The sequence below is a fragment of the Vibrio sp. Isolate23 genome, from assembly GCF_022398095.1.
GTDB classification, from domain to species: Bacteria; Pseudomonadota; Gammaproteobacteria; order Enterobacterales; family Vibrionaceae; genus Vibrio; species Vibrio coralliilyticus_A.
Map to the genome: position 1 here is coordinate 1037651 of NZ_JAKEUV010000001.1, position 57671 is coordinate 1095321.

Sequence of the window (57671 nt, forward strand, 5' to 3'; positions counted from 1 at the left end):
TCGATTTCAAATGCAACAGCGTGATTATGTTCAAAGTTTGGAATAAAGATAGAAAGTTGATCATACCGAGGAGGAATTTCTATGAATGATAAGAATTCTGATTTTACGTTTTGTGGTTACTTCAAAATAAAACTCCACACGATAATGTGTGGAGTTTAGATTTGAGCTAGATGTCTAAAGCGGCTTTATGCAGATTTAGGACACCTTATCCAACTTTGGGGAAGGGGTGTCTTCCTCCGTTTGATCGGAGAAGATCTCTGCTACTGCGCTTCTTTCCAGCTCCCCTTGTAAATTGCCTTCTTCATCGACCACAGGGAGTGAGTAATCACAAGAGATACTTTCCATCAGGACTTCTTCAATGGCAGCATCTGGAGAAATGGCTGGTACTTCTTCGTAGATCTCTTCATTGAACTCTTTACTTGATGTGTCCTTTGCCGCATCTAGTAAGCTCTCTTTGGTGACGATACCCTGATAGCCTTCTTCGGTCACATGATAGGCGTAGTCTTGCTTGATGCCTTTCATTTGTTTGATAGCTTCTTGAATGCTAGTCGCAGTAATGCGATATGCTGGAGGCTGCATTACCGTTTCTACGGTCAGAGCTCGTGCACGGTTGACATCTTTCACGAAGGCCTCAACGTATTCATCTGCTGGGTGGAGCAGGATTTCGTCAGGTGTTCCTTGTTGAACCAATAAGCCATCCTTCAGAATGGCAATGCGATCCCCGAGACGAAGAGCTTCATCAAGATCGTGAGTGATGAACACAATGGTTTTATGCAACTTCTCCTGTAACTCAATGAGTTGGTCTTGCATTTCACTGCGAATCAAAGGGTCGAGCGCTGAAAAGGCCTCATCCATCAATAAGATTTCGGCGTCAGTGCACAGTGCTCGTGCAAGACCCACCCGTTGTTGTTGGCCACCGGATAATTGCGCAGGGTATTGGTTTTCGTACCCTTTCAAACCAACCGTTTCTAACCATTGCTCGGCTTTGGTCCGCCTCTGGGTTTTCTCTACGCCTTGAACTTCAAGGCCGTAAGATACGTTTTCCACGACAGTTCTGTGTGGTAACAAACCGAAGCGTTGAAACACCATCGACATCTTATGGCGACGAAACTCTTCCAATTGCTTCTGATTGAGTTGCATAACGTCTGTGCCTTCAACCAGAATCTGTCCTTCAGTTGGGTCGATGAGGCGATTAAAGTGACGGATTAATGTCGACTTACCTGAACCTGAGAGACCCATAATGACGAAGATTTCACCTTTGTTGATTTTAAGGTTGATATCCTTGAGGCCGACGGTATGCCCAGTATCTGCAAGTACTTCCTCTTTGCTGTCGCCGGCTTTCACCCGTTCCATAACCGACTCAGGTTTGCGTCCGAAAACTTTATACAAGCCACTAATTTCAATAAGAGGTTTAGTCATGTTTCATGTCTCCTAGGTGAGCTTGAGTACGTTTTGCGTAGGCTTGCGATGCTCGGTCAAACAGAATCGCTAAGGCCACGATAGCAAAGCCATTGAGCAGGCCTAGGGTAAAGTATTGGTTGGTAATAGATTTAAGTACAGGTTGTCCTAGACCTTTTACCCCGATCATCGATGCGATAACGACCATCGATAGAGACATCATAATGGTTTGGTTGATCCCTGCCATAATGGTTGGCATGGCAAGTGGAAGTTGAACGCCCCATAGTCTCTGTTTGGCACTGGCTCCAAAGGCCGTTGCTGCTTCGAGTACTTCTTTATCGACCAACCGGATTCCAAGGTTAGTGAGACGAATAACGGGAGGAATAGCGTAAATTACGACGGCGATCAGCCCTGGAATTTTACCAATACCCAACAGCATGACCACGGGGATTAGATAGACGAATGCTGGCATGGTTTGCATGATATCCAGCAGGGGAGTCACCGCTGACTGAATACGATCGGAACGTGCCATTGCGATACCAATAGGGATTCCGAGGGCGATGGAAAGCAGTGTACAGACGGTGATAATACTCAGCGTACGCATGGTGTCTTCCCACATGCCGAAGTAACCGATGAGTATCAGCGACACGAAACAGCCGAGTGTTAGTTTCCAGGAGCGGCTGGCGAGGAACACAAGACCGGTACAAATAGCAAGAATAATGACCCAAGGTGTTGAAAGAAGCAGTTTCTCAAACCAGATGAGAAAAGAGAGGAGCGGGTCAAAGAGAGATTCAATGAATTCTCCGTATTCTCGAGAGAATTCTCGATAAGCACCATCGAGTGTTTTTCTAATCGCTCTTAAATCAGAACGTTCCATTTCAGGAAAGCTGTTCAGCCAGTTTTCTGTAGACATCATTTAATTCCTTTTAAAACCAAAGCCAGACAAGGCTGGCTTTGGAGTACTGCATATCAGTGATAACGTCTTGTTAAAGCGCACTTTTTACTTTGTTAGCGACGTCTTGAGAAACCCATTTAGTCCAGATTTGCGGGTAATCTTCCAAGAAGTAATACATGGTTTCTTCACCATCCGCTTGGTTGTCTTCCATCCACGCTAGTAACTGGTTCATGTCAGCATTGGTGAAGCCACGTTTGGTAAAGTATTGATAAGCGTCTGGTGCACGATTAGCGAAGGCTTCGGTTGTAATCGTGTGTACTGGTGATGGTGGGTACATTGTGGCTTTAGGTGCATCGCAGTCGGCGTTGGTGGTACAAGAGATAAACTCTTTTTCATCGACACCACTACCAAAATCAACTTTAACCATGTCATATTTACCGAGAACAGCTGTTGGTGCCCAGTAGTAACCAAACCATGGTTCTTTTCGCTCATAAGCTTTTGCTATGGCGCCCGATAGGCCCGCACTTGAGCCGGGGTCAACAATGACGAAGCCAGAGTTATCGAGTTTCAGTGCTTTAAATAGGTTGCCAGCGCTAATTTGACAGTTCCAACCGGCAGGACAGCTATAGAATGCTGATTTATCAGGATCTTCAGGATGCTCAAATAAGTTCGCGTGTTTTTTAACACCTTCAATGGTTTTCATTTCAGGGTACTGTTTCACCAAATAAGACGGAATCCAAAACCCTTCTTCACCGCCATCAACCAGTGAGCGCCCTGCATAGCGAAGCCGCTTCTCTTCAACACCTTTATCTAGAGCATCTTTAAGGCTGTTACTCCATAGCTCAGGTGCGACATCTGGTTGACCTTTTTCGATCATAGATGTGCCTGTTGGCATCGTATCGCCTGGAATAAGCTCGGCTTCACAATCGTAACCGTGTTCAAGAATAAAGCGGTCAATGTTGGCAATTAGGCTGGCAGAGTTCCAGTTCATATCAGCGATGGTGACCTTGCCACATTCATTGGCAGAAGCATGAGAGATAAAAGCGGCGTTGGTGGCAATGAGGGCTAACACTGCAGTTGCGTATTTCATTTCAAATTCCTTTCTGAAGTATACAAGCACAGATTAGTAAAAAATTAATTAGTGTTCAAATGATTAATTTGTGAGTATCAAGAAGTGAGATGTTGGTTTAGTGGCTAATTTTCAGGTTTTGTAGATAAAATGAGGGTTTTAGATAAAACTCTCTATTAGAGAACTAAATATAAGGGTGCGAATCACTTACTGAATCATCCGTTGACCATACATTACGGATATCCGGCCAGCCCCAATTGGTGAGCTCGACATCCTTAAGAACACCATGAAAGCGCAAGGTTTGGCGGTGATGGAAAAGTGGTGTTAACCAGTATTGATTGATCAATGCGGAAGCTATGGGCTCCAAAGCATCAAGATATTGATTTAGAGGCGTTTTTGAACGAAGTGTATTGAGCGATTGAGTGAGCCATTGTTTTGAGTCTTGGCCAATACAGCTTTGTAGAACCGGATTATGGTACAGGCTGCTAAAAGCGGAAGCGTGTCGATTGTCATCTAAATTGATATTCGTAATGATCATGGACTGGTTGAGTTGTTGATTTTGAGCCAGTTCATTGAGCTGTCGGTAGGAGTATGTTTGAACTTGAACATCGACTCCTAGTTCAGCGAGAATAGCTTTGACGGCAAAAGCACAGTTTCTTAGCACTGTATAGTCGTAAACAGCAATGTCGAGTTGCTTTGGCAATTCAACACTGGGTGCCTCGGGTCGAATAACTGGATGCCACATCGGTAACATATTGTGTGCTATTTCACAGCCAAATAATGTCTGATTTGATTTGAGCTGTTCAAACACACGCACAGAACTCAAGTGTGAAGATAGATAGCGCCGCTGAGCATCATTCAGTGTGGTGGAGGCTATTTGATTGAACAGTATGAACATACAGCCGTCTTCGATACGTGACTGCTGAGTATCATTGCGGACCTTAATGTCGACAGCATGAGAAAGGTAATAATGACACTCACGGCTTTCCTGTGCACCTGGCTGATTAGTCTGAATCTGTTTGTTCGTTAATTCACTTTCATCTAGCTTCCAGATAGTCACTTGATCCGTGAGTGCTCGACACCCGTAAAATCGCTCGAATGCTTCCAAACAAAGGCGGGTCTGTGAATGTTCACTTACTTGAAAAGGCCCGGAACCAATCACAGCATAGCTGTGGGCATTATTGACTTGGCTGGTGGGTTGAATCGAATATTTGACACCTGAGATCAGGCCCCCAAACCCTTGATCGGGCTGTGAAAGCTGGAAGATCACCTTGTTCGCCATTGGAGACGTCACGCTGACTAAATGGGCTAGTTCACTTTGATAATTGACCAGTGTTGAAAGTTTAGCAAACAGGCTAACAATACTGTCTGCATCTATGGCTGCCCCGTTATGGAAAGTGAGTGAAGGTCGAAGATAAAACGTCCATTGGTAATGTGTTTCATCATAGTGCCAATGATGAGCAAGCTGAGGTTCAAGGTTACCTTCGGCATCACTGCTGACCAAGCAACAGTAGATTTGGCGTAATAAGTATCGCTCGCTGGAACGCTGTAGTTGATGGGGAACGAGTCGTTCAAAAGAGCGTTTGTAGGTTAATTGGATATGGAGCAGGCCTTCTCGAAGTGAGGCCCCTGATGTGCTCTGTAACAGACGCCCAAATGCAGTTTCATCGTTATCGAGAATACCCAAGGCCTTTTCATACTTTCCTTCCAATATGCGCTTCGCCGCCAGCTGTGACTTCAGCTCATTCAGTGGATGATTGAGTAACAAACTGGAGCGTTGGTTTCGGCCCACCTTTGGAACCCACTCCAGCCACTCAAGCTGTTGCATCTGGTTGATTAAATTTCTTGCATGACGAGGGCTAGTGAACAGGAGTTCAGCCACTTGAGGTAGGGCTATTTTGATTTCTTCACCCACTCCTAATGGCTCGAGCCGGGAGTAGTAGCGCAACAAGGTTAAATCTGACACAAGGGCTCCAGATAGTAAAAATAAGCACAATACAAAATAATCATTTCCCTATTTTAATAATAAAAGTGAATTTTCGTTTCATTTAAGGCTGTTAATGATTTTATAGGGAAGTGATTAAATAAAAGTTCTCGGTTTTTCTGTTCCTATTATAGAGAAATAATAAGCAGGTCAACACAGGATTAAGAGAGAAAAGATGAATTACAGCAAACAGAAGCCACTAGTCTGTTATTACTATGAGAGATTGGAAAAAGCGGACTCTTGGCTGGAACGTTCCGCTATTTTGGCTTTAATACATCTTTGCCATTGGTAAGTGGCTAAAGATAGCAGCACAGCCAAGCAACATGCTCCAAAACCCCACTAACATGATTGGCCGTGCTGCTCTTTTTATACCTTAGGTAAGCGATTACCTCTTGTGATGGAGATATTTACTTTATCGCTAACCCCTTACCATTGAGGTAAGGCTTGATGTGTGGACGGCATTCTCCGGCCAGTTTCCCCGTCACTTGTTCAGACCATGTGCTCTGTTTCTGGTTGCTGCTTCGAGCGGCATAGTAAGTTTGCATCGTCGTATCGTAGTCTTCAATATCTTGAAGGTTGAGAGGCTGGTATTCATTCTCATGTACGATTACGTGCGCAGGTAGGCGGGGTTTGATTTCAGGATCCTGATCGGGGTGACCTAAGCATAATCCAAATAAAACAGCGCTATTGGCCGGCAAGTTAAGTACGTCATCCACTTCTTGAGCGCAGCTTCTTAGTCCACCGATGTAAACACCCCCTAAGCCCAGAGATTCTGCAGCAAGCAAGCAATTTTGAGCCATAATGCCGCAATCTACTGCACCAATCAGTGTGAGTTCAGTAAATTCAGGCTTTACTTTCGGGTTTATCTCAAAATGCCTCTGATAGTCAATACAGAATACAAGGAACTCAGCAGCGCTTGCGACGTATGATTGATCTCCTGCTAAATGCGCTAAAGCTTGACGCTTTTCGTTATCCGTCACACGGATAATAGACACGACTTGCAACATGCTGGAAGACGAAGCAGCAAGGCCAGATTGAATAATGATATTGAGCTGAGATGAGTCAATGGCCTGATCGGTAAATTTACGGATAGAACGGTGAGACAAAATGGTGTCTATCGTTGGTGTCATGGCTGAGTCCTTTATTCTTTATATAAGTTGCATGTGCAACATATCTAGTATCTTATTGAAAGTCGAGTAGAGATCATGGAGTTGTTACTTTTCTGTTTCGCAGCTATTGTTCACATCTGGATGAAGTTTTGAAAATGAATAGAAATAAGAAGGGGTTATGAAAGAGTTAGTGCTACATACAGTGACTGTATTTATGGGTTTTTTCGCTATCATGAACCCGATTGCTAATATTCCAATTTTCCTTGGGCTGACCAGTGATGAGGATCGCCAGACGGTAAAGTCGATAGCCTTACGCTCAGTCTTAATCGCTTTCGGGATAGTTTTTGTCTTTGTGATCTCCGGAAAGTTAATTTTCGATTTGTTTGGCATTACCTTGTACGCATTGCGTATCACTGGTGGTATCTTGGTTTTCCTTATTGGTTTCAATATGCTGCAAGGAAACTCAACTCATTACAAAACGAAGGAAAAAGCCTATTCGCCAGAGCAGCAGCAAGCGGCTTTGAGTGTGGCTGTGTCTCCTTTAGCGACCCCGATACTGGCTGGGCCAGGAACGATTGCAACGGCGATGAACTTCGCGACAGCTGGTGGCTTTGATCAGACCATTATTACCATTGTAGCCTTTGGTGTATTGTGTGCCATTACTTACGTGTTGTTCTTGTTTGGCAATAAGCTGGTAAAAGCGGTGGGTCCGAGTGCATTGAATGTAGTCACCAAAATGATGGGCTTGATCTTGGCAGTGATTGGTACTCAAACGTTAATAGAAGGTCTAGTCGAAGCCTACAAAACCGTTTTGGCTTAAATCGTTTGAGTTATAAAACTAAGGCCACCCAGTAAGGGTGGCTTCTTTCATTAAGCTCTTTTTCATTGAGCTCTTACTATATTCCCATTTAAGAGTTAACGCAGCAGCCATCGGGATATAACTCTTTTGTGTTTGGTAGGTTGGCTGCATGATAAGCTGAGCCTTGCTGCAGCTGAATCATTATAAGGCTTGAACGATAGCTAATAACTGTTGGTTGAACGCTTGGTTAGTTACTACGCCTTCCTCAATGTCGAAATTGTCGTAAAAGTTTGGTAGTGACAGTGCACCTTTTACATCAGCAGCGAAGTAGGGAGCCGAACCTTGAGCTGTGTTCAGTACACTGCTTGCACCGCCAGCACCTGGAGAGGTTGCTAAGAGAATGACAGGCTTATTTTGGAATACTTTCATATTGATACGTGAAGTCCAATCAAACAGGTTTTTATACGCTGCAGTGTAAGAACCGTTGTGCTCAGCAAAGGAAATAACCACGATATCTGCCTCTCCAATGGCTTTAAAAAATTGTTGTGCCTGTTGTGGGGAGCCGAGTTCTTTTTCTCTGTGCTCACTAAAAATGGGCATTTCATAGTCGTTGATGTCTATAAGTGAAATATCTGCGCCTTCTATCTGTTTCGCCGCGTAGAATGCCAATTTTTGGTTAATTGAATGTTTGCTGCTGCTTGCGCCAAAGGCTAATACTTTCATCTTCATGTCCTCACTTACTCTTGGTGTTGAGTTAACTATAGTTTGATTCCTTTAATTGATTAATAGGGCAAATGTGTAATTATTATTTCCATATGACTTGTAATTAAGGTGTAAAATGAAAACGAATCTGCTGGATGGAATGGTGATCTTTGTTTACGTTGTGGACACAGGAAGTTTCACTCAGGCTGCTCAGAACACTGGCCATTCTACTTCTTACATCAGTAAAGAAATCTCTAAGTTAGAAGAGCGTCTTGGGGTTAGGTTGATGCATCGCACCACCCGTACCCTGAGCCTAACTCCTGAAGGTGAGCTGTATTATGAAAGCTGTAAGCAGTTGGTCGAAAGCGCAGAAGATATAGAAAACGCATTAGGTGGCAAACAAAGTGAGCCCCAAGGGCATTTAAGAATCAGTTGCCCAGTTAGTTTGGGGGTGGTGGAATTGAGCCCGATGTTAGCCAAATTTATGGCTCAATACCCGAAAGTGACCTTTGAAGTAAACTTAAGCGATCGCAGAATTGATCTTGTCGCTGAAGGGATTGATGTTGCGGTGCGTGCTGTACACAGAGCCGAGGATTCAAGTTTAATCAGTCGACGGATAAAAACCACAGGCTCTGTGACGGTGGCAGCGCCAAGTTACCTTCGAGCCTATGGAACACCAAAGTCTCCTATAGAGTTGTCCCAACACAAAGCTATTACTTATAGCTACCAAAAGAATCCTAATTTATGGGAGTACATTGACGCTGATGGAGAAGCCATCAAAGTCGAAGTAAATAGCGTTTTTTCTGCCAATAGCCCTGATATGGAAATGAGCATGTGCCTCGAAGGTGTTGGTATCACTCGCTTACCAGAAGAACATGCTCGGGATGCAGTTGCGACAGGCCGATTGGTTGAGCTGTTCAGCTATCTTCCCAAAAATAAAATCGACCTTTGCCTTGTCTATCCGAGCCGTAAGCATATGTCGGTGAAGGTTAGGACCTTTATTGATTTTATGGCAGAGAATTTCACTTAAATCTAGACAAATAATGTAGGGAGGCCAAGCCTCCCTTGGTCATAGAGCTTTGTAAAGTTGAACTCTGTCGCCGCGGTTAGTTCCGCTTATATAGACTCCTGTGATCTGGCTGGCTTGTGTGGCCGTTGAAGGGCTCCAGTCCAGCGTAACACCATGAAATGCCTGAGCAGCACTGGCTGGTGTTCCGGTTTGAGTGAGCACATATCCTAAGCTGGTTGAGTTCCAGTGAGAGGTGGACGTTTTTTCCCATTCCTCAAGCAGCTCTTTGGTCACCAACTGCGAAGCAACCTTTAACTTTGGGCCTGAGATATTGGCGAATTGGAAGTAATCTACCCCACTCCGATTAACAGTGATGGCTTTGTCATTTTGGACAAACAGATTGGTTGTCTGACTCGCATCGAAACTGATTTGTTTGGTCACTTCTCGCTTAATATTGTCTAGCAGGTAGACGCTGGTGGCAGTAATGACTACAGTGAATTTACCGTTGGGAGACGAGTCCATCAGCTTGGCTTGGCCATCAAGGTTTATTGAGTCGAGTTGCTGAGTATTTGGGCTTTTATCTGTCCAAATAACTTTGTTCTCTGAGGCTAGCGCCATCACTATTTGCCCGCCTGCAGCGAAGCTAGCATTTAAAACATCGGTAACATTCAGCGCTAGCCTTCCCGTGAGAGTCTTAGTGTCAACAAGCTTAGGGGGAGACTGGCGGTTATCAGAAATAATCAGAATTTCATTATCATCTTTAGAGAAGATAATGGTTTTTTCGTCAGAGCGTAATGTGTAGGTGATGGGCTCCATATTGAGTGTAGTAGCGTCTAAGCGGCGCAACTGGTCTCCATCCGCATTCAGGCCATCGTCTAGTTTCGCTATGATAATTCCCTGCTGATAAAGAGCATGCATCCATTCAAAGTTGTCGTTGTAGCAAGAAGAAGCGGACAGTGGAATGGTGGGTGGTGTACTTGGTAGAGTTACGGGAAGATCGCTACCAGAAGCGCCTCCATAGGCATCAATTTTCAATTTTCTTGATGCAGTTTTGCTAGCGACGTTGGTATTAGGGTTGCCGGTCTTATCCTGAAGGCTAGTTAGGAAAATACCGTTACCACCAGTGGTGTTGCAGACAAAACTTTGGTTCCGAATTCCATTGGGCTCGTACAATTTATAGGATTGAACACTGTTAAGGGCTGGAATCACTTCTTTCAATGTGTTGGAGGTGTCTTGCTGATATCCAGGAAGTCTGTTGGCATTGCCGCCATAATGGTCATCATCGTCATGCTCATCTTCATCGTCGTCATACGAAGAGATACTACGAGAGCTAAATGATGAACTTGAAGCACCGACTGCAACCGATTGTTTTGTGGCCGTATCCAGCTCTCGGACATTATCGCGTGCATCAACGTAGATTATTCTGCTATTGGCAGGGTTAAGGGCGATCGATTTCATAGCGGCCAAGCCAGCATCACTTTGTGACCCATGAATTAACAGTGAACCATCAAAACTGACGTGGCGTGATGTTTGAGCTGCTAGATCTATTGCGGAAAGATCAAGCGTCTTGTGTTCAATCATTGCATCAAGAGCTTGGGCAATATTCACCATTGGCGAACTGCTTGAACCCTGAATCTGAGCCTGTTTAAGTGATGCCATCAAGAGGTTTGTGGCTTGTTGAGGACCATGACTGACGTCCACCGATGTGAAGTCGACATCGACGTATTGGCCCAGTACGGTTTGTAAGTAAGCTTTTGATTTTTCAATATTACCACCGGTCACTGGATTGTATAGCATCTCACTGTGGAGCAAGGTTGTGAACGGAGAAATGATACTCAATTCTGCTGGAGAGGTTAGTATGGCACCATTGGCATTGAGCATTCTTGAATAACCGCTTGTCAGCGCGACATGTTTTTCATAGTCACTACAACTGCCATCTAGGTCGGTATCTGCACATGAGGCGATATTTTGATAGCTGTAAGTGCTGGCAATAGCAGTGGATGATGAACTACCTGACTCTCCGCCACCACCGCATGCGGTTAGAGCTATAGCACTAGATACAGCAAGGGCTACGCTGCATATTGTTGTATTTTTAAGCATGTTTGACCAATAGTTTTGTTAATTAAAATAATACCTAGCATTTGCCCCTGTTATTTAATCACTATGTAAAATAAAAGATCAAATGATATTGATAATAAATATCATTTAAATTAATATCGCCGCCGAAATTTAGATTAGACCTACAAATTTAAGGAGTATCCAGCGGTGAAAATGCTGACCAAAAAGCTCAGTGTCGGGGCGATTTCTGTGGCGCTTTTCGGCTGTGGCGGAGGAAATGAATCTGACCCAAAACTGACTTCAAATGAGACGCCTGCAACAGGCAACTCTGGCTCAGTATTATCTGGTGTGGTACTCGATGGTTATCTTTACAAAGCGAATGTTTGTCTGGATAAAAACAACAATGCGGTCTGTGATAGTGGAGATGGTACAACGGTTCAGACGGACAAGTCGGGTCAGTACACATTGCCTTTTGAAGGCAACGTCGAAAATTACAAGTTGCTGGTAGAAGCCATTGCCAATGTGACGGTTGACATGGATAACCCCAATCAAGCTGTCACTAAAGGTTTCACTCTGGAAACGCTGTCATCACAACCTCACATTATTAGCCCGATGACATCAATGATTGCTAGCTTATCCTCCAGTTCTGGAGTGGCATTTGATGAGTCTGCTGAAAGCCTTGCTAGCGAGCTAAGTGTTTCTGCCGATGTGCTTAAGTCTGATTATATCTCAGGCGACTCTCAGGCAAGCCGAGATATACACATGCTGGCGCGTGGGATTACTCGTGTACTTCAGTCCGCACAGGAAAGCTCTATCAATGATGGTGTGAGTCAGGAAGCGGCAAGAAAAGGATCGATTCAAAGATTGGCGAATTTAGACGCCGCGCAACTAAAGCTTCGTACCGATCAGTTATCTCATGGCGCGAGCAATACGGAAGAAGCGTTAGCTCAGATCGGTTCTGATTACTATGAGCATCTTAAAATTAAGCCAGAAGACTTAGATGGCGACAAAATTCTAACCAGACCGAGAGCACCACGCGGCGGGGTCGTCAATGACGCTGCTGACACGTTTGATTGGCAATTTGTTCCGGGTTTCACAGAGGTTAACGCTTACGAATTCTCGTTAGATAGAGGCCAAAGCTGGCAACCAGCAACGTCAAAGCCCATTAATGTTGGTGCTGCGGCAAGAAGTGTTGGTGATGTTCAGGTACGTATCATGGCAAAGTCAGAAAGATCTTTGGCATCGGGTATGGCGCTTTTATCGACTCAAGCGTTCACTGCGACGCTTGTACCTGCAGCGCCGACATCTTTGACACTCAATGACGCTGACAATAGCTTTGACTGGCAACACTCGGTAGATTTTCAGCTTATCGCTCACTATGAGTACACACTGGATGGTGGCAAAAATTGGCACGATGTAGTGAGCAAACCACAAAACATCGCTGATATTGCGATTCCTGTTGGAGACTTAAAGCTCAGAGTTAAAGCTGACCCAAATTCAGGCCGCCCTGCTGGATTGGTGGTCAAATCAGAGACTGCGATGACGGTCACTCCTGATGCACCTGTCGCTCCGGTTTTAATCTCCGCGAATGATGATTCAGATATTCTTGCTTGGGAAAACGTGTCTGGTTTTGATAACGCGGCTGATTATGAAATCAACCTTGGTAGCGGCTGGCAAGATGCGTCAGCAAACCCTTACCAAATTGGCAATGTAAATATTCCAGCTAACACCATTCAATTGAGAGTGAAAGCAAACCCGATTAATGGCCGTCCGGCTGGTCAAAGTCTGGTGGTGAGCAGCGTGTTTAACAAAGTGTTGAACAAGCCTATTGCACCGACGCTTCCAGTCATCAACGATGCAGACAACCTTCTGAACTGGACGAGTGTTGATGGTTATCCGAACGCGGAGCAATACGAATACTCACTTGATAGTGGGATCAATTATCGCCCCGTGACATCTAAACCCCAGGCTATTCCGGATGAAGCTTTCAAAGTGGGACAGGTCTGTGTACGTATCAAAGCATCAGCCGATGACGCAGTCGGTGAAAATTTGTGTTCAGACAAAGTATTCACTGTCACTCCGAGCACGCCAAGCGCGCCGACGAATGGGCTGGTTAATGATGCGTTAAATACGTTCAATTGGGATTGGGTCGATGGTTTTAATTCGGATAGTGATTATGAATATCGCGTCGACGGTGCAGCTTGGACAACCGTTCAGAGCAAACCTCTTCAACTTGCAGACAAAGTTTATGCCGTTGGTAGTTTAGAGGTTCGTGTTAAGTATGATCCCGTCACAGGACGCCTTGCTAGTCCTGTTTTGTCAAACACCAAAGCTCTGACAAAGCAACCAGATGCGCCAGCGGCGCCAACAGGTGTGGTGGTAGATGACACCGCTGATACCTTGGATTGGACTTTTGTCACCGGATTTACCTCATTGTCCGACTATGAGTGGTCAATGAATCAAGGAACTGATTGGGCTCCAGTGCTAGAAAAACCTGTAGTAGTAGGCGATGTCGCCAAAAGTATCGGTCATGTTCAAGTACGCGTTCGTGCTAATAGTGAAAACGGCATGCCAGCGGGCGCACAAGCCAGCAATGACACTGTATTCACAGAGCTGCCAAAATTGCCAGCGCTGACAGGTGGAAACATCGTTGTAGGGAGTGACCAAGCCAACACCCAGTACCCCAACTTAATCTCTTGGAACTTCCTCTCGACCACGGTTGCTGATAAAGCCGTCACCTTTGATAAGCCTGAGTATTATGAATTTACGGTCGACCAAGGTGCTAGCTGGAAACCTGTTACATCGGTTCCTCAGTTTATCGGTACACAGGCTTATGAGAAGAGTAACGTCGGCCTGCGTGTTAAAAAGAACGTATTTCCAGGTTTGGAACACCCGGCGAGTGAGATTCTTTGGGCATCTAGCTTAGAAGGTAAGTTTGTTGCGATTCAGTATCTTCCGATGGTGAATTTTGAGCAGGTTGCGTCTTTTAATGTCGATGGTTGGAAGTTTTCAGAAGCGGCTTGTTTGGCTGAATACAGTGTACAGGGAACAGGAGAGCCAATTTTTTGGAGTAAAGAACAGGGCGCTAGTGTTGAGGCCAATGAGCAAGGATATGCCGATCTAATCGAGAAAGTACAAGATTCAACGGTGTGCGGAATTAGCCAGTGGCAACTACCGAGCGCCGATGAGGTTAAGCTATTGACGGCACGTCAACCAGAGAGCTTACCTCTGGGGGTGGATGAGTTTGTTATTGCGCAGAATGTTTACGCTACGGTAACGGCTAAGGCTGGGAAAGTGGTGGCTTACTCCAAAGGGGAGGAAACTTCTGTTAGCAAGTGGAGCAAGTCAAGGCTGCATATGAAATGGCTACTTGAGTCTGGCCAGAATTTACTAGCAAAAGTTGAACCTGAATTGTCTAGCTTAATTGATCTAGAAAATAGTCAAACCGCGGCAATCCAGCAAAGTGAAGGTTTACTTCCAACTTGGTTGAATCAGATTCAAGGCCAATCCCCGAATTATGGAGCATTGCAGTCTGAAGTAAGCACTCGTAAAGCACAGTTAGAAAGTGACCTTAATACTTGGCAAAACAAGATAGCTCAATTTGATACGTTCTTAGCAGGCATAAGATTTGATGCCAGTATGGCGAAGCTGCGCACTGACGCTGATAGTTTATCGTTTGTCGGAAAAGTAGGAGCTTTTGAAAGTACGCTTTCAACGTACAAACACAATTTGGTTGCGATTGAATACGCTTTGCGCTCTTATCAATTAGTTCACGACCTTGCTGGTTTGAAAGAAATGGGCTTGTCTGTGACTCAAAACCGAGCAGCTTTGGATGCGGCATCTACCGGTGAGGCGTTGTATTTAGCTTCTCTGGAATTATTAAGTACAAACTACGTCTACCAAGCTAAAAATTCTGCGTTTAGTCAGCTAGTGGAAGCTTTGCTCGAACTTGAGAAAAGTGTGGATGAAAAATACCTTGGCCTCATCTCAGCTGCATCCCTTTTAGTTGTAGAATCTAATGCGTCGTTGAATGAGCACGACAACTTGTCAGTGATGACTATTGCTAAAAACGGTTTAAATCAGGCTCATGCTTCAGGCTACTCAGTTGATCAAACCCGAGCCATGATTGATAGCCGTTACGCAAAGTTAGACCTTCTCGGTAGGTATATGCCAGCGGCAAGTACATATGCGCAAGGTTGGCGTTGTGTCCTCGATGTCAGTTCAGGTAGCAAAAACAGAGTTTGGACCCTATTGCAGGACGGAAAAATAGGGGGAGATGATCACGTCGCGTACAACTTAACAGGGACTGAAACGAAAAGTTTAAACGGTTCTGGCGGGTATCTAGAGCTACGAAGCAGTGGGTCACTGTGTGGTTTTAGTGATTGGAAAGTACCGAATCTACTTCAACTCAAGATAATGGCAACGGTAGCGGAAGAGAAAGGGGTAACCTTAGACTCAGCGGTCTTCCCACATCATCCTAAGTCCCCACTTCCTGATGGCGTTAAGTTTTATTACTGGTCTGATGCCGAATCGAGCACAGGAAAGCAGAATGCATACTCTTATGCATCAGATAAATATGAAGAAGAGGTCGAGGCTTTTTCGCACAATTATCACTCGAACAATAATGTCACTTTAGCTCGCTTGGTTCGAGAAGATACGATTCAGGCACGTTGGATTTTCCTCACCAATGATGGGACTACCACATTGAACAAAGAGCTGGCCACCTGTGTAAAAAATGATGCTACCGGAGAAGTTTGGCAATTGTTTGATACTAACGATGGGGATACTCGCTTGGTTAATTACGCTCTGTACAGCGACAGGTTAAGCCTTCAAAACTCTGAAAAAGCTTGTGGCTTAAGCAACTGGCGGTTGCCATCTGTTGACGAGCTATCAAGTTTGATGCCATTGGATGAGACTGTATTCACACATAGTGTAGTAAAGGACCCCTACGGAAGGAGTAAATCCAGTTACTTGAGTAATCAGACAACATCAAAATACTACGACTATCTAGATTTAAAATCAGGTGAGCACGGGCTGAAAGAAAGGGGTTCTTTCGAGAACTCAAACGATTACCTATACCGATTTATCTCAAAATAATAATAACTTTCAGCCCTTTTATTGGGGCTGAACCTTCTCTTTTTCAGGAGTCTATTCATGTTAAATAAAAATAAGCAACGTGGCGCAGCTGCGATTGAATACGCGATTTTGGCAGCGGCAATGTCTGTTGTTCTTCTTTCATTTGTTGGGGGCAGTGATGGCAAGTTGACCAAAGCCATTGTAGGTGCCTACGAGACAGTGATCGAATCACTGGAGCAAACTCAGGATTCTGGTAACTAAACCGACAAGGCTGAAGGAATAATCATGACGGCTAAGCGATTGATGATGTTGTCTATCTTACTGTCTAGCGTAGGCATAGGATTGTTGCTGCTTGGGCAAGATAACTCAGAACATCAGACTAAAGAGCAACCTGAGCAAGTTTTCCAGCGAGTGCTGGTTTCGGGGCAGGATATCGGTGTCGGCGATGTCTACACGCCCAATATGTTTCGTTGGCAATCTTTGAGTGAGGAGCAGCTTTCTGATTACGTCGACTACGTGACGGAAGATGAGATCACTTCCATTAACCTAGCTAGTGGTATTGCACATATTGCAATTAAGCAAGGGCAAGTTATCGCTGCTGCTGACTTGATACCACCACAGGGTGGGGCTTCACTGGCCTTGAAAGTCAGAGCTGGGTATAGAGCGGTATCGGTGCCTGTTGATCAGGTAACTGCCAATTCTGGCTTTGTTCAACCGGGTGATAAAGTCGATATTTTGCTGCTGGGTTCTAAGGTCAGCGAGTTGAAGAAGTACGATAATGTGGTTGAAGGCCTTTACGTCAGCACTATTGCAACCAATGTTCGTATTCTTGCTTTCAATAATCTCTCATCATCTGAAGGATTCCAGGAAAAGCGTCATGACTACGGGGCGAAAATACCGGATAACAGCTCTGTATCACTGGAAGTGACGCCAGAGCAGGCAACACAAATTGTGCTTGCTAACCAGTTAGGCCGCTTGACTCTTTCATTGCGTGGTTCGGGTGAAACCGACTTTTCACTACCGCAAAGCCATACCATCACAACGACTCAGCTGAATCCGGAAAGCAAATTAATTGCTCCGGACGTAGACCTGATTCAGTTACGACCAAACAGCGACAAAAACTAACAACTTCAGGACGAAACAATGAACACATTACTGCGCTGGTGGAGCTTGTTGTTGCTTCCCGGTTGGCTTTTTGCGCTTCCAACATGGGCAAATGCCCTCGAAGTGAACATAAATGAAGCGAAAATGATCCGTCTGTCAGAAAAGGCAAAGTCGATTTTTATTTCCAATACACACATCGCGGACTACCAACCTATGACCAACACCAAAATCATGGTATTTGGTATGCAGGCTGGCACTGCCACGATCACCGTTCTTAATGAGCAGGAACGAGTGATTTACAGCAACAAAATTCGTGTAGTCCACGATACACAAGAGCTGGATGAACTAATCAAAGCTCAGTTCCCTGATGCGTCTGTGAATTCTGAGTCACTCGGTGGCAAGCTGTGGCTTAAAGGGTCTGTACCGACTCCGGCAATGGCGCACAGTATCGTTAATGTGGCGAAAGGGTATTTGTCTCCGATCGTCGCTCCGCAAGAGAGCAATAACAATGACTCTTCAAAAAGCAGTAATTCATCGGAGAGTAACTCTGAAAACCAGCAAAACTCGAATGGTGACGAGCTGATTAACCAGTTGGTGGTGACGATGCCAACGCAAGTTAACATCCGTATTCGAATTGCAGAAGTCTCACGCAATGTATCGAATAAACTCGGCATTAAGTGGGGCTCTCTGGTCACCAATGGCAGTACCGTTGAGAATACGGTCGGTAGCTTTCTTTACAATAAACCTTGGGATGTAAGCAGTTGGGGCAAACCTAACCTAAGTGCGCTGGTTGATGCGCTGGCTTCTACTGGTGATATGTCGATTCTGGCAGAGCCAAACCTGACCGCAATGTCCGGTGAAGAAGCCAACTTTCTAGTTGGTGGTGAAGTGCCAATTCCTCTGATTCAAGGAGACACTGCGACGGTTGAGTACAAGCCATTTGGTGTCAATCTGAACTTCAAACCTATTGTGCTTGGCCCAGATAGAATCAGCTTAAAGGTTGAGCCTGAGGTCAGCAGTGTGTCCGTGGATAATCAAGCGGTTCTAAATGGCAATGTGCTGCCTTCCTTCACGTCACGCAGAGCGTCAACAACGATTGAACTGGCCAGCGGGCAGAGCTTTGCACTTGGCGGTTTGCTGCAAAGCAGTGAAATTGAGCAGCTGCAAAAACTGCCGGGTATGGGGGATATTCCAATTCTAGGTGGTCTTTTCCGTTCCAACGAGTATCAACGCCGTGAAACAGAACTGATCATTATTGCTACCGCTTACCTTGTCGAGCCAACACGAAGCGATAACTTGCCGATTCCTACCGATGCTCTGATTCCACCAAGCGATCTGGAGAGACTGCTGGCGCTGCCTGACGAGGATTTCGTCGGAACCAGTGGCAAAGCAACTTACACCGACAACCGCAAGCCTCGTTTACTGGGCGACAACGGATTTTACTACTGAGGTGCGCATGAAATTACAATCGTTACTTTTGCCTGTTTTGCTCGTCCTGAGTGGCTGTGCTTCTGATCAAATAGCGCGTCAACCTGCCATTGATGTGGTCTCCGTAACTAATAAGCTTACTCTTGCGGTCGAAAAGAAGTCGCTCACTCCGCAGCAGCAACAGGATATCCGTTCGTTCATCGTTCAGCGCGGAAACCCTTATAGCCTAAGAGTGAAATTGGTGAGCTATTCACCTAAAGGGCAGTCTCAGATTAAGCCTATTTCAAACCTATTGCTCGGACAGGGACTCGCCAAGCACCAGATCATGATGGAACGCGCGACCGGAACTCAATCTGGTGATGTGCAGGTCATCGTTGAGTCGTTTCGTGCCAAAGTGCCTGGATGTGGCACTGATAAATCACAGCCGGTCATCTTCAACCAATATAAAACGCATCAGGCATACGGGTGCAGTAATGCTGCGGCTTTAGCGCAAATGGTCGCTAACCCGAAGGATTTGGTTGTGGGTGAAAAGCTCGGTCCAACGAATGGGGCAAAAGCCGTTGCAGCCATTGATGCTTATGTTGCTCCAGCAAGCACCAATGAAAATAGTCAGGACAACGGCTCGGTGATTTCGATTAGTACGGGGGGTAACTAATGATGAAAAATCAGAACCTTTCAGTATTGGTGGCAAGCTCTCCGGCGCTGGACAGCTACCATCTAAGCCTTGCATTTGCAGAGCAAGGGATCACTCAGCTTACTCAGGTTTCTATGGAGCGTGAGCAGATCATCAAGCAGGCACTGATCAATAACCACAGCGTCATTGCGCTAGATGTGATTGGTTTGTCAATTGAAGATGCTCAAAGTCTTGTGAGTAATCTAGTTCATCGTACAGGCTGCAAGGTCATCGCAATTGGTGATGATGAGAAGATCGCTTACTACCGCAGTTTGCTATCGGCTGGAGCTCTCGAATATTTGGTGAATCCTATTGCACCAGATGCGTTAGCGTCTCTCGATTTTGGTCACCATCATAATGGAAACCAAAGTGGGAAACGTATCTCTGTGGTAGGTACTAAAGGTGGCGTTGGCACTTCCACTGTCGTTGCGAATCTCGCACGAATGATGAACAGTCGTGGCCAGTCGACGGCAGTGGCTGACCTTGATTTTGCCTCAGGGGATCTGGACCTACACTTCGATGTTCAAGGTAATACCGCTTTGGTTGAAATGTTGCAGTACCCAGAGCGCCTTGAGCCAGTAGTCTTTGAACGAAGTGGCATTACGGTTCAGCCAGACTTAACCTTGTTCACGGGCTATTTACCTTTGGATACAGACCCGTTTTGGCCGGACAAAAACGCGTTAGAACATTTCAGTAAATACTGCCTGGAGCACGCCGATAATCTCATCTTTGATATTCCCTCGTTCTCTCTGAGAGATCAGGTTGGTATGAGCGTGCTAAAAAGTGCAGATGTGCGCGTTATCGTCGTTGAGCCAACCTTGTCGTCAATTCGCAATGCTGGACAAATCTTTAGCTTCCTTTCTGCTGGGGCAGAAGCTGGCCTCGCTAAGGAAAACCTTTTAGTCGTCAATCACACAAAATCGAACAAAGCCTCCTTGATTGCATTGAATGACGTTCACCGTGCACTGGGTGTTGATATTGATGTTTCAGTGCCTTTTGCACCGAATCACTTCTTAGCTAAAGAGTCGTTGGGGCAGTCTGCCATCAAAGGGAATCGCAAGGTCAGCCAAGCGTTTTCTGACTTAGCGGATAAAGTGGAAGGCACACAGCAATCACGCTCATTCAGATTCTGGAAGCGAGGGGCGTAATGTTTAAGTCGACAAGAGCGAAAGAGCCATTAGCGATAAATCACGCGCACAGTGCCGTAGTAGCGCAATCGGATCCTATTCGTGAACATTATCACCTGATCCACTCGCAGGTGGTGAACGCGATTGAAGCCAGTGTTGTCATCAAGCTCAGCCCTCAGGAATTAGAAGCGAGGATTTTACTGCTGGTGACGGACGTGGTTGCGACTCATCAGCTACCGCTGGGCAATCGTGAAGTCGCGCTAGTGGTCAAACAGCTAGTGGATGAGCTATTGGGTTTGGGGCCGCTGCAACCATTGATCGACGACCCTATGGTGAGTGACATCATGGTGAATGGACCCAATGAGGTTTACATCGAGAAGTTGGGTAAATTGCAAAAGACGTCGGTCGAGTTTCGCAGCGAAGAGCAGTTGCTCAACCTAGCTCGTCGAATCGTCAGCAAAGTTGGTCGTCGAATTGATGAAAGTTCACCACTGGTTGATGCGCGTTTAGAAGATGGTAGCAGGGTCAATGTTATGATCCCTCCACTTGCGTTGGATGGCACATGTATTTCAATTCGTAAATTCAATCAGGAAAAACTGTCTCTCAATCAGCTGGCGCAAAATGGCGCCATGTCAGACAGCATGGTGCGTTTACTGGACATCATTGTTCGTTGTCGGTTGAACGTTTTGATTGCGGGTGGAACCGGTGCCGGTAAAACGACGCTGCTCAATGCGATGTCATTCAGTATTTCGCCTCATGAGAGGATTATCACCATTGAAGATGCTGCAGAGCTTCAGCTTCAACAGCCGCACGTGGTTCGAGCTGAAACCAGACCCGCAAACGCAGAAGGGCTAGCTGCTGTCAGTCAGCGAGAGCTGGTTAAGAACGCGTTAAGGATGCGCCCTGATCGCATCATCCTCGGAGAAGTGCGTGGTGACGAAGCCTTTGAAATGATGCAGGCCATGAACACTGGCCACGAAGGTTCTTTGTCGACCTTACACGCGAACTCTTCGCTAGATGCATTGGTTCGAATTGAAAACATGCTTATGATGGCGCAATCCACCTTGCCATTGTTTGCATTGCGTCGACAAGTGGCTGATACGATTGAAGTGGTGGTTCAGGTAGAGAGAATGCGTGATGGCAAGCGTCGTGTCGTCGCTATCACAGAGGTTATCGGCTTGGAAGGTGAGCAATATGTCATCAACGATCTCTACCGCTTTGAGGTTCAGGGCGAAGATCATCAGGGTCAACTGCTGGGCAAGTACATAAGTGCCAGAAGCTTGCCTGCTTTTGCATCCAAAGCGCAATATTACCAACTTGACAGCCAATTACGTTCGGCCATGGAGCTCGACTTATGATCCTTGCTCTGGTCGTGATTTGGTGCCTGACCGTAGCGTTTTCCCTTCATTACTACAGCCAGCGTCGTAATGTGAAGCGACGCTTGTCGAAGTACATCCCTGATGCGGGTACGAGTCATTTGAGCTCGATTGTTAAATCGCGCCAGTCTGGCGGGAGAGTGCGCGAGTTCTTGTATCGTACTGACGCCTTGTTGCCACGTCAGGACAAGCTACTGCTTGCTTTGTCAGCATTCGCTTTACCGCTTGGCACGATATTCTGGCTGCAAGAGCTGGCATGGTATTGGCAAACCGCTGTTGTTTTAGTGTGTTTTGGTGTCTTGTTCTGCACGCTGTTTGTTGTGCGTCGTAAAAAGCAAATTGAAGAGTTTGATACCAATATCGTTCAGGTGTTGGGGCTTGTTAGTCGTGCGGTGTCCGCCGGCCTTTCTGTTCCTCAAGCCATCGAACAAGTGGCGAATTCTCAAACAGGGTTATTGGGGCGGGAATTTGCGCTTATTACAGACAATTTGGCGTTAGGTATTTCACTGCGTCAAACACTTGATGAAGCCTGTACTCGCCTTCCTTACCGTACTTTTCGTTACTTTTCTGTCGCTCTGATTCTTAATCAGAGTAACGGTGGTCAGTTGAGGGAGATCCTCCACAATCTGAGCCGCACCATGCACGACAATCGAGCCATGCTCAAGAAGGTAAAAAGTATGACTGCGGAACCGAGAATGACGGCAAAATTTCTTTCATTGCTGCCACTTTTACTGGTGGCCGTTGTTGCGTGGATTGATGTGTCATTGTTCGAGTTACTGGTCTACACCGAAAGCGGTCAGTCGATTCTGATTTACTGTGCAGCCAGTATTGCTTTTGGCGGCTTCATGCTCCACTCGCTGACAAAAAATAGGAAGTTCTCATGATATCTATGATTGCGACCTTGCTGATTGTGGTGGGCGTCGTTAGCTCCGTGATTTGCTTTCAGCTTGCACGTCAGCAGGACGTCATCCATCGCCGCTTGAAACAGGTCAGTATTTCGACACTGCACACTCGCTCACTAGGCGAAAAATGGCGATGGAAGTCGAACCCTGCTCGCCAAAAGCAATTGGTATTACTTGGCTTTAGCCAAAATCATGCAGAAACCCAGTTTGTATTGATTCGCTTTGTCTTGATGCTTTGCGGTGCTGGCTTGTGGCATTTTGGCCGCTCTTTAGGTTGGTCGGCAGCGGATATTGCTCAGGATATAGCGGTGGCAATCGCATGCGGTATCGCGGTTGATCGACTGCTCGAATGGCGTGTTAACCAGATTCGTCAGGAAATCTCCAAAGTGGTACCCGATGCACTCGATCTTATGGTGGTCTGCGTCGCTTCTGGGCTGACACTGGAAAACACTTTTCGTGTTGTCGGTGAAGAAATGACGCCAGTTTCTCCGGCCTTAGCCCGAGAATGGGCACTGACCGCAACGGAAATGTCAGTGCTAGATTCTCCGCAGCAAGCTTTGCTGAATCTGGATCAGAGATTGGAATTGCCAGATATCAACAACATGGTTGTGACCATGTCTCAAGCGCTTCAGTTTGGTACGCCTCTCTCGCAGGCATTGAGCCTGATTGCGTCTGATAGTCGTCAATACCAGTTGCTCGATCTCGAAGAATGGGTAGGAAAAATTCCAGCCAAAATGTCTTTCCCGCTTGTTGTGTTCATCATGCTTCCAGTCGTGGTCATGATTGTCGCCCCTGTTGTTCTCAGTCTGTTTAATACCTTGGACACATTATGATTAAACCATTTCTCTCAGCCTGCTTTTGTCTATTGGTTTTTGGTTGCCAGTCTACAGACAGTCAGGTTGAGCAATCCGATTTTCAGCTGGCTGAAACCGCATTGACAAACGGTCATGCGGATAATGCGCTTAGCATCTATAAGCAGAAACTGGAGATGACTCCAGATGATCCCCAGCTTTTGTTTCTGGCGGGCAGTGCCAGTAATCAAGCTGCTCGTTACGATGAGGCGCTGCATTATCTCAAAAAGGGCAGTGCACTTAAGCCCTCCTCACAGTTTGATCGTGAATTAGGTCGTGCGCACTTAGCATTGGGAAATGTACGTTTAGCGATGGAATCACTGCGCAGAGCGGTGGAAGGAAACAAGAAAGACGAAGTGGCGCTAAACAGTCTTGGTGTGAGTTACTCACTGCAAAAAAACTATGTGGCTGCTCGTGACGCATTTCAGCAGGCGATTAACATCAGGCCGGACAGTTTAGAGTACCGAAACAACCTCGCGTTGAGCTGGATGCTAGATGGTCAGCCAGGTCAAAGTATTCGGATTCTTTACCCAATTTACCAACGTGGTGAGGCGACAACTAAACTGCGGCTTAATCTAGCGTTATCTTATGCGTTGCAAGGTGAGGTCGATGCTGCACGAACGATCGCGATGGGCGATCTGACCAAAGCGGAGTTAGAGAACAACTTAGCGTATTACCAGCATCTTGCTGAGCTGGGAGCTAGCGCATGGTGATGAAGCGTCATTCTGGGAGCCAGACGATAGAGTTTGCAATGGTAATTGTTCCCCTGATGATTGTGCTACTGGCGGCATTTGAATTTGCTCGCCTGATGTGGGTCACCATGATCTTTGAATCTGCCGTCAATGCTGCGGTTAGGGATGTAAGAACGCTGCCACCTTCCACGACTTTGGACAGTCAAATCCGCGATCGCATCGCCTCGTTTCCATTGCTCGATCTAGAGAAGATCGACATTGACTCTCCACGTTATAGCGATAGCGTTCAATCTTTAGCTTTGGGGAGAACGACCACTTCTCTAACGGCGGTGATGGCCGAGTACCACATTCGATACCGTTTTACCTTTTTATTGGTGCCAGCCCTGTCCGAAACGTTTTCTTCAGTGGCGTCTTTAAGTCGAACCGTATTGGTGAGTCATGATGCGTAGTGTGTCAAAGCAAAATGGCGCAACCGTGATCGAGTTTCCGTTTGTTGTACTCGGAATTCTGACCATCGTTTTGGGGCTGTTCGCAGTGTACAAGCTGCTCTACCTTCAAAGTCGTGTCGATAGTACGGCATATTCGATGGCGAGCGCTGCTGCAAGAGCGTTAGTGCCACAAGGTAGCGCTAAAGCCTATGACGATGCGAGCGCTAATCAACTGTTGAGTGTCGCACAGCGTTCTTTACCCTCAGGCTTCGAAGCAGAGCGTATAGGGCTTGTACTTGAAATTCGAACAGTGACTGCTGGGCGCACAGAGCTCGTCACCCAAAAAGCAGGCAGTGACTGTGAGGTCGAACAAACGATAGATTCTCTGTCTTTACTCGCCCCAGTCAGCCGAAGTTCGATCGCCTCGTTAAGTGGTAAAACTGCGAGCCTGTATCAGGTAACGCTATGTGTCTCCGAGCCGTTGGAGTCTGATAGTGCGATTTTCAATTGGCTGCCGTTACCGCTTCCAACATCCATGCGCAGCCAAGCTGCCATGATAGGGAGGCGCTACAGTGCTTAAGCAACACACAGGCTCCGTCTCCTTATCCTTCTTAGCACTGCTGATTCCTTTGGTGGTGCTGTTTGCTGCGACCATCATGATTGGTTTTCAGGTGCAACTGAGCAGCCGTGCGATGCAAGCTGTAGACGCGGCATCTTTGGCGTGTGCATTTGCCGACTACTCCGATCCTAGCGTTAATCAGGCGTATTTGGAGTATTACCAGCCCAACGTAAAACTGGTGAAAAGCGAGATATACAGTGCTTCAGGCTGCGAGCTGAATATGGGATATCAACTGACAGGGCTATTCTCATCATTGAAATTTGCACAGGCCTCGTATTCAGCACAATCCGGCTCAGTAGAGCAAGCGCACGTCAATCAATCGGCCAGTGTGACCCCAACGGAAATGACTTTAGTGTTGGATATTTCCAGTTCCATGACAGGGTCAATCGATACATTAAAGAGCATCCTTACCCGAGCAATAGAGCGCATTGAACAAGACAATGTAAAAATCGATGGAAGGCGAGCAATTAGCATCTCTATCGTGCCTTTTTCTGATGGGGTATCTGCCCGCAATGCCGATTGGTTAGATGACAAAGGCGTCTTTTGTATTGATGGATTAACCAAAGAATCTGGCGGCTCTGTATTGGTGAATGAAACCGTTCAAAACCTAGACCGAATCCATTCTGAAAAGGCGGTTAGTCATCGTGCACCGGACGAGTTTCTCGCTGATTGCAGTGCCTCAGCTACCCTTGTCCCGCTTACTGACAATATGAGCGAAGTGAAAACAGCAATTAATGCCCTGACTACGACAGGTGGCACCCGCTCGTATCAAGGGGTTATCTGGGGGGCTCGTCAACTGATTCCAAGATGGCGCCAAGAATGGGGATATAACCCTTATTCGCTCGCACCTAAGCAAAAGCTGATTCTGATGACTGATGGAGTTGATAGTGGTTATGTACTGGATGACCTGATTGACGCTGGCCTTTGTGACCGTTTAGCCAATGAATTTGCTATTGAGCTCAATTTTATTGGTTTCAATGTCCAAGACAGCCGCTTAGCTCAGTTTCAGAGCTGCATCAACGCCGCAAATACAGACGGAATCAAGGGGCAGGTTTTCTCTGCAACCAACACCGAGAAACTCGATGAGTACTTTTCAAAGATATTGGAAGTTCAGTATGACACCACGCTTAACTTCGGACAGAAATAAAACAACAAAATTATGGAGAAAATAATGATTAAACAATTGGTTGTGCTATTCGCTTTATGCGCGTCTTTCTCGGCATCTGCGTTTAAAGAAGGAGACACCATTACAGATTCAGCGTCAACGGGACTCAAGCTGGATCCAAGCCAGTTAACGATAGTGGATTTCTTTGCGGAGTGGTGTGTTTCATGTCGTCATGAGCTGCCTTTGGTTAATCAGCTCTACAGTGAGCTAGAAGGGACAGGGGTGACGGTTGTCGGTGTGGATGTCGATGAAGAGGTCGAAGTTGGCCTTGAGTTTCAAAAATCGTTAGGTTTGACCTTTCCTGTCGTCAACGATCCAAAGCAACAGTTGATTACCGAGTTCAAGCCGATTGGTATGCCAGCGCTCTACTACATCTATCAGGGCCAAGTACTCAAAGTTCGGTTTGGCGCCATCAACGATATCCGTAACGTTATTCTTACTGATCTGGCTGATATGGGAGTGCAGCTATGAAGCCAGTCGTTCTTGTATTTGCCCTCTGCTTTCCGGTGCTGAGCGTTGCTGCACCCAAAGTGGATTTAAGTCAGCTAGGGAAAAAGCCTTCTCAAACTACGGAAACATCTGTCAGTGGTTCCAGCATTGAAGAAGAGGTGATTTCTGGTCAGGTCTACACCAGTGGCAGTTCTGAAATTGGTGCTCGTCGCAACGTTGAATTAGTCAAACCTCAAGCTAAGGATTTAACGCTGAATAAGCCAAAAGCCGTTGCAAATGAAAAGTCAGCACTCGCTTTTGTCGACGAAGCATTGGGTATTGAACCCGTTAAGCCGTGGGAAAAAGGCACGCTGGCTAAGAAAGAGATGAAACCCGGAGGGCCGGTGCCTGAGTTCGACTTATTTTCTGAGAAAGTCTTCTCATACAAGCAAGGTTCAGTGGGTGGCAGTGGCGTCGGTGGTGGCGGCTGTGGTTGTAACTAAATACTAAAAATAAATCAGAATGAAAAAACTACCTTTAACGCTGCTTAGTGCAGCGGCAGTGGCGAATAGTGCGCTGGCAGAAGACCATATTTCTGTTCACTATCTAAATTACGAAGAGTACGACGATAAAGTGGAAGCAGGCGACAGCGTTGTTTCTATCGAAAAGAGTTTTGGTCTCGATTGGACCATCAATCTTGAATTGGGCTACGACACTGTTTCTGGTGCGTCACCGTCTTGGGGGCCAACTACGCCAATTGGCAGTGCAGCGGATGCGGTTAACCGTGCGACGAAAACCCAACAAGCTCAAAATATGACGGATCAGGTGATCCGCGCTGGCTATGATCCCCACAGCAGTGGCTACAAAATTCAGAAATATGAGCTGGAAGATACCCGTAAATCGATCAATGGCAGCGCGACTTACCGAGACGAGCTGCGTAACGAGTGGACTTTCGGTGCTAACTTTTCCAAAGAAGAGGACTACCGCAGTATTGGTTTAAATGGTAAAGGGCTAATTTACGCAGACGCACAGAAAAACCGCTCGTACAGCTTAGGCTTCTCTACCTTGTTTGATGAAACGATGACGTTTGGCAAGTATCAAACTTCGACCAATCCCCAATCTTGGGAAGACATCTTTACAGGGAATGTTGAGGCAGGGCTTTCACAAACCTTCTCGCCAAATTACTACATGGTCTTCACTGGCTACGCGGGTTATCGTTCTGGCTATCTTAGCAATCACTATCTGACGGTGTTGCGTGAGGTGGATATTGATGGTGATGGTTCGATTGGTACTGACGAAGTCTTTCTTGGTCAGGACTCACGCCCGGATACTCGTTTGTCAGGTGGCGTGAATATTCAGGCGTTCTGGTCAATGTCCGAAAATCTAGTAGTTCGTCCTCGTTACAAATGGTTCCAGGATGACTGGGGCGTCGCCTCTCATCAGCTTGGTGGCAAAGTTTCTTGGATGGTCAACAGTTGGCTAACGTTAGCTCCAGGTTACTTCTGGTATACCCAAAGCGCCGCTGATTTCTACCGTGATCCTAATGGCAGTGATCCTACGTTTGCTTCATCGGGTTATGCGACCTCTGATTTACGTCTTGGTGATTTTACGGCCAATGCCTATGAATTAGGCGCAAGCTTTAAAGTGCACAAGAAACTGCGTTTCAATCTGCTTGGCGCTTATTACGAGCAGTCCAATGGCTTTGAAGCTCAGTGGTGGGCAGTAGGGGCAACCTATGAGTTTTAATCCGCCGTTTGTTCACCGATTTCAGGCGATGACGGTTCCTTGTGAAGTTCAGTTGTATCACTCAGAGAAAGCCGCAGATATAGCGGCTTTAATCGAGTCGAATACTCTGAGATTAGAGCAGAAATTTAACTTTTATGATTCTCACTCTTGGCTCAATCAGCAAGTGAATCAACGTCAGTCATCATCTGTGGTTTTGGATGATGAAAGCTACGCTGTATTTGAAGTTTTGAAGCGTTTGGTTGATGGCACGAAAGGTGTTTTTGACCCAACGGTCGGTACGGTCAAGTCAATGATGGCCAGCACACCTCAATTGGACAGAAATGCGGCTTATGAAGGTGCTAAGGCGTTTATGGGCGTTGATGCTTGGTCTCTATCAGATAAAACGCTCTCTATCCCTCACGCAGAGACTCAATTTGACTTGGGTGGAGTGATTAAAGAGTTTGCGGTCGATCAGGCGGTGATGATCGCAGAGAAATTTGGTGTTTCCTCTGCGCTGGTGAATTTTGGTGGAGACATTCGAGCGCTTGGCACTAAGCCAGACGGTTCACCTTTCAATGTGGCGGTGCTTAATCCGAAGAATAAGCATGAGCCATTTTTCTCATTGCCACTGGCTGATGCCGCTTTGACGACATCCGCTCATTACGAGCGAAGCTTCCAATTTGGCGATGAGGAAAGCTCACACATATTGTCGCAACGTGGGACACATCCCCAAGTGCTCTCTGTCAGCGTCTTAGCTCCAACGACACTGGAAGCCGGCGCCCTCAGTACTGCATTGACATTAGAGCCGACTTTACCAGTCCCTGAACAAGTCGGCGTTGTATTTATCGACGATCAATTAGCTATTCATCAAGATACGGAGTTTGTAGCGTGATCAGAATTTTCATCCTGGCATTACTACTGTTTATCTCTGCCTTTACGTTTGCGCAGGAGCCTGACTTTTTACCCGTGGAAGAGGCATTTCCTTATCAATGGTCGGTCAGTGAACAAGGTATGCAGATCCATTTCGCGACTCAGCCTGAATATTATCTCTATAAAGGCCGATTTAAGTTTTCAGCAGATAGCGGCGTTGAGTTGACTGACCCTCAATTTTCTTCACCGGGAAAACAGAAACAAGACAAGTACTTTGGCGAAGTCGTCGTTTTCGATAAGCCAGTAACCGTGCTGGTACCTTATGGTGGCGAAGGTCAACTAAAGGTTCGTTATCAAGGTTGCTCAGAAAAAGGTCTGTGTTACTTACCTCAGACGATTAAACTCGACTTGCCCGCCAATACACTGAATGACAGCAGTCCCTCAATTTGGGATAAAGTTGGCGGTTTGGCAGAAGACACGGCGGGCCTGTCTGAGCTATTAGGCAGCGCGTCCAAAACTCAGGCTCTCCTCATCTTTTTCCTACTTGGGTTAGGGCTGTCACTGACACCTTGTGTGTTGCCCATGGTGCCTATTTTGTCGAGCATCATTGGTGGTGACGCAAAAATGACAGGCCGAAAAGGTTTAGTTTTGTCGACGTCCTATGTGTTGGGCATGGCTTCCAGTTATGCGCTAACGGGGATCTTAGTCACGACGCTGGCTAAAGGTGTTAACCTGCAAGCAGCGATGCAGCAACCTTGGTTGCTATCGATATTTGCGGTGGTGTTTGTCCTGCTTGCTTTAGCGATGTTTGGCTTTTACGAGCTGCAATTGCCGGCATCCATTCAACAGAAACTGAATGCAAGCTCAGACAAACTGGGCGGCGGTAAAGTGGCGAGTGTGTTTGTGATGGGCGCGGTGTCGGCGTTGGTGGTGTCACCTTGCGTGAGTGCGCCATTGGCTGGGTCGTTACTCTATGTTTCCACCACGCAAGATTGGGTCTTAGGTGGCGTAACCCTGTTTGTGATGGCTCTGGGTATGGGTGTGCCACTGATTCTGATTGGTATGAGTGGCGGTAAGTTTCTCCCCAAAAGCGGCCCTTGGATGATTGCTGTGAAGCAACTGTTCGGTGTGTTGCTGCTGGCGGTCGCGATTGTGTTGTTGAGCCGTTTTATTCCTAGTTGGTTGACTATGCTCATGTGGGCGGTACTTGCCATTGGAAGTGGTATTCATTTTGGTGCGCTGGATTCAGCACAACCAGGTTGGGCGAGAACCCGTAAACTGGCAGCATTTATGTCTCTGTTCTACGGATTGATCTTATTTGTCGGCATGTTGACAGGCTCAAACGATCCTCTTAAACCACTTAATGTTGTGCAGGTTTCATCAGATAAACCATCCACAGTTTTACCATTTGAGAAAGTCAGCTCTGTTGAAGTCTTGGATCAACAATTAACACTGGCGAAGCAGCAAGGTAAACCGGTACTAATCGACCTTTATGCCGACTGGTGTGTCTCGTGTAAGGTCATTGAGAAAGAAGTGTTTGGTGATCAATCTGTACAGAATAAGTTTGCTGACTGGAATACGATTAAGTTTGATGTCACAGAAAGTACCCCTGATCAGATGGCGTGGCTGGCAGAGCGTAATGTGTTTGGTCCACCAGCGGTATTTTTCTTCGATACCAAAGGAGCTGAAGTCGCTCAACAGAGAATTGTCGGAGCCACAGGGCTTGAGCATTTTCAAGCTGTGATGACCCAATTGCAGTAGTCATCAGAAGGCGGCATTTATGTCGCCTTTATCTTATGCACGTTATGGGCGTGCTAGCCAAGACATTGGTGTCGAATCTGGCTACTATACTTATGGGCAAAGAATAACCAATCAGGCAATGATGGCACATGGAAGGCGTCGTAGATCTTAATCGTTGGCAAAAAGAACACATCAGAACGCAGCAAGAGTTACTTCATCTCTATGCTGAAGTCCGGGCTTTTTATTTAAGTGAGCCATTTTCTGGCTACAACGTTCGGATAAAACGGCTAAAGATCCTCAAGCAAGCTTTACTTGAACACAAGGAAGAGTTGGTTGAGGCTCTGCAAAAGGACTATGGTGCGCGTAGCCGTTTCGACAGCATGATTTGCGACATTCTACCCGCGGTCTCTCACATCAATTACACCATCAAGCATCTAAAAAAATGGATGAAACCAAGTCGACGTAAAGCGGGCTTGTTGCTGTCTCCCTCTTCAATCACAGTCGAGTATCAACCGCTAGGTGTGGTCGGAGTTATTGTCCCTTGGAACTTTCCAATTGTGTTGAGCATTGCACCTATCGTGACGGCGATTGCGGCGGGAAACCGAGTCATGGTTAAGCTGAGTGAGCATACTCATCATACCAATCAAGTACTCAGCCAGATCTTGTCTTGCTTAGACCGACACATTTATCCCATTGAGGGCGAAGCGGATATCGCCAGCTACTTTTCTCAACTCCCCTTTGATCACCTTATCTTTACGGGGTCGACGCCAGTCGGGAAGCTCGTCGCTCAGGCGGCGGCGAAAAACCTTACCCCTGTGACGTTGGAGCTCGGTGGTAAGTCGCCTGTCGTGATTGATAATGACATTGATCTTCGCGCAGCGGTTGATGCCGTGTTACTTGGCAAGTCAGTCAATGCCGGGCAAATTTGTGTTGCACCAGACTATGTTCTGCTGCCTCAAGGAAAAGAGCTGCTATTCATCAACCTGTATCTGAAACGTTATAAGGCGCTGTATATAGATGGCGATAAAGCACCAACGGTAACCCACATCATCAATGAACGGCAGTATGACCGTCTTCATGCTATGTTAGAGGACGCAAAAGACCATGGTGCCTGCATTTACACCATAGAGGACGTGATGTTGGATGGGCGTCAGATGCTGCCGCATTTGATTACAGGAGTTACAGAAAACATGCAGGTGATGCAGGAAGAGATATTCGGCCCACTGCTACCCGTGATTGGCTATCGCCATCTGAATGAGGCGCTCAATTACATTAACGTTAAACCAAGACCGCTGGCTTTGTATCTGATGTCGACAGATCGCCTCCTTCAGCGGCAAATCATCGAGCAGACCCACAGCGGCGGTGTTGCGATTAACGATACTCTGTTACATGTGGCGGCGGAAGATGCACCGTTTGGCGGGATAGGGGAATCTGGTATTGGTCACTACCATGGCTTCGAAGGTTTTCAAACATTTTCTAAAGCGAAAACGGTTTTGCGTTCACCTGCTTGGTTGCCGAGAAGTCGCCTTCTGCTACGTTTCAGGAAAGTGGCTGAGAAAGGCTTGAGTCGCTTATTTATCCGCTAGTCGCAGACCGAGTGCTTACACCACTTAATCTGAGTTGCTTAGGAGTTGGTAATGCCAGAGGCCAGATTTTTCTGGCCTCTGGATAATGTGACCACATGGTCGATATTGGCTTGTCTAGAGTTTGAAAAAGCCCAGCTGCTGTTTTTGTTTTTCCGCTAGAGTAGACAATTCATGACTTGCGGCAGCTGCTTGGGTAATTCCAGTCACGTTCTGGCTCACCAGTTCATAGATATTACTGAGGTTGCTGTTGACGTCGGAAGTTACTTGTCCTTGCTCCTCAGAGGCGACTGCAACTTGCGCATTAATGCTGGTCAATTCTGAAATGGAAGTGCTGATGTGGCCAAGCGCTTCGCTTACCTTTGCGGCTTGAAGCTGGTTATGGCTAATCATCTCTAGACTAGAGTTCATGCTATCATTAGCGACACCCGACTGGTGTTGTAACTCTTCAATGATCACTTGAATCTCTTTTGTCGACTCCTGAGTTCTAGCTGCAAGCATTCTCACTTCATCGGCAACAACCGCGAACCCACGACCGCTTTCTCCCGCTCGTGCCGCTTCAATGGCCGCGTTAAGCGCCAGCAGGTTAGTTTGTTCTGAAATGCTCTCAATCACTTCGATCACTTTACCAATTTGTTCTGATTGCTCTTTCAGAGAATTGACCACGCCAGCCGCCTGGGACAACTGATGCGCCATTTTCTCACTGGCTCGCGTATTTTGTTCGAATGTTTCTAAACTTTCTCGAGCGAGTTTATCTGCGTTAATGGATGCAGAGTCCGCGTTGTTGGCATTTTGGGTTACTTCCGTGGCAGTACTTTCCATTTGGTTGATGGCGGATGCAACTTGCTCAACTTCATTTTTTTCCTGATCTGAGTTGGCGCTTGATTGTGTCATGACTGCGGCAAGCTCAGTCGAAGCTGAGGCGACGTCCACACTGATTCTGACTAGGGAATCAACAGTGCTTTTCAACTGGCTTACAGTGCTGTTGAAATCACGAGATAGAGCGGTGACTTCATTGTTCCCTTCTTCTTTTACCGAGACTAACAGGTTGCCTTGTGCGAGCTCTTTCATCGCGAGTTGCAGTTTCTTAATCGGTGTCACTATGATGCCAGCGAGCATCCAGCTAATCGCGAGTGCTGCCGCTAATATCAATAAGAGTCCAACAATACTGCTGTTCATTACTTTCGAGTGGGTACTTTCGTTTGCCTGCACTTCATCAAGAGCCAGTGTATTTAACTTCTTTGAAAGCCTATCGATTGCCTCAACCATTTGGTTGCCTGCGGTTCGGTAGTCACTTGCCGCACGATCATACTTGGTTTGAAAATTAGAAGGGGGAAGGTCGTTACTGTGACGAATATTAAGCAATGGGACCATGACGTTAATTGAGTAGTTCACATAATGATCAATGGCGTGGTTCATGTCCGTGATTTCTTGCTCGAGACCTTTGACAGTGCCGAGTGAATGCAGAAGTTGGCGGTTTTCTTGCTGTTTGTTCCGCAAATGTGTTGCTAGCTGTTTTACATCTTCAGCGCGAAACAGGCTGTAGATGGCTTTAATTCGCATACCATAGGTGTTATCAATGATCTGAGAGAGCGAGTCTTTATGATTAATGACATTCTCTGTTGAGACGGTAACGTGATGAAAAGCATTTTTAAGATTGGTTGTACTGTAAATTATCCCGACTACGAGTAGTAGTAAAGTGAATATGACAGGAACCACTACTTGGAGCTTAATGGAAAGCCCGCTGAGTAATTGGCGCATCGATTGTCCTCTTCTATATTGTGATGAATTGTCTGTTATTGTTTTTATAATTAAGAGGAATGATTCTAAGTTTTCCTAGGTATAATTCAATCCAGAAAATGATAATTTTATAAAATAACCACTAAAAGTGGCTTAATTATTTTCCTTTTAAGTCATAGTGTTATTGTTCTAGTTTGTTCTCTGTTCGTTTGGTTTTCACAGTTTGTTACATCGCTGTTGGACTTATCAGTAAAACGTCATCAAAAATTCCTAGCAAATCTCACCTGTCATATAGGCTTCAACGAAGTGAAACACAATTGTCATAATTGAGTCCTAAAGTGAGCACCGTTCAAGTGAAATATAACGGCAATGTTGCCAACTAAGGAAATTGTGATGAAAAAGACAGTTATCGGTGCAATCGCACTTCTAGGCGCAATGGCAGTGACTTCAGTTTCTGCTAAAGAAACTATCTCTGCAGTGGGCTCTAGCAGCGTAACTCCACTGATGGAAGTTTTCTCTGAAACATACATGAAGACTAACTCGAACGTATTTATCGAAGTTCAGGGTCCTGGTTCTTCTGCTGGTGTAAAAGCAGCGAAAAACGGTTCTGCTGACTTAGGTATGTCTTCTCGTAACTTGAAAGATTCTGAAAAAGAACCTGCTCTTAAAGAGCTAACGGTTGCGCTAGACGGTATCGCTGTTGTTGTTAACCCTAAAAACGACCTGGAAGCACTGACTGCAGAGCAAGTAACTGCAATCTACAAAGGTGAAATCACAAACTGGAAAGAAGTTGGTGGTGCAGATAAGCCAATCGTTGCGATCACTCGCGATACTGCTTCCGGTACTCGTGGTGCATTTGAAGACATCATGAAGCTGAAGCAAAAAATCTCTGGCAAGAAAGTATCGGCTATCTCTCAACGTGCACAAGTGGCAAACGGTAACGGTGCTCTGAAAACTATGGTTGCGTCTAACCCATACGCAATTGGTTATATTTCTCTAGGTACAGTAGATAACTCAGTAAACGCTCTACCAATTGATGGCGTTGAAGCAAACGTAGACAACGTGAAGAACGGTTCTTACAAAGTTGCTCGTCCATTCCTTGTTCTATACAAAGAAGGTAAGCCTTCTGCAGAAACTCAGAAGTTCCTAGACTGGATGGTTTCTGATGAAGCTCAAGGTCTAGTTGACAGCAACGGCTACATCTCAGTTAACTAATCGCTAGTAAAACTCCTTAATTGCTCAGCCCACTTTGGGCTGAGCCTTTTCTTGACTTCAAACGAACCAAGTTCGTGAGAACGGTAAGAATTTTATGACCATCGCAACAAATAGTGACGAGCTTATGAATACTGAAGCGACTCAAGTATCTAAGCCTAGTCTACGCGCGAGCAAGCGTGTTGACTGGAAAGAGCGTATTTTCCATGGCTTATTCCTTACCAGTGCAGTTATTGGCATTGTGTCTCTGGCGGTCATCGCCTATTTCATCGTTAAAGAATCTATCCCTGCGTTTCAAGAAGCGGGTGTTTCTGGCATCGTATTAGGCCAAGACTGGCTACCTCCTGCACTTTACGGTGTTGCAACCATGATTGTTGCTTCCATTGTATCGACATTTGGTGCGGTTATCGTTGGGGTACCAGTGGGTGTTTTAACGGCGATTTTCATTGCTGAAATCGCACCTAAGCGCCTCGCAGACATTATTCGTCCTGCCGTTGAATTGCTAGCAGGTATACCTTCGGTTGTATACGGCTTCTTTGGATTAGTGATCATTGTTCCCCTGATTCAGGATATTTTCGCAGTCCCAGCAGGTAATACAATTCTGGCCGGTATTATTGTTTTGGGTGTGATGATTCTGCCTACCGTGATCACGGTATCAGAAACCTCGATTCGCGCTGTGCCTCGAACGTACAAAGAAGGTTCACTGGCTTTGGGCGCATCAAAGATTTTCACTATCTTTAAGCTGCTGGTTCCGGCAGCACGCTCGGGCATCATGACCGGTGTGATTCTGGGTATTGGTCGCGCTCTAGGAGAAACCATGGCGATCATCATGGTGATGGGTAACGCCCCTGCAATGCCTCAGGGCATCCTAGATTCGGCCCGTACGCTAACTGCGAACATTGCTATTGAAATGTCTTACGCAAGCGGCGTGCATGCTAATGCTCTCTACGCTACAGGTGTTGTTCTGCTGGTGTTTATTATGATGCTTAACGCAGCCCTGCTTTATCTCAACCGCGAAAAAGCGAAGTAAAGTGGTTTAAAGGTGATGACTATGGATCGCGCAAAATTAAAAAAAGCACGCCAGTTTAAAGACAATATCTTTAACGGCTTTATCTGGGCTGCAGCAGCACTGACGGTCGGTTTTTTGTTCTGGATTATCTGGTACATCTTGTCGAACGGTTTGCAGCACGTAGACTGGAATTTCATTACTGACAATTACACCCGTACTGGCGAAGAACACGGTATCTTCCCGATGATTGTAGCCACTATTTATATGGTAATCGCGTCCATCGCCGTGGCGGCACCGCTTGGCATTATGACGGCGATTTATCTGACTGAATACGCTAAAGTGGGCAGTAGACTGGTTAAGGTTATCCGCTTCTGTACTGAATCGTTGGCGGGGATCCCGTCAATCATATTCGGTCTATTTGGTATGACTTTCTTCGTCGCAATCTTAGGTTTGGGATTCTCGATTCTTTCAGGCGCGTTGACTCTCAGTATTCTAATACTGCCAGTGATCATCCGTACCACGGAAGAAGCTCTGATGGCAGTACCACAAACTTATCGTGAAGGCTCATACGGCTTGGGCGCTTCAAAAATCTACACTATCTGGCGTTTGATCTTGCCTAGCGCAATGCCAGGTATCTTAACCTCGGTCATTCTAAGTATTGGTCGTGTAATTGGTGAATCGGCTCCTGTCTTCCTGACAGCGGGTATGGTGGCACGTATTCCTGATTCGTTACTGGATTCAGGACGTACGCTGACAGTTCACCTTTATAAGCTGACTACTGAGCTGTTCACTATTGAAGAGTGGAACCAAGCTTATGGTACAGCTACCGTGCTGATTGTCGTTGTTCTCTTGATCAACATGATCACCAAACTCATCGCAAGTCGCTTCAATACTGCGAATTATTAACCAGCGACTTTAATTGAAAGCACAGACACGAATTTTAGATTTAAGAGATTGAGACAATGAACAAATTTGATATTGAAAACCTAGATCTGTTTTATGGTGAAAACCAAGCATTGAAAGCGATTAACCTTCCTATTCCAGTACGTCAAGTCACGGCATTGATTGGTCCTTCTGGCTGTGGTAAATCAACGTTACTGCGTTGTCTGAATCGTATGAACGATTTGATTGAAGGTGTAAAGATTACAGGTAAGCTGGATATGGATGGCACGGACATCTATGGCAACATTGATGTCGCAGACTTGCGTATCAAGGTTGGGATGGTATTCCAGAAGCCTAACCCCTTCCCAATGAGCATTTATGAAAACGTGGCTTATGGTTTACGTGCTCAGGGCATCAAAGACAAGAAACACATTGATGAAGTTGTGGAACGTTCACTGCGTAGCGCAGCTCTATGGGATGAGGTGAAAGATCGTTTGAAATCCCATGCGTTTGGTCTATCAGGTGGTCAGCAGCAGCGTTTATGTATTGCCCGTACCATTGCGATGGAACCGGATGTCATCTTGATGGATGAGCCTACGTCGGCGCTTGATCCAATTGCGACGCACAAAATTGAAGAGTTAATGGAAGAATTAAAGAAAAACTACACCATTGTTATCGTGACTCACTCTATGCAGCAAGCACGCCGAATTTCGGACCGTACGGCCTTCTTCCTAATGGGAGAGTTGGTTGAGCATGATGACACTCAAGTTATCTTTAATGATCCCAAAGATGATCGTACAAAAGGATACGTAAATGGTGATTTTGGTTAATCACTGAGTAGTTTTACTGGCATTATCACTATAACAATAAGCGATGGTACTTTGCCCCTCTTCATGAGGGGCTTTTTTCTTGATGCCGAGTTGTTATGTTGGTTCATCGTTTTTTTAAGTTGAAGACGTTACCTTCATCGGATTTAGTTGAGAATTTTTCGTTATACATGTTCTGGTCAGCCATGGAAATCAACTGATTGAGACTAGTCGTATCATAAGGATAGCTGGCGACCCCTATGCTAGCAGAAAGCTGAACTGTCTGGTTTTGCAAAGTGATACTCTTATCAAAGCAGTGATTAATTGTTTGGATAAGAGCGTCTATTTCTTGTTTGTCAGTTTGCGTGGTTAAGACCGAGAATTCATCTCCGCCAATTCTATAAATAGAGAGTTGGTATTGGCTCATTAGCTCAATTAAGCGGGCTGAAACGATTCGCAGGGCTAAATCACCTGCTTGATGTCCATGTGAGTCATTGATCTTTTTAAACCCATCGAGATCAAGCAATATCAAAGAGAAACTGGTCTTCTCTTCAATGTATTCTGTTAATTGATACATAAAAGCGAGGCGATTGGGTATGCCTGTGAGTGAGTCGGTGACAGAGGCTTGCTTATGGAACACGGCTTCTTTATGAATGATATAACTGACGATACCAACACACGCAAACAGTAATATCATTAATACAAACTGAGCATGTGTCAGTGCCTGAGCCAGCTGCATTTGAGACTGGTAAAGTGGGCTTTTAACACGAAAGTTGGTATTAATGTAGTGAATCATCAGCATGTACTGATGTTCAAAATCCTGGCTCAGGTTCAACGCAGGATCGCCACTCTCTTGAAATTGTTTTAATTTGGGCTCTAAAGTTTGAAATTGATGAAAAAGTGATTCAAAAAATGACTCGGCCTCGGGTAATGAGATCAGCGATTCACTTTCACGGTTGTTAAGCAGTAGATCAAAGCGGCTCCATGTTAGTTCATATTTTAACAATACCTTATCTATGTAATTGTGATCTTTTTCAGCCAATAGGGTTGTGGACTTTAGCTCAGAAAACTCTTTGGTTAGTTGAAAAAGATACCAAGTGGCTTGGTTTTGTTGCTCGTTGTAGGAACGAGCTAAGTCGCGAGTTGCCGAGAGAAGGTATAAGTTTGCCACAATCAGTATTGCAGAGAGAAAGATCAGCAGTACTTTCGCTCTTGATAAAACTTGATTAAATCCACGTACTCTAGTCAGTATTCTCATTGTTTTTTTGATGAATCATGATCTCGTCAATTTGCCACACCATTTGAGAATGAAAAGCAGCATTATCAATCTCAGGGTATTTGTCTAGATTAAAGACCAGCCAATATGGCCCTTTATTTCGCACTTTCATTTTTTTGCCATTCATTTTGTAGGCGATAATCGGATCGTATTTAATAATGTTTTCTATCGTTGTACTGGCTGCGTAGTCATTAAGGGCAATGAAAGATACGGCCTTCGTCTCCTCTTTTACTAAGTTCGCTAACATGTCTGAGACTCTAAAGCCTGTGAATTGATTGGCATCCGGATACCATGGAAGCTTGGTTTTAAAGGAGGTTGGAGGGTATTGCGAAACCAACTGTTCATAAGCCAAAGTCTTTGGTTGGCTGTTTTCAAAACGGACGACTAAGTCAGCACCAAGGGTGGGCAGACTTACCAGAAGTAAAAAGGCGAGAACAACACCTCTCATAAAACTTCCTTAATGATAATTCGCTAATGATTGTTATGTTATTAAGTATATGTGCAGATATCCATCATGGAAATTAATTTGCCAATTAAGTTGGTTTGGTTTGACGCTATTGTTTGGGTAACAAAGGGAATGCTTGGTCTGCATACAGGTGATTGCTAAGTGGGACTTCAATAAAAAAGCCCGGCTAATTTAGCCAGGCCTCAGTCAAATATTTTTAATTTAAATATCTGATGGTTACATGTCTTGTTTTTGCTTTGCTTTACAAACCGCGGCAGTAAACACAACGTCAGTCGAGCTGTTCAGTGCGGTTTCGGCAGAATCTTGTACAACACCAATAATGAAGCCAACCGCGACAACTTGCATTGCGATTTCATTTGGAATACCAAATAGGCCACAAGCCAGTGGAATCAGCAGCAGTGAACCGCCAGCAACACCAGAAGCACCACAGGCAGAGACAGCTGCTACCACGCTCAAGAGCAATGCAGTCATGAGGTCGACCTCAATGCCCATAGTGTGGACTGCTGCTAGCGTCAGTGTCGTAATGGTAATTGCTGCGCCAGCCATGTTGATGGTTGCGCCAAGCGGAATAGATACTGAGTATGTGTCTTCATCCAGCTTAAGCTTTTCACAAAGTGCCATGTTTACTGGAATATTTGCTGCGCTTGAGCGTGTAAAGAAGGCAGTAACACCACTTTCACGTAGGCATTGGAATACCAACGGGTATGGGTTCTCACCTGTCTTAACAAGGACAATGATTGGATTCACAACAAGCGCAATAAACAACATCGAACTTAATAAAACGCCCAGAAGTTGAGCGTAGCCAGCCAGAGCATCGAAACCAGTGGTTGCTAATGTAGAGGACACCAGACCAAAAATACCAAATGGTGCTAGGCGGATAATAAAGCGAACAATTTGAGATACGCCGTGGCTGAGATCTTCAAATACTGCTTTTGTTGTTCCAGAGGCATGATGCAGTGCTAAACCAAGGCCAATAGCCCACGCCAGAATACCAATGTAGTTAGCATTCATCAGCGCACTAACCGGGTTATCAACAATCTTGAACAGTAGGGTGTTCATGACTTCACCAATGCCCTGAGGCGGTGTTGCCCCTTCAGCACCGGAAACCAGTGTTAATGTGGTTGGGAACATGAAACTAAGCACTACTGCCGTCAAAGCTGCAGTTAAGGTGCCGAAAAGATACAGAACCACAATGGGACGCATGTAGGTGTGTTGGTTTTTCTTCTGGTTGGCAATAGATGCAGCGACCAGAATAAAAACAAGAATAGGGGCGACGGCCTTTAGTGCGCCGACAAATAAGCTTCCAAGTAAGCCGACACTTTGTGCATACTCCGGTGATACAGTGGCTAAACCGACACCGAGAACGATACCGGCTAGGATCTGTAATACCAGATTTCCGCGCGCAAAGCGGGCAAAAATAGAGTTGTGTTGCATAGTTATCCCTGCAATGAATTATTTTATGAACTTCTAGTAATTTCAGTTATTGGTAACTGAGTGGGACAATACTAGCGTGTTGAAATAATGTGTCTAGAATTAATTGATTTTTAGCATGAACATTTATTAAGAATGTTAAAGTGTGAATATTGTGTTATATATGTTGTCGTTATTGTACTAAAAAAGGGGCGAGTAGCCCCTTGTCTCGTTTTACGAACTTTGTTTTCGGCTCCGGCTAGCCGTCTGTATGTTCTTATACATCTTTGTCTGCTGTTTGTAGGTAGCACGACGCTCAGCGAGCGTCGCTCCGTTACGCTGTTGCTCCCGCATTAACTTGAGATAGTTATTCAGCCGACGATGCTCAAGTTGACCAGTTTCAATCGCATGAGTAACGGCACATCCGGGCTCGCTCTCGTGATGACAATCAGAGAATCGACATTGGGTGGCTAACGCCTCGATGTCTGCAAAGGTTCCAGAAACCCCTTCTGCACAGTCAAACAACTGTAATTCTCTCATTCCCGGCGTATCGATTAATACCCCGCCTGTGGGAAGAAAGTGCATCGAGCGGCCTGTAGTGGTATGCCGCCCTTTGCTGTCATTCTCACGAATACCGCCAGTTAGCTGGGCAGATGCGCCAAGGAGCCCATTGACTAACGTTGATTTTCCAACACCCGATGATCCTATGAACGCAATAGTGGAGCCTGTTTTACACCAATGCGTAAGCGGTGTGTATTGGTTAGCATCAAGTGCGTTGATCATCTCTACTATAAGTAAAGGGTCGAGCTGCTGAACTTGTTGACGTTTAGCTTCAGCATCAGTAACTAAATCCGCTTTTGTTAAGACAATCACTGGCTCGACTCCAGACTCGTTTGCAGTGGCAAGATAGCGTTCAATACGGTTCAAGTTAAAGTCATCATTCAGTGCACAAACGATAAATACGGTTGAAACATTTGCCGCAATTAACTGTTCTGCTACTTTACTGCCTGCTGCTTTTCGAGCAAATAAAGACTGGCGCTCTAACAGGCGCTCGAAGCCATGCTCTTGGTTCAGTAACAGCCAGTCACCGACAGTCATCATGGGTAGTGATTTACGGATCGGTAAAGTTATTTCACCTTGATCGCTGACCAGTTTGTAGCCACTACGGTGGTGCTCTGTGACACGTGCAATAAGGCTATGTTCCAGTTCTTCAAGTGTAAGTTGTTGTTGAAATAAGTTGTTCCAGCCGAGTTGAGGCAAGCTCAAGAGCTGTTTGGGATTGATATTCATTGTGTACCCCAGACTTGCAGAAAGACTTCTGCATTTGTAAAGTCAGCTAGGGTCTTGAGACCCCGGTTTTAATACACCGGGCAAAGAGAAGGGAAGGGGTAACGTATGATTACCTAGGCTTCTTCACTAATTCTGCCGGGTGGGTTCTTGCTACAATCATCATATCCTCCTAAAAGTGCTTGTTTACCTTGGTTACAAAGCGATCATACTCAGCCTGATTCATTATCGTCAATACTTTTCTACTGGGCTCTTTTTTTGAACTTTATATCAATAGTTGTCAATCAGACGGTAACTTTTCTTGCCGATACTGAGTGGTTGTTTATAAACTGTTTATGTGAGTTGGTTTATATGGATATCACTGCGTAATGACTGAAGCGACCCAAAGTGAGACTGCGGAAGCGATAGAACTCTCTTCTGTTGAGCCGGAACAAAAAAAACAGCCCTCTAAGCCGTTGCCCGACAACATTAAGTATGGTGAAGATGCATTTTATGACGTCAAACCATTAAGTGAGGTTGCCTTTCTGATTACTACCCCAACGGGTAAAAATCTTAAAGGAAAAACCAAGTATATTGGCCTTCATTCGAATAATCTCATGCTGCTAGAGGTACCCAAAGTATCACCTAAAGAAGTGGCGGTGTTTTTTCAACGAGGCTATGCGATTAAAGCATGTGTCATTTCGGAGTCAGGAGAAGGGGCGAGGATATATTTCAAGAGTAAGCTTGAGTATGTGATTGATGCTGGTGGTAATAGCTTGTTCTTAATCACCTTGCCTGCGGCAACTCAGGTCGCTGCCGGATTGAGAGAAAGTGCTCGCTTGGAGCTGGCTTTGGACGGTGTGCTTTCGCCCCAGTCCCAAAATGTTCAGTGCCAGATCCGAGATATTTCGAGTACTGGCTGCTTGATCGTGGTTGAGCGCCACCTGACTAACCATAAAGTAGGCGATTTAATTTCCCTCAATATTTTAGAAACCGAAAGCGATAAAGTGATTGAGCCACAGATACTCGAAGCTGTAGTGAGAAATATCAAGATGACTAGCCGCTACGGTAAGCTTGGTGTGCAATTTGAGAAGGACAGTATTGATTCTGTTGCCAGTTTGATCGAGCGTTTGCACTTTTGCCAAATGAGTCAGAAATTTACTATTTAGCTTCATGGGAAGGCCTAGACGGTAGACTAGGCCTTTTTGAGTTGTTATCCGAATAAATGGCCTAGAAGCCTTTGATGTTCTCTGCTTCCAGTTCAGTAAAATACTTGACTGTCTTAACTTTCAACTCTTGAGTGGAAGGTGCATCACATACGATGACAGATTTAGGATGAAGCTGAAGCGCAGATACTGTCCACAAATGGTTCACACTCCCTTCAACAGCCGCTTCAAGTGCAAGTGCTTTATTATGACCAGTGACCAGAATCATTATTTCTTCAGAATCAAGCAATGTGCCTACGCCGATAGTGAGTGCATACTTAGGTACTTGACTGATGTCACCATCAAAGAAGCGTGAGTTGGCGATACGAGTGTCTTCGGTCAGGGTTTTGATACGCGTACGAGAAGATAAAGAAGAGGCTGGTTCGTTGAATGCAATGTGCCCATCATTACCTACACCGCCCATAAACAAGTTAATGCGGCCGTATGATTTAATTTTGTCTTCGTAGCGCTGGCACTCAGCTTCGTGATCCACCGCATTGCCATCTAACAAGTTGATGTTTTCTTCCTGAATATCGATGTGGTTGAAAAAGTTGTTATACATGAAAGAGCGGTATGACTCTGGGTGGTCGGCTGGAATGCCAATGTACTCATCCATATTAAATGTCACTACGTGTTTAAAGCTGACTTCACCTGCCTGATAAAGCTCTATCAGCGCTTTATAAGTGGCTAGAGGAGTCCCACCTGTTGGCAAACCTAATACAAAAGGACGTTCAGCCGTTGGTTGGAAGTTATTAATGCGTTTAGCGATATGTGCTGCAGCCCATTTACCGACCTGCGCTGCTTTGTTTAACGGGATTAGTCTCATTGGTTGCCTCTGATGTTGAAATTGTGATGCTCTGAAACATTAATTTGCATTATAAAATAAGTTTGTAGTGGCGGCTATTGTTTTCGGTCAATTTTTGCTTTTTCTTTGCCAAACTGCTTTATATCATCTCAAGGCAAGTGATCATCTCGTGATTTTTAACGAAAAAATTCATCATGAAAATTAAGGCCACAAATATATGCTCCTGTGGCATATTTTGTATTTTATTCATCAACTAATCGTGGGAGTGAGGTACACTTAAACAAAAGGAGGCATAACTCCTTAACTTTTGTTGTGACTGGCCGACAAGCATTTTAGATGGCAAACGCCAGTTGAAGGTGAAGAAAAGATATAGATGAATGTTATAGGGATCGCCATTGGCGCGACTGGTTTACTGCTGCTTTGTTTGTTTATGTGGATGCTTGCATTGCAGCTTCGTAAGAAGCGACTAGAACAAGAGCGTAAAGAGCGTGAAGTTGCTTACCGGAAAGCAATGGAAAAAAATCGCCAGCAAGAGCAGGAAGAGCGAGTTTATAAAGCTGAAAATGGCCATGTTCCGACAATCCTTTTTTTGGCTAAAGAGGCAGAACGTTCAAGGCCTAAAGAAGCTCTGTATTGGTACAACAAAGCGGCCAGACTGGATAATGTCAATGGTATGTACGGTGTTGTACGTATCAGTAATAAAATGAATCAGGACCTAGTCTTGAGAGAAGAAGCCAAATTTTGGCAGACCTGTATTCCTGCAATGGAAGGTAGCATTCCTCATAAATTCGAAATGGCATTGGCCTTATTTTATGGTCGAGGTACTGAGCAAAATATTGGCAAAGCAATTCAAGTCATGAAGCAGGCGGCGGAACAAAACTACCTTGATGCACTGATATTCTTGGGTGACTGGTTTGCATCACCTCAGAACCCTGAGCCTAACCCACGCTTGTCTACGGAGTATTACCAGCAAGCGGCATCTCAGAGAAGTAATGAGGGTCGTATGAAGCTTGGGCTTAATTACATCCGTGGAATTGGCGTGACTGCGAATTTTTCACGAGGCTGTTATTGGTTAGAGCGAGCAGCTGAGAAAGGGTATACCGATGCAATGTATAGCGCAGGCGAAGCTTGGATGGATCAACGGCCTAATGGCAATTCCATTGCGTATATATGGCTATTTCTAGCGGGACAACTAGGGCATGAGCAGGCTCGCATATTGCGAGATCAGGTTGCACTTAGTATTGGAGTCGATACCGTTGTTGGCCTGCAGTCATTGTCGAAACCGATTTTGAAAAAAATTCGCGATAACAAGGTAAGTAAGCACGCGGTTATCAAGGCGCTCAATAAGCTATACAAGCGTAATATCCCGCTTCAAGAACAGGATGTGTTAGGTGAGGAGGAGCTCGAGTTAGATTTAGTGAGTGAAGTGCCGCCTATTGTAGAAGAATCGATAGAAGCCGTACCCAGCGAACCGGAAGTGAAAGAAAAGTTGGATTTCTCGCAATCCAATATCGATAAAGCCTAAACTAAGCCCCTTGATTTCAGGGGCTTCTTGTTACTTGCTACGCTAAATTTACCTGCAGTTGTTCATCTGTCATGTATTTATGTTTATTACTGATATTTCTTAAATGCATGAACATGAATTCGGGGAAAGCTGGGGCAAGGATATCGTTTGGTTGCCAGACAATACCTCCTACAAAAATATAGCGTCCTTGTATTTTCTCATGGTGGAGAGGGTTGTTCATAGGCGTTGACAATTCAGCTCTCACCCCTTCAATGACACAGACAACCTGCCCCTTAGCAACCCCAATAATACGTTGGACTAGGTTGGCTTTCACACCACAGCGCCATGCTTGCCTTGTGGCCATTTCAAACCCATATTCTCTAACATGCCGATTAATATTGACGATTAAGTTCATACTAGATTTCAATCAGAGAGAAAGGAATTAAGTTAAGAGCAACTTATCTAATAAGCGAGCGGATCAATGTGATGACTTCTCAGTAGATGAGAAAAGTGTCATATCTGTGTGTTTAGTTCTCTATTTTTTATTCGCCACTTTCGGAAATGTAACTCATTTTATGATTGATTCTAGTTAACAATTGATTCACATTAGGCGCAAACAATAAGAGGGATAATTCATGTCTACTGCCAGCTTTTTACGTCTAATCTGTCTTGCGGCTATCTGGGGCGGGTCGTTTCTATTTATGAAAATAGCGGCCAATACTTTTGGACCGGCATATTTGATTGAGTTTCGAGTCGGATTTGCTGCGCTGAGTTTGTTTCTTATTTCTCTTTATCTACGCAAGAAATTGGCGTTTAGACAGCATTTCCAGCATTTTATGATAATCGGGTTATTTAATACCGCTCTACCATTTTTGTTATTTGCGTATGCTGCGCAAACTTTGAACGCATCAACATTATCGGTGCTCAATTCAACCTCTGTGATCTGGGGAGCCTTGATTGGTGCTGTATGGCATAAGTCAATTCTGACAAGAAAAGCCGTGTTTGGTATGTTGCTTGGTGTCACAGGTGTTGGGATCTTAGTGGGGTGGGATGCGGTTAACATTGGTATCAGTGCGGCGCTACCTATCGTGGCAAGTGTGATGGCAGCATGCTGTTATGGTATTGCCACTAACTACACCAAAACCGCGCCCAAAGTGGCATCATTTGAAAATGCACACGGCAATATGTGGGCGGCTGTTTTGTGGATTCTCCCCCTGTTACCATTTGTTCCTATGCAGGGAGAGCCGAGTAGCTATGAAATGCTATCGGTTGTAGCACTAGGCGTACTGTGTACTGGTATTGCATATTTACTCTATTTCCGTTTAGTTGCGGATGAAGGTGCGGCGTCTGCGCTTTCTGTGACGTTTTTGATCCCAGTATTTGGAATTCTATGGGGAGCTTTGATTCTTGATGAGCCTATTGGCCTAAATACCTTTGCTGGCACAGTGCTCGTATTAGTTGGCACCATGCTCGTCACTGGTTTCTCTCCTGCTCGACTGTTGAAACGGTCTCGGCTTGCCGAGCAGGTTTCTAGCTAAACTTTACTTAACTCTAAGGTCATGAAGCGACTATTAGGGTCTGGCTGATAGTCTGCAAAAGGGGAGCAATACTCAAAGCCGAATTTCGTATACAGCTCCCTGGCAGGTTTGAAGAAAGACATAGAACCAGTTTCAAGGCTGATGCGTTGATAACCCCTAAGCTTTGCTTGATCGATGGCAAATGACAGTAAACTTGAAGCAATGCCCTGATTGCGAGCCGCTGGTGTGGTACGCATTGATTTCAACTCCGCATGTGTTGCAGAAAGCGCTTTGATGGCTGCGCAACCTAGTAGTTGCTCATCTTTCCAGCAGGTCCAAAATGTGACATTCGCTGCTTTCAGTGCCGAAGTGTCCAAAGCGTGGACACTTTCTGGTGGTGAGGTTGCATTCATGTCTGCGAGGTGTTCCTCGAGCAGTTTGATCACTTCAGGGTGGTCAAGTTGATCGGTTTTAATATCCATCATTCCTCCTTGTCGATGGGTTTAAAATAATCTAATTCTGTAGGGTGGTTTTTTCAATCGCAATTCATCCATGAGTTGCTCAAAAATTGTGGATGTAACGACTTGTTGCGGGACGTCGACCTATATAAGTGGGTTTTGGATCTCATAAATGACATTTCATTAGTATTACATTTCATTGTTACTTGATTCGTGTCTCATAAATTACTCTTATAGGCCGATAATTTTATATAGCCAACACCCAGGCATGGAGCCATTGTTAGAGGAGGCAGAGTTAACATGAAAGAAGTAGAGTTCAGAACGATAGACAAGCTTTTTATTAAGATGTCTATTAATGACAAAATGTGGGTGATTTTTGCCTTGTTTCTTGTCGCTGTAGGCAGCATAGCAGGCGGAAACTATTACTCTAAAATAAAATACATTGAAAGTTCGGCGATCTCAGTTGCGGTTCATCGACTTGACGGTGTGATGAGTGCAGGTACTGAAGCATCGATAGTGGGCCAAGCTAATATTAGTAAAGTGTCTAGTGTCGATGAACCGACGTATAACAATGGGATTGTGACGGTTTCTCAAACGGGTAAAGATGGCAATGTTTACCAACTGACCATGAACAATCAGGCACAAGATCAGCAAGCACGCTCTCAGGCTTTATCCACTTTTTTCTTTAGCTTTGTCTGGGCTGTTCCGTTTGCGGTGTTTTGTTACTGGGTCGCTACCTTTATTGGTGGGGCTCTTTGGGTGCTGTATACCACGACTCAGAAAATTGGTGAGGGTGATCTGACGTCTCGCCTTGGCTTCCACCCTGGTCGAGATGAGTTTGGCACCATTGGGTGTGCGCTTGATAAAGCAATGGATACCTTGACCGATTTGGTCAACAACGTAAAAGAGAATGCGAAGACAATGAGTGAAACGTCTGCGTCTTTTGAACAAGAAATGCGATTGAGTGAATCTCAGATCACCAACCAGTACACCTCTTTAGATTCGGTTGCGACCGCGATGGAAGAAATGACAGCTTCAGCGAAAGAGGTGTCGAATATTTCTCAGCAGGCGACAGATCAAGCAGAGCAAGATTCTCAGCATATCGATGGTAGTTACAAGCGTGTTCAGTCCGCGATCAACGAGATTGAAAAACTGTCTAGTTACATTGAGCAGGCGTCTAGCTCAGTTTCGACTCTGAATGACAATACCACTCAGATTAATGAAGTGATAACCACAATCAATGCTATCTCTGAGCAAACTAACTTGTTGGCGCTGAACGCAGCGATTGAAGCAGCGCGTGCCGGTGAGCAAGGTCGAGGTTTTGCCGTTGTGGCAGATGAAGTACGTACTCTAGCCAGCCGTACTCAGGCCGCGACGGTGGAGATCCAGTCTATGATCGAAAAACTGCAGTCGGAGAGCCAGAACATCGCCTCCATTACTCAACAAACGGTTGAGCAAGCACAAACCAGTAGTGATCTAATTGAAGACATAGGGAAGGATGTAAACTCAATTTCGGAGTCTGCGCGAGGTATCATGGATATGAGTATCCAGATCTCCACCTCTGCAGAAGAGCAAAGTGCTGTTGCGAACGATATCGCTTCAGAACTGAGTGATATACGTACCCAGTCTAATACTATCCGTAGTGTGGCGGAGAAGTCGTCTCAAGGCGTAGCAAATCTGACCAAAGCATCGATTTCTCTCGCTGATATTCTTAAACAGTATCGTACTTAAAATGTAATTGGATAATAAAAAGGCTTGGTGAGAACCAAGCCTTTTTGTATTCGAAGGTTGATGCGTTTTATCGCAGTGTCAGTTTGGTGCCATCAAACTTGAGATTCGCTAGCAGTTGCTTGGCATTTTCTGTGCCATTTTCATCGAACTGTACGCCATAGCGAGCATAGTGTGAAGAGCTTTGCAGGTTACAGATCTTGCCGAATAGAGGTTCAAAGTGGTTGGACTTATTTATACCAGAATAGACTTCCAATGCTATCGTATCACCAACTTGAAAAGCTCGGCTAAGTGGAGCGGTAACAAAGCGACAACCACTTTTGGATAAATCTCGAATTTGGCAATCGAGTCGATGAGTTGATGCATTAACACGTGCGGCAAGATTGACATCGTATCTTGGCTCTTTTCGCAGTTGAGTAACCTGCATAGTGTTTGGGACCGTCAATGCGAATATCGGTATAGGTGCTGTCATCACGTGTTCGAGCTGGCTTCGGAAATGGACGATGGCGCCCTCACCACGGTGAGAAATCGCTCTGATCGTAGCCCAAAATCCCGGCTGAAAGAAAAAGCCGAGATCGCTATCTGAGACTTTAGGCAACTCAGCGAGAACCAAATTTTGAGAGTGGAAGCCGATGAATGTTGTCTTACACCTAAAAGTGGTACCTACTGGGGTAGTGATACCAATAGTAAGTTCTCCGCCATGCTCTAACATTGCTAATGCATCAGTGCTGTTCAATGTTGAAACGCTTTTCTCCCTCGCCGATGATCGTGAAGATTGTTCTTTACTGGCAATCGCCTGAGTATTCATCTAGCCTCCGTTAGAGTCGCCATGCTATCGTTTTAGTTGTAGGCCAAGTTATTCTTCATTGAGGATTTATTATTCTCTTTGATGGTTTCCGATTCTATGTGTGCTTTACCGTTTGTTCAAATATCAAAACGCTCAATAACTTTGAGCTAGATATCATTTTTAGGAGTCCGTATGTCACATAAGGTAGTTTTTGATGAACCAAACTCACTTTTTCGTGTTCACCTAGAGGGTGAACATGACGCCATCATGAAGTTTGATGTGCAGGGTAGTGTTTATGTCATTACTTCAACTAAAGTCCCAGAAGAGTTGCAAGGAAAAGGGTACGGTAAGGTGATGATGGAAGCTATTTTGCCTGAGATTGAGCGACAAGGAGTGAAAATCAACCCTATATGTACGTATGTTGTCCATTACTTGTCACGTCACCCAGAGTGGTCTCACTTGCTTGCTGAGCCGTCATGAAGCAAATCTATGATTATCAAGCGTTATGTCAGCGCTTGGGATACAGAAAATTAGAACATAGAGAGATTTTACAACCTTTGTGGGGTGGCTACGGTGAGTTGGTTAGGTTGTATGTCGATCAAACCAGTATCGTGATAAAACATGTTCACTTGCCTAAGCCTGATCAACATCCCAGAGGCTGGAATACAGCACTTTCACATCAGCGGAAACTTAAGTCTTATGACGTCGAGTTACACTGGTATCGACATTTTGCGGCACGTGAGCATGTTCATTGTCCGCAGCCACAACCCATTATTGTGGATCAAAAAGGAATGGAGCACCTTTTGGTGATGGAAGACTTACATCAGCTTGGTTATGGCGAGATGTGCCACAAGGCTGAAAAAGTACATTTGGAAGCGGTGCTCAAGTGGCTAGCATGGTTTCATGCTTCACATATCGGAGAGAAAGGGGAAGGATTGTGGGAAACAGGCACCTATTGGCACCTTGATACTCGTCCTGATGAACTGGCGGCGCTCGATGATATGTCACTCAAACAAGCTGCGAAAGATATTGATAAGGTGCTTGGTAATGCACCTTATCAAACCTTAGTTCATGGTGACGCGAAGTTAGCGAATTTCTGTTTTACTTCTGATGGCCAAAAGGCCGCGGCTGTCGATTTCCAGTATGTGGGTAGAGGTTGCGCGATGAAGGATGTCGTTCTCTTTATGAGTAGTGCTGTACAGCCTGAAGATTGCAATGATATGGAGGAGTGGATTTTGGATACTTATTTTACTCACCTGAAAATAGCGATAAGTGATTTAATGCCTGAAACCGATGCGTTTGATGTAGAGCAAACTTGGCGACCGTTATTTGCTATTGCTTGGGCAGATTTCCATCGTTTTGTTAAAGGATGGAGCCCGGATCATTGGAAAATCAATGCTTATACGGAAGCTTTGGCTCATCGGGCTATTGATATGTTAAAGGCTTACCTATAAGGAAGCCTTTAACATAATGTCGCTACACGGCTATGGTTTGATCCTTGCCATGTAATAAGTGTTTTGGTATTTGCCCTCTCTGAAAACCGAATTTTTCGCTTCGCCTTCAATTTCAAAGCCAAATTTTTTATAGCACGCGATCGCCGCTTCGTTATCCGTATTGACCTCGAGATGAACGCGCTTTATTTGCAGCCAGTTGTCTGCTAAATCAAGTACAGTTTCAATCAGCTTACTAGCTATACCCATACCATGATAGTCATCATGAACACCTAGACCGAAAGTCGCACTGTGAGCGGTACGAGGCCGCTGAGAATGCTCAAAACCTATGTTTCCGACCACTTTGCCATCTAATTCCGCGACAAAGCTATAAATACCGGTAGGCATGTTTTCCAGTCTTTGTGTCCACATTGCCACAGAGGGTTTGGGCAATTGGAGAGTTTCGCGTTGTGCTTTAGGTTGAGAGTAGATCTCACACATTGCGGCGGCATCACTGACTTGAGTCGGACGAATTGTTATTTCCATATTATTACCTTCTCGACTGGTTAAACATAGCTCAACAATAACGAGCAAGGACTTAAAGATAAAGCATTGTTTTAACTTATTTTAATTAAGTGAAACTTTACTCTGATGCACGTTGAATGCTATGAGTACTACGGACGTTTAATTTGTAAATAAGTTTGTCTATTCACTAGTGAAGAATTAAGGTGTCTCTGAGCGAATAAAAGGAATAACAAAATGGAACAGTCGGCTAGCTGGAAAACCCCTCAAAACTTCTTAATCATCATCTCTATCGTCGTTCCCATTGCATTTTCCAGTTGGATGGCACTACTCAATAACTTTGTGATTGAAAAGGCACAGTTTGATGGCGCAGATATTGGGCTTTTGCAGAGTGTACGTGAAATTCCCGGCTTTTTAGCCTTTACCGCAGTGTTTGTTTTAATGTTTATTCGTGAACAGCGGTTTATGTTGCTGGCATTGGGGGCTCTCACTCTGGGCACCGCTATGACAGGTTTTTTCTCTTCACTTTTTGGATTGTTAATGACGACCTTATTGATGTCTACAGGGTTCCACTATTTTGAGACTCTTAAACAATCTCTTTCACTACAATGGCTTTCGAAAGATGAAGCACCGGAAATGTTGGGTAAGTTTATTTCCGTCGGTGCGTTAGCATCACTGGTGACTTATGGCGCATTGTGGGTCTGCCTGGAAATGCTGAAAATGGATTTCCAGTGGGTATATCTCACTTTTGGTGGCATTGGTTTTCTATTAGTGGTTTGGATGGCTTTTTCATTTCCGCAGTTCCAAACTCAAGTCCAACAAAATAAAAAACTGGTCTTACGCAAGCGTTATTGGTTGTATTATGCACTGACCTTTATGAGTGGTGCTCGTCGACAAATCTTTACCGTTTTCGCTGGCTTCCTGATGGTGGAAAAGTTTGGTTATTCAGCAGCTGATATCACGATGCTGTTTCTGATCAACTATTTATTTAATTTCTTGTTTGCTAAAAAAATAGGCAAATTCATTGGTAAAGTCGGCGAGCGTAAAGCGCTGTTGTTCGAGTACACTGGGCTGGTACTTATCTTCGTAGGCTATGGTTTAGTACAAAGCGCTGAATGGGCTGCGACGTTGTACGTCATCGATCATCTATTTTTTGCGCTAGCATTGGCAATCAAAACCTACCTCCAGAAAATAGCGGATCCTGCTGATATGGCTTCAACTGCTGGTGTGTCATTTACGATTAACCACATCGCAGCGGTATTCATTCCTGTTTCTTTTGGCTTGATCTGGTTAATCTCGCCTTCAGTGGTTTTCTATATTGGCGCAGCGATGGCAGGGGTATCATTTCTTCTCTCGCTTAACATTCCGGCCAAACCTGAAGAAGGTAATGAAGTGCGTATCCTCCGTTGGAGTTAGGCAAAAGCCAAGGGTAGAGCCTTCGTTTTTCCGTGAAGAGATGTTTAGCGACAGCCCTTTAGCTATGTGGCGCTTTACTCTATAATTGCCGCGCTTTAGTGTGGGGTATCACCCTCTTTCACCTTGGATACATTATGATTTCGAAAAACCAACTTAAATTACTTCGTGCCTTAGGCCAAAAGAAACAACGTAAGGCGCATGGTCTATTTTTGGTCCAAGGTGAGAAGAATGTACTTGAGTTGGCAAAGAGTTCACTAACGGTACAGCAGATCTTCGCTACGTCGGAGTTTCTGGCAGAGCATCATTCAACATTAAGCGACTTTGAATGTATCGAAGCGCCATTAGATGAATTAACGAAGGCAAGTACGTTGGTGAGCAATAACGCGGCGATTGCGGTAGTGAACACCCCTTGTGTTGACGTACCTAAAGCTCAGGGCTTAATGATTGCTTTAGATGGTGTCTCGGATCCTGGCAATTTGGGGACGATCATTCGTGTTGCAGATTGGTATGGTATTAAGCATATCGTGGCCAGTAATGATTGTGCTGACCCGTATAATCCGAAAACCATTAGTGCCACTATGGGCAGTTTTGGTCGTGTCACAGTCAGCCAATTAGACCTTCCTAGCTATTTAGAACAAGCTAACTTACCGGTTTATGGGGCATTTCTTGAAGGTGAGAGTGTACATAACGTCGAGTTTGCAGCCGAAGGTATTTTGCTGATGGGCAGTGAATCTCACGGTATTCGTGAGCAAGCCGCTCAGTTTGTCACTGACAAGATCACCATTCCTGCTTTTGGTGGTGCTGAGTCACTTAACGTGGCGATGGCAACGGGGATCATTTTAGATAACTTACGTCGCCAGCATGGTGAATAAAAAGTCCTGAATGCAGAAAAGCACAGTGATCCACTGCGCTTTCTTGTATCTGAGAATAGAGAATCTACTTCTCTAACATCCCTAATTTATCCGGTACGCCATTCCACTTCTCAGCGCCATCCATAGCTGGTTTTACTTCGGTTTGCACTGGCCATAATTCGGCGAGTTCTGCATTCAATTCAATGTAAACGGTTTGATCTTCCGGTACTTCATCTTCCTGAAAAATCGCATTAGCGTCGCATTCATCAACACATAAACCACAGTCGATGCATTCGATGGGATTGATCACCATAAAGTTTGGCCCTTCGTGGAAAGCATCTGCAGGGCATACAGCGACACAGTCTGTGTATTTACATTGAATGCAGTTATCTGTTACGACGAACGCCATGGTGATCCGCTCTTTTAGTTAGTCAAAATCGAAGAATGGGGGATGATACTCATCCCAAGCTAAAATTCAATATCCAGCACGGTGATTGTTACTAATGCTGTCTGATTTAGTATGACAGACAATTTAATTTCTCGTAAAATGCGCGCCATTGTGAGCTGACCGTTTGTCAGACGGTTTTGGCTAAGACACCTATCTATACGAGACATCAACATGATACGTTTAACTGAAATTAAACTTCCTCTCGATCATGAGGAAGAGGCGCTGACTGCTGCCATTACCAAGAAGCTTGGCATCTCTGAAGACCAAATCATCTCTTTCAATGTGTTCAGACGTGGCTATGATGCTCGTAAAAAAGCCAACATCCTACTTATCTACACGCTAGACGTTATCGTTGAAAACGAAGCTGCGCTTCTTGAGCAGTTCGTTAGCGACCCGCACGTAAAAGAGACTCCAGACATGGAGTACAAGTTCGTAGCGAAAGCACCAGAGAGCCTAACAGAGCGTCCAGTAGTTATCGGTTTTGGCCCATGTGGTCTATTTGCCGCGCTGATTCTTGCACAAGCGGGCTTTAAACCTATCGTTGTTGAACGTGGTAAAGAGGTTCGTGAGCGTACAAAAGATACCTTCGGTTTCTGGCGTAAGCGCACTCTAAACACGGAATCAAACGTACAGTTTGGTGAAGGTGGTGCAGGTACGTTCTCTGACGGTAAGCTTTACAGCCAAGTAAAAGATCCAAATTTCTATGGTCGAAAAGTCATTACGGAGTTTGTGGAAGCTGGTGCGCCAGAAGAGATCATGTACGTCAGTAAGCCACATATTGGTACGTTTAAGCTGGTCACCATGATCGAAAAGATGCGTGCGAAAATCATCGAATTGGGTGGCGAGATTCGCTTTAGTACGCGCGTCGATGATATCCACATGGATGGCGAGCAAATCACAGGTTTAACACTATCAAACGGCGAAGAGATTAAATCTCGCTACGTTGTTCTAGCCGTCGGCCACAGTGCGCGTGATACGTTTGAAATGCTGCACGATCGCGGCGTGTACATGGAAGCGAAGCCGTTCTCGGTTGGTTTCCGTATTGAGCACAAGCAGTCAATGATCGATGAAGCGCGCTTTGGTCCTAACGCGGGCAACCCAATTCTTGGCGCCGCCGACTACAAGCTGGTGCATCATTGTAAGAATGGTCGTACCGTGTACAGCTTCTGTATGTGTCCGGGTGGTACTGTTGTTGCCGCTACGTCTGAAGAAGGCCGCGTGGTCACAAATGGCATGAGTCAGTACTCGCGCTCAGAGCGCAACGCGAACAGTGCTATTGTCGTTGGCATCGATCCAGAACGTGATTACCCAGGTGACCCACTGGCAGGCATCCGCTTCCAGCGTGAGCTTGAATCGGGTGCTTACGTTTTGGGTGGTGAAAACTACGATGCGCCAGCACAGAAGATAGGTGATTTTCTAAAAGGTCGCGATCCAAGTGAGCTCGGTGATGTTCAACCATCATTTACGCCGGGAATTCACCTTACGGATATTTCTAAAGCGCTGCCTGATTTTGCTATAGAAGCGATCCGTGAAGCGATTCCGGCGTTTGATAAGAAGATTAAGGGTTTTGCATCTGAGGATGGTTTGCTCACAGGGGTGGAAACTCGTACTTCTTCACCAGTGTGTATCAAGCGTGGCAAAGACTTCCAGAGTGTAAACCTCAAAGGCTTCTATCCTGCGGGTGAAGGCGCAGGTTACGCTGGAGGGATCCTTTCTGCGGGTATAGATGGCATCAAAGTAGCTGAAGCCCTATCCAAGGCTATGGTGTCCGATCTAGAAAAGGCATAATTCACATCAGCAAATTACTAAGCTCTTCTGTAATAACAGAAGAGCTTTTCCCCTTAGAAAAATAGGTTGATATTCTGAAAGCCTGAGCCTGTTGCTATCCTTTGGTATTGGTTAATCTATTTCCCATTTTACCCCCACACTAAAATCCCCTTGTTCCGTTGATTGAATATGGGTTTCGATCCCTCTATCTGGAAACTCAGTGATATAGCATTCACTAGAGTTGCCGTTTTGCTTTGACGTTTCTCGATTTAATTGTGTCTGCGTTTTATTGGTACATTCGCTACCTGAATAGTGTGATTGTATTGGTGCAGCGTCTTCCGTGTATGGAGATGAT

The 57671-nt window shown here is 45.3% G+C and carries 54 protein-coding genes (1 of these 54 cut by a window edge); 35 read left to right on the top strand and 19 right to left on the bottom strand.

The genetic code is table 11. The features are described from left to right. Nucleotides 1-195 precede the first annotated feature (195 nt). From L1D31_RS04655 to nfsA, 5 genes are all read right to left on the bottom strand, one after another. Nucleotides 196-1419: a glycine betaine/L-proline ABC transporter ATP-binding protein gene (locus tag L1D31_RS04655; RefSeq protein WP_239835901.1), complete on the bottom strand. Its 1224-nt coding sequence runs from the start codon at nt 1417-1419 to the stop codon at nt 196-198. Further along, complete coding sequence (locus tag L1D31_RS04660) at nt 1412-2311, bottom strand: proline/glycine betaine ABC transporter permease (protein ID WP_239836382.1); 900 nt, start codon at nt 2309-2311, stop codon at nt 1412-1414. Before L1D31_RS04660 ends, L1D31_RS04655 begins: the two co-directional genes overlap by 8 nt. A 73-nt stretch (nt 2312-2384) precedes the next feature. After that, nucleotides 2385-3383 carry an ABC transporter substrate-binding protein gene (locus L1D31_RS04665; protein ID WP_239835902.1) on the bottom strand — a complete coding sequence of 333 codons (999 nt, stop codon included), beginning with the start codon at nt 3381-3383 and terminating at the stop codon, nt 2385-2387. A gap of 163 nt (nt 3384-3546) precedes the next feature. Next, nucleotides 3547-5328, bottom strand: coding sequence for an SgrR family transcriptional regulator (locus tag L1D31_RS04670; RefSeq protein WP_239835903.1), 1782 nt, complete (start codon nt 5326-5328; stop codon nt 3547-3549). Between the two features lie 425 nt (nt 5329-5753). Continuing rightward, on the bottom strand, nt 5754-6476 hold the full coding sequence (gene nfsA, locus L1D31_RS04675; protein WP_239835904.1) for an oxygen-insensitive NADPH nitroreductase: 723 nt from the start codon (nt 6474-6476) through the stop codon (nt 5754-5756). A 157-nt stretch (nt 6477-6633) separates the two neighbouring features. On the opposite strand from nfsA, the gene L1D31_RS04680 reads away from it, so the two are divergent. Next, nucleotides 6634-7275, top strand: coding sequence for a MarC family protein (locus tag L1D31_RS04680; protein WP_239835905.1), 642 nt, complete (start codon nt 6634-6636; stop codon nt 7273-7275). A gap of 180 nt (nt 7276-7455) precedes the next feature. On the opposite strand, the gene L1D31_RS04685 is transcribed toward L1D31_RS04680, so the two are convergent. Beyond that, nucleotides 7456-7977, bottom strand: coding sequence for an NAD(P)H-dependent oxidoreductase (locus tag L1D31_RS04685; RefSeq protein WP_239835906.1), 522 nt, complete (start codon nt 7975-7977; stop codon nt 7456-7458). A gap of 115 nt (nt 7978-8092) precedes the next feature. Here L1D31_RS04685 and L1D31_RS04690 point away from each other — a divergent pair, with 115 nt between their 5' ends. Next, complete coding sequence (locus L1D31_RS04690) at nt 8093-8986, top strand: LysR family transcriptional regulator (protein ID WP_239835907.1); 894 nt, start codon at nt 8093-8095, stop codon at nt 8984-8986. Between the two features lie 39 nt (nt 8987-9025). Here the strand turns inward: L1D31_RS04690 and L1D31_RS04695 are convergent, their stop codons facing one another. Then, the gene (locus L1D31_RS04695) at nt 9026-11065 is read right to left on the bottom strand and encodes a hypothetical protein (RefSeq protein ID WP_239835908.1); all 2040 of its coding nucleotides are present in this window, start codon (nt 11063-11065) and stop codon (nt 9026-9028) included. A gap of 171 nt (nt 11066-11236) precedes the next feature. Between L1D31_RS04695 and L1D31_RS04700 the strand changes: the two genes are divergently transcribed. Genes L1D31_RS04700 through L1D31_RS04790 form a run of 20 tightly spaced genes read left to right on the top strand, consistent with a single transcriptional unit; the run spans nt 11237 to nt 32814 of the window. Next, nucleotides 11237-16120 carry a DUF1566 domain-containing protein gene (locus L1D31_RS04700; protein WP_239836383.1) on the top strand — a complete coding sequence of 1628 codons (4884 nt, stop codon included), beginning with the start codon at nt 11237-11239 and terminating at the stop codon, nt 16118-16120. Nucleotides 16121-16177: 57 nt separating this feature from the next. After that, entirely contained in the window at nt 16178-16360 is a 183-nt protein-coding gene (locus L1D31_RS04705; RefSeq protein WP_006961609.1) for a Flp family type IVb pilin, read from the top strand. A gap of 24 nt (nt 16361-16384) precedes the next feature. Further along, a complete protein-coding gene (gene cpaB / locus L1D31_RS04710; RefSeq protein ID WP_006961608.1) occupies nt 16385-17224 on the top strand; it encodes a Flp pilus assembly protein CpaB in 840 nt (279 codons plus the stop codon). 18 nt (nt 17225-17242) lie between these two features. Beyond that, entirely contained in the window at nt 17243-18652 is a 1410-nt protein-coding gene (locus L1D31_RS04715) for a type II and III secretion system protein family protein (RefSeq protein ID WP_239835909.1), read from the top strand. A gap of 7 nt (nt 18653-18659) precedes the next feature. Continuing rightward, complete coding sequence (locus tag L1D31_RS04720; RefSeq protein ID WP_045986495.1) at nt 18660-19286, top strand: CpaD family pilus assembly lipoprotein; 627 nt, start codon at nt 18660-18662, stop codon at nt 19284-19286. Further along, nucleotides 19286-20452 carry a P-loop NTPase gene (locus tag L1D31_RS04725; RefSeq protein ID WP_171351504.1) on the top strand — a complete coding sequence of 389 codons (1167 nt, stop codon included), beginning with the start codon at nt 19286-19288 and terminating at the stop codon, nt 20450-20452. Before L1D31_RS04720 ends, L1D31_RS04725 begins: the two co-directional genes overlap by 1 nt. Further along, nucleotides 20452-21789: a CpaF family protein gene (locus L1D31_RS04730; protein ID WP_239835910.1), complete on the top strand. Its 1338-nt coding sequence runs from the start codon at nt 20452-20454 to the stop codon at nt 21787-21789. The genes L1D31_RS04725 and L1D31_RS04730 overlap by 1 nt, the downstream gene beginning before the upstream one ends. Further along, on the top strand, nt 21786-22691 hold the full coding sequence (locus tag L1D31_RS04735; RefSeq protein ID WP_239835911.1) for a type II secretion system F family protein: 906 nt from the start codon (nt 21786-21788) through the stop codon (nt 22689-22691). The genes L1D31_RS04730 and L1D31_RS04735 overlap by 4 nt, the downstream gene beginning before the upstream one ends. Beyond that, entirely contained in the window at nt 22688-23542 is an 855-nt protein-coding gene (locus tag L1D31_RS04740; protein WP_239835912.1) for a type II secretion system F family protein, read from the top strand. Before L1D31_RS04735 ends, L1D31_RS04740 begins: the two co-directional genes overlap by 4 nt. After that, the gene (locus L1D31_RS04745) at nt 23539-24273 is read left to right on the top strand and encodes a tetratricopeptide repeat protein (RefSeq protein WP_239835913.1); all 735 of its coding nucleotides are present in this window, start codon (nt 23539-23541) and stop codon (nt 24271-24273) included. Before L1D31_RS04740 ends, L1D31_RS04745 begins: the two co-directional genes overlap by 4 nt. Then, nucleotides 24267-24701: a TadE/TadG family type IV pilus assembly protein gene (locus L1D31_RS04750; RefSeq protein WP_239835914.1), complete on the top strand. Its 435-nt coding sequence runs from the start codon at nt 24267-24269 to the stop codon at nt 24699-24701. The genes L1D31_RS04745 and L1D31_RS04750 overlap by 7 nt, the downstream gene beginning before the upstream one ends. Beyond that, on the top strand, nt 24691-25260 hold the full coding sequence (gene tadF, locus L1D31_RS04755; protein ID WP_239835915.1) for a tight adherence pilus pseudopilin TadF: 570 nt from the start codon (nt 24691-24693) through the stop codon (nt 25258-25260). The genes L1D31_RS04750 and tadF overlap by 11 nt, the downstream gene beginning before the upstream one ends. Beyond that, on the top strand, nt 25253-26446 hold the full coding sequence (locus L1D31_RS04760; protein ID WP_239835916.1) for a Tad domain-containing protein: 1194 nt from the start codon (nt 25253-25255) through the stop codon (nt 26444-26446). The genes tadF and L1D31_RS04760 overlap by 8 nt, the downstream gene beginning before the upstream one ends. A 24-nt stretch (nt 26447-26470) precedes the next feature. Next, on the top strand, nt 26471-26935 hold the full coding sequence (locus tag L1D31_RS04765) for a TlpA disulfide reductase family protein (RefSeq protein WP_239835917.1): 465 nt from the start codon (nt 26471-26473) through the stop codon (nt 26933-26935). Continuing rightward, the gene (locus tag L1D31_RS04770; RefSeq protein WP_239835918.1) at nt 26932-27396 is read left to right on the top strand and encodes a DUF4266 domain-containing protein; all 465 of its coding nucleotides are present in this window, start codon (nt 26932-26934) and stop codon (nt 27394-27396) included. Before L1D31_RS04765 ends, L1D31_RS04770 begins: the two co-directional genes overlap by 4 nt. A gap of 19 nt (nt 27397-27415) precedes the next feature. Then, nucleotides 27416-28639, top strand: a complete 1224-nt coding sequence (locus L1D31_RS04775) for a DUF3570 domain-containing protein (protein ID WP_239835919.1) — start codon at nt 27416-27418, stop codon at nt 28637-28639. Continuing rightward, nucleotides 28629-29510 (top strand): FAD:protein FMN transferase, encoded by an 882-nt coding sequence (locus tag L1D31_RS04780; protein ID WP_239835920.1) that lies wholly within the window; start codon nt 28629-28631, stop codon nt 29508-29510. Before L1D31_RS04775 ends, L1D31_RS04780 begins: the two co-directional genes overlap by 11 nt. Further along, nucleotides 29510-31249 (top strand): protein-disulfide reductase DsbD, encoded by a 1740-nt coding sequence (gene dsbD, locus L1D31_RS04785; RefSeq protein WP_239836384.1) that lies wholly within the window; start codon nt 29510-29512, stop codon nt 31247-31249. The genes L1D31_RS04780 and dsbD overlap by 1 nt, the downstream gene beginning before the upstream one ends. Nucleotides 31250-31268: 19 nt before the next feature. Further along, nucleotides 31269-31400 (top strand): hypothetical protein, encoded by a 132-nt coding sequence (locus L1D31_RS22570; protein WP_275666052.1) that lies wholly within the window; start codon nt 31269-31271, stop codon nt 31398-31400. Further along, nucleotides 31378-32814 carry a coniferyl aldehyde dehydrogenase gene (locus L1D31_RS04790; RefSeq protein WP_239835921.1) on the top strand — a complete coding sequence of 479 codons (1437 nt, stop codon included), beginning with the start codon at nt 31378-31380 and terminating at the stop codon, nt 32812-32814. Before L1D31_RS22570 ends, L1D31_RS04790 begins: the two co-directional genes overlap by 23 nt. Nucleotides 32815-32928: 114 nt before the next feature. Here the strand turns inward: L1D31_RS04790 and L1D31_RS04795 are convergent, their stop codons facing one another. Beyond that, entirely contained in the window at nt 32929-34572 is a 1644-nt protein-coding gene (locus L1D31_RS04795) for a methyl-accepting chemotaxis protein (RefSeq protein WP_239835922.1), read from the bottom strand. Nucleotides 34573-34944: 372 nt separating this feature from the next. Here L1D31_RS04795 and L1D31_RS04800 point away from each other — a divergent pair, with 372 nt between their 5' ends. The 4 genes from L1D31_RS04800 to pstB all read left to right on the top strand — a co-directional run bounded on the left by L1D31_RS04800 (nt 34945) and on the right by pstB (nt 38484). Then, nucleotides 34945-35766 (top strand): phosphate ABC transporter substrate-binding protein, encoded by an 822-nt coding sequence (locus L1D31_RS04800; RefSeq protein ID WP_239835923.1) that lies wholly within the window; start codon nt 34945-34947, stop codon nt 35764-35766. A 94-nt stretch (nt 35767-35860) separates the two neighbouring features. Beyond that, nucleotides 35861-36793: a phosphate ABC transporter permease subunit PstC gene (gene pstC / locus L1D31_RS04805; RefSeq protein ID WP_239835924.1), complete on the top strand. Its 933-nt coding sequence runs from the start codon at nt 35861-35863 to the stop codon at nt 36791-36793. 21 nt (nt 36794-36814) lie between these two features. Beyond that, complete coding sequence (gene pstA, locus L1D31_RS04810; protein ID WP_239835925.1) at nt 36815-37678, top strand: phosphate ABC transporter permease PstA; 864 nt, start codon at nt 36815-36817, stop codon at nt 37676-37678. A gap of 56 nt (nt 37679-37734) precedes the next feature. Next, nucleotides 37735-38484 (top strand): phosphate ABC transporter ATP-binding protein PstB, encoded by a 750-nt coding sequence (gene pstB, locus L1D31_RS04815; RefSeq protein WP_239835926.1) that lies wholly within the window; start codon nt 37735-37737, stop codon nt 38482-38484. A gap of 103 nt (nt 38485-38587) precedes the next feature. On the opposite strand, the gene L1D31_RS04820 is transcribed toward pstB, so the two are convergent. From L1D31_RS04820 to rsgA, 4 genes are all read right to left on the bottom strand, one after another. Further along, the gene (locus tag L1D31_RS04820) at nt 38588-39718 is read right to left on the bottom strand and encodes a GGDEF domain-containing protein (protein ID WP_239835927.1); all 1131 of its coding nucleotides are present in this window, start codon (nt 39716-39718) and stop codon (nt 38588-38590) included. Then, nucleotides 39702-40184 carry a molybdopterin-dependent oxidoreductase gene (locus L1D31_RS04825; protein ID WP_239835928.1) on the bottom strand — a complete coding sequence of 161 codons (483 nt, stop codon included), beginning with the start codon at nt 40182-40184 and terminating at the stop codon, nt 39702-39704. The genes L1D31_RS04820 and L1D31_RS04825 overlap by 17 nt, the downstream gene beginning before the upstream one ends. A 234-nt stretch (nt 40185-40418) precedes the next feature. Further along, entirely contained in the window at nt 40419-41636 is a 1218-nt protein-coding gene (gene sstT / locus L1D31_RS04830) for a serine/threonine transporter SstT (RefSeq protein ID WP_239835929.1), read from the bottom strand. 210 nt (nt 41637-41846) lie between these two features. Beyond that, nucleotides 41847-42902: a ribosome small subunit-dependent GTPase A gene (gene rsgA / locus L1D31_RS04835; protein ID WP_239835930.1), complete on the bottom strand. Its 1056-nt coding sequence runs from the start codon at nt 42900-42902 to the stop codon at nt 41847-41849. 365 nt (nt 42903-43267) lie between these two features. Between rsgA and L1D31_RS04840 the strand changes: the two genes are divergently transcribed. Next, nucleotides 43268-44047 carry a PilZ domain-containing protein gene (locus tag L1D31_RS04840; protein ID WP_239835931.1) on the top strand — a complete coding sequence of 260 codons (780 nt, stop codon included), beginning with the start codon at nt 43268-43270 and terminating at the stop codon, nt 44045-44047. Between the two features lie 61 nt (nt 44048-44108). On the opposite strand, the gene nagB is transcribed toward L1D31_RS04840, so the two are convergent. Next, nucleotides 44109-44909, bottom strand: coding sequence for a glucosamine-6-phosphate deaminase (gene nagB, locus L1D31_RS04845; RefSeq protein WP_239835932.1), 801 nt, complete (start codon nt 44907-44909; stop codon nt 44109-44111). 352 nt (nt 44910-45261) lie between these two features. On the opposite strand from nagB, the gene L1D31_RS04850 reads away from it, so the two are divergent. Beyond that, nucleotides 45262-46413, top strand: a complete 1152-nt coding sequence (locus L1D31_RS04850) for a tetratricopeptide repeat protein (RefSeq protein WP_239835933.1) — start codon at nt 45262-45264, stop codon at nt 46411-46413. Between the two features lie 37 nt (nt 46414-46450). Here L1D31_RS04850 and L1D31_RS04855 read toward each other — a convergent pair whose 3' ends face one another. Next, complete coding sequence (locus tag L1D31_RS04855; protein WP_239835934.1) at nt 46451-46807, bottom strand: acyl-CoA synthetase; 357 nt, start codon at nt 46805-46807, stop codon at nt 46451-46453. 220 nt (nt 46808-47027) lie between these two features. Between L1D31_RS04855 and L1D31_RS04860 the strand changes: the two genes are divergently transcribed. After that, complete coding sequence (locus L1D31_RS04860) at nt 47028-47930, top strand: DMT family transporter (RefSeq protein ID WP_239835935.1); 903 nt, start codon at nt 47028-47030, stop codon at nt 47928-47930. Here L1D31_RS04860 and L1D31_RS04865 read toward each other — a convergent pair. Beyond that, nucleotides 47927-48391: a GNAT family N-acetyltransferase gene (locus L1D31_RS04865; protein ID WP_239836385.1), complete on the bottom strand. Its 465-nt coding sequence runs from the start codon at nt 48389-48391 to the stop codon at nt 47927-47929. The two genes, L1D31_RS04860 and L1D31_RS04865, sit on opposite strands and share 4 nt — an antisense overlap. 276 nt (nt 48392-48667) lie before the next feature. Here L1D31_RS04865 and L1D31_RS04870 point away from each other — a divergent pair, with 276 nt between their 5' ends. Next, a complete protein-coding gene (locus L1D31_RS04870; protein WP_239835936.1) occupies nt 48668-50098 on the top strand; it encodes a methyl-accepting chemotaxis protein in 1431 nt (476 codons plus the stop codon). Between the two features lie 67 nt (nt 50099-50165). Here the strand turns inward: L1D31_RS04870 and L1D31_RS04875 are convergent, their stop codons facing one another. Beyond that, a complete protein-coding gene (locus L1D31_RS04875; RefSeq protein WP_239835937.1) occupies nt 50166-50903 on the bottom strand; it encodes a flagellar brake protein in 738 nt (245 codons plus the stop codon). 171 nt (nt 50904-51074) lie between these two features. Here L1D31_RS04875 and L1D31_RS04880 point away from each other — a divergent pair, with 171 nt between their 5' ends. Together L1D31_RS04880 and L1D31_RS04885 are read left to right on the top strand one after the other, a co-directional pair. Continuing rightward, the gene (locus L1D31_RS04880) at nt 51075-51362 is read left to right on the top strand and encodes a GNAT family N-acetyltransferase (RefSeq protein WP_239835938.1); all 288 of its coding nucleotides are present in this window, start codon (nt 51075-51077) and stop codon (nt 51360-51362) included. After that, nucleotides 51359-52336, top strand: a complete 978-nt coding sequence (locus L1D31_RS04885; RefSeq protein WP_239835939.1) for a phosphotransferase — start codon at nt 51359-51361, stop codon at nt 52334-52336. The genes L1D31_RS04880 and L1D31_RS04885 overlap by 4 nt, the downstream gene beginning before the upstream one ends. A 30-nt stretch (nt 52337-52366) precedes the next feature. Here the strand turns inward: L1D31_RS04885 and L1D31_RS04890 are convergent, their stop codons facing one another. Then, the gene (locus L1D31_RS04890) at nt 52367-52858 is read right to left on the bottom strand and encodes a GNAT family N-acetyltransferase (RefSeq protein WP_239835940.1); all 492 of its coding nucleotides are present in this window, start codon (nt 52856-52858) and stop codon (nt 52367-52369) included. Nucleotides 52859-53071: 213 nt separating this feature from the next. On the opposite strand from L1D31_RS04890, the gene L1D31_RS04895 reads away from it, so the two are divergent. Both L1D31_RS04895 and L1D31_RS04900 read left to right on the top strand, forming a co-directional pair. Next, complete coding sequence (locus tag L1D31_RS04895) at nt 53072-54250, top strand: MFS transporter (RefSeq protein ID WP_239835941.1); 1179 nt, start codon at nt 53072-53074, stop codon at nt 54248-54250. A 134-nt stretch (nt 54251-54384) separates the two neighbouring features. Further along, on the top strand, nt 54385-55122 hold the full coding sequence (locus L1D31_RS04900; RefSeq protein ID WP_239835942.1) for an RNA methyltransferase: 738 nt from the start codon (nt 54385-54387) through the stop codon (nt 55120-55122). Between the two features lie 64 nt (nt 55123-55186). Here L1D31_RS04900 and fdxA read toward each other — a convergent pair whose 3' ends face one another. Beyond that, nucleotides 55187-55510, bottom strand: a complete 324-nt coding sequence (gene fdxA, locus L1D31_RS04905) for a ferredoxin FdxA (RefSeq protein ID WP_239835943.1) — start codon at nt 55508-55510, stop codon at nt 55187-55189. Nucleotides 55511-55720: 210 nt separating this feature from the next. On the opposite strand from fdxA, the gene L1D31_RS04910 reads away from it, so the two are divergent. Next, entirely contained in the window at nt 55721-57337 is a 1617-nt protein-coding gene (locus L1D31_RS04910) for an NAD(P)/FAD-dependent oxidoreductase (RefSeq protein WP_239835944.1), read from the top strand. Between the two features lie 111 nt (nt 57338-57448). Here L1D31_RS04910 and L1D31_RS04915 read toward each other — a convergent pair whose 3' ends face one another. Continuing rightward, on the bottom strand, nt 57449-57671 hold the 3' portion of the coding sequence (locus L1D31_RS04915; RefSeq protein WP_239835945.1) for a hypothetical protein. Its footprint extends 131 nt past the window's final position; 223 of the gene's 354 nt are visible here — the last part of the coding sequence; its start codon lies beyond the right edge, outside the window — the gene reads right to left on this strand; its stop codon occupies nt 57449-57451.

What these genes read in the sequence shown, in the direction of transcription:
- pstA (WP_239835925.1), top strand. Translation starts at nt 36,815, where the DNA reads ATGGATCGCGCAAAATTAAAAAAAGCACGCCAGTTTAAAGACAATATC.
- L1D31_RS04895 (WP_239835941.1), top strand. Translation starts at nt 53,072, where the DNA reads ATGGAACAGTCGGCTAGCTGGAAAACCCCTCAAAACTTCTTAATCATC.
- L1D31_RS04890 (WP_239835940.1), bottom strand. Translation starts at nt 52,858, where the DNA reads ATGGAAATAACAATTCGTCCGACTCAAGTCAGTGATGCCGCCGCAATG.
- L1D31_RS04740 (WP_239835912.1), top strand. Translation starts at nt 22,688, where the DNA reads ATGATATCTATGATTGCGACCTTGCTGATTGTGGTGGGCGTCGTTAGC.
- sstT (WP_239835929.1), bottom strand. Translation starts at nt 41,636, where the DNA reads ATGCAACACAACTCTATTTTTGCCCGCTTTGCGCGCGGAAATCTGGTA.
- L1D31_RS04770 (WP_239835918.1), top strand. Translation starts at nt 26,932, where the DNA reads ATGAAGCCAGTCGTTCTTGTATTTGCCCTCTGCTTTCCGGTGCTGAGC.
- L1D31_RS04885 (WP_239835939.1), top strand. Translation starts at nt 51,359, where the DNA reads ATGAAGCAAATCTATGATTATCAAGCGTTATGTCAGCGCTTGGGATAC.
- L1D31_RS04860 (WP_239835935.1), top strand. Translation starts at nt 47,028, where the DNA reads ATGTCTACTGCCAGCTTTTTACGTCTAATCTGTCTTGCGGCTATCTGG.
- L1D31_RS04825 (WP_239835928.1), bottom strand. Translation starts at nt 40,184, where the DNA reads ATGAGAGGTGTTGTTCTCGCCTTTTTACTTCTGGTAAGTCTGCCCACC.
- L1D31_RS04700 (WP_239836383.1), top strand. Translation starts at nt 11,237, where the DNA reads ATGCTGACCAAAAAGCTCAGTGTCGGGGCGATTTCTGTGGCGCTTTTC.
- L1D31_RS04690 (WP_239835907.1), top strand. Translation starts at nt 8,093, where the DNA reads ATGAAAACGAATCTGCTGGATGGAATGGTGATCTTTGTTTACGTTGTG.
- L1D31_RS04765 (WP_239835917.1), top strand. Translation starts at nt 26,471, where the DNA reads ATGATTAAACAATTGGTTGTGCTATTCGCTTTATGCGCGTCTTTCTCG.
- tadF (WP_239835915.1), top strand. Translation starts at nt 24,691, where the DNA reads ATGATGCGTAGTGTGTCAAAGCAAAATGGCGCAACCGTGATCGAGTTT.
- nagB (WP_239835932.1), bottom strand. Translation starts at nt 44,909, where the DNA reads ATGAGACTAATCCCGTTAAACAAAGCAGCGCAGGTCGGTAAATGGGCT.
- L1D31_RS04705 (WP_006961609.1), top strand. Translation starts at nt 16,178, where the DNA reads ATGTTAAATAAAAATAAGCAACGTGGCGCAGCTGCGATTGAATACGCG.
- L1D31_RS04775 (WP_239835919.1), top strand. Translation starts at nt 27,416, where the DNA reads ATGAAAAAACTACCTTTAACGCTGCTTAGTGCAGCGGCAGTGGCGAAT.
- L1D31_RS04745 (WP_239835913.1), top strand. Translation starts at nt 23,539, where the DNA reads ATGATTAAACCATTTCTCTCAGCCTGCTTTTGTCTATTGGTTTTTGGT.
- L1D31_RS04870 (WP_239835936.1), top strand. Translation starts at nt 48,668, where the DNA reads ATGAAAGAAGTAGAGTTCAGAACGATAGACAAGCTTTTTATTAAGATG.
- pstB (WP_239835926.1), top strand. Translation starts at nt 37,735, where the DNA reads ATGAACAAATTTGATATTGAAAACCTAGATCTGTTTTATGGTGAAAAC.
- nfsA (WP_239835904.1), bottom strand. Translation starts at nt 6,476, where the DNA reads ATGACACCAACGATAGACACCATTTTGTCTCACCGTTCTATCCGTAAA.
- L1D31_RS04800 (WP_239835923.1), top strand. Translation starts at nt 34,945, where the DNA reads ATGAAAAAGACAGTTATCGGTGCAATCGCACTTCTAGGCGCAATGGCA.
- pstC (WP_239835924.1), top strand. Translation starts at nt 35,861, where the DNA reads ATGACCATCGCAACAAATAGTGACGAGCTTATGAATACTGAAGCGACT.
- L1D31_RS04750 (WP_239835914.1), top strand. Translation starts at nt 24,267, where the DNA reads ATGGTGATGAAGCGTCATTCTGGGAGCCAGACGATAGAGTTTGCAATG.
- L1D31_RS22570 (WP_275666052.1), top strand. Translation starts at nt 31,269, where the DNA reads ATGTCGCCTTTATCTTATGCACGTTATGGGCGTGCTAGCCAAGACATT.
- L1D31_RS04875 (WP_239835937.1), bottom strand. Translation starts at nt 50,903, where the DNA reads ATGAATACTCAGGCGATTGCCAGTAAAGAACAATCTTCACGATCATCG.
- L1D31_RS04720 (WP_045986495.1), top strand. Translation starts at nt 18,660, where the DNA reads ATGAAATTACAATCGTTACTTTTGCCTGTTTTGCTCGTCCTGAGTGGC.
- fdxA (WP_239835943.1), bottom strand. Translation starts at nt 55,510, where the DNA reads ATGGCGTTCGTCGTAACAGATAACTGCATTCAATGTAAATACACAGAC.
- L1D31_RS04730 (WP_239835910.1), top strand. Translation starts at nt 20,452, where the DNA reads ATGTTTAAGTCGACAAGAGCGAAAGAGCCATTAGCGATAAATCACGCG.
- L1D31_RS04855 (WP_239835934.1), bottom strand. Translation starts at nt 46,807, where the DNA reads ATGAACTTAATCGTCAATATTAATCGGCATGTTAGAGAATATGGGTTT.
- L1D31_RS04900 (WP_239835942.1), top strand. Translation starts at nt 54,385, where the DNA reads ATGATTTCGAAAAACCAACTTAAATTACTTCGTGCCTTAGGCCAAAAG.
- cpaB (WP_006961608.1), top strand. Translation starts at nt 16,385, where the DNA reads ATGACGGCTAAGCGATTGATGATGTTGTCTATCTTACTGTCTAGCGTA.
- L1D31_RS04790 (WP_239835921.1), top strand. Translation starts at nt 31,378, where the DNA reads ATGGAAGGCGTCGTAGATCTTAATCGTTGGCAAAAAGAACACATCAGA.
- rsgA (WP_239835930.1), bottom strand. Translation starts at nt 42,902, where the DNA reads ATGAATATCAATCCCAAACAGCTCTTGAGCTTGCCTCAACTCGGCTGG.
- L1D31_RS04660 (WP_239836382.1), bottom strand. Translation starts at nt 2,311, where the DNA reads ATGTCTACAGAAAACTGGCTGAACAGCTTTCCTGAAATGGAACGTTCT.
- L1D31_RS04910 (WP_239835944.1), top strand. Translation starts at nt 55,721, where the DNA reads ATGATACGTTTAACTGAAATTAAACTTCCTCTCGATCATGAGGAAGAG.
- L1D31_RS04840 (WP_239835931.1), top strand. Translation starts at nt 43,268, where the DNA reads ATGACTGAAGCGACCCAAAGTGAGACTGCGGAAGCGATAGAACTCTCT.
- L1D31_RS04685 (WP_239835906.1), bottom strand. Translation starts at nt 7,977, where the DNA reads ATGAAAGTATTAGCCTTTGGCGCAAGCAGCAGCAAACATTCAATTAAC.
- L1D31_RS04820 (WP_239835927.1), bottom strand. Translation starts at nt 39,718, where the DNA reads ATGAGAATACTGACTAGAGTACGTGGATTTAATCAAGTTTTATCAAGA.
- L1D31_RS04850 (WP_239835933.1), top strand. Translation starts at nt 45,262, where the DNA reads ATGAATGTTATAGGGATCGCCATTGGCGCGACTGGTTTACTGCTGCTT.
- L1D31_RS04665 (WP_239835902.1), bottom strand. Translation starts at nt 3,383, where the DNA reads ATGAAATACGCAACTGCAGTGTTAGCCCTCATTGCCACCAACGCCGCT.
- L1D31_RS04795 (WP_239835922.1), bottom strand. Translation starts at nt 34,572, where the DNA reads ATGCGCCAATTACTCAGCGGGCTTTCCATTAAGCTCCAAGTAGTGGTT.
- L1D31_RS04715 (WP_239835909.1), top strand. Translation starts at nt 17,243, where the DNA reads ATGAACACATTACTGCGCTGGTGGAGCTTGTTGTTGCTTCCCGGTTGG.
- L1D31_RS04695 (WP_239835908.1), bottom strand. Translation starts at nt 11,065, where the DNA reads ATGCTTAAAAATACAACAATATGCAGCGTAGCCCTTGCTGTATCTAGT.
- L1D31_RS04680 (WP_239835905.1), top strand. Translation starts at nt 6,634, where the DNA reads ATGAAAGAGTTAGTGCTACATACAGTGACTGTATTTATGGGTTTTTTC.
- L1D31_RS04880 (WP_239835938.1), top strand. Translation starts at nt 51,075, where the DNA reads ATGTCACATAAGGTAGTTTTTGATGAACCAAACTCACTTTTTCGTGTT.
- L1D31_RS04655 (WP_239835901.1), bottom strand. Translation starts at nt 1,419, where the DNA reads ATGACTAAACCTCTTATTGAAATTAGTGGCTTGTATAAAGTTTTCGGA.
- L1D31_RS04735 (WP_239835911.1), top strand. Translation starts at nt 21,786, where the DNA reads ATGATCCTTGCTCTGGTCGTGATTTGGTGCCTGACCGTAGCGTTTTCC.
- L1D31_RS04725 (WP_171351504.1), top strand. Translation starts at nt 19,286, where the DNA reads ATGATGAAAAATCAGAACCTTTCAGTATTGGTGGCAAGCTCTCCGGCG.
- L1D31_RS04865 (WP_239836385.1), bottom strand. Translation starts at nt 48,391, where the DNA reads ATGGATATTAAAACCGATCAACTTGACCACCCTGAAGTGATCAAACTG.
- L1D31_RS04780 (WP_239835920.1), top strand. Translation starts at nt 28,629, where the DNA reads ATGAGTTTTAATCCGCCGTTTGTTCACCGATTTCAGGCGATGACGGTT.